The sequence below is a fragment of the Streptomyces sp. NPDC036813 genome (assembly GCF_055609245.1).
Genome location: NZ_JBVJPV010000008.1, coordinates 243,207 through 300,877, shown reverse-complemented (window position 1 = coordinate 300,877; position 57,671 = coordinate 243,207). Strand labels below are relative to the sequence as shown.

The 57,671-nt window shown below is 73.3% G+C and carries 47 protein-coding genes, 1 tRNA gene and 1 pseudogene (2 of these 49 cut by a window edge); 32 read left to right on the top strand and 17 right to left on the bottom strand.

The window, feature by feature from the left end:
* On the top strand, positions 1–476 hold the 3' portion of the coding sequence (locus tag ACZ67Q_RS19215) for a DUF4232 domain-containing protein (protein WP_471183342.1). 466 nt of this gene lie to the left of the window's left edge; only the last 476 of its 942 coding nucleotides appear in the window; the start codon falls outside the window, past its left edge; it ends in the stop codon at positions 474–476.
* Here ACZ67Q_RS19215 and ACZ67Q_RS19210 read toward each other — a convergent pair.
* A complete protein-coding gene (locus ACZ67Q_RS19210) occupies positions 473–1,582 on the bottom strand; it encodes an HAD family hydrolase (RefSeq protein WP_471183339.1) in 1,110 nt (369 codons plus the stop codon). The genes ACZ67Q_RS19215 and ACZ67Q_RS19210 overlap by 4 nt on opposite strands.
* Positions 1,583–1,756: 174 nt before the next feature.
* Here ACZ67Q_RS19210 and ACZ67Q_RS19205 point away from each other — a divergent pair, with 174 nt between their 5' ends.
* Entirely contained in the window at positions 1,757–2,740 is a 984-nt protein-coding gene (locus ACZ67Q_RS19205; protein ID WP_471183337.1) for an extracellular catalytic domain type 1 short-chain-length polyhydroxyalkanoate depolymerase, read from the top strand.
* Here ACZ67Q_RS19205 and ACZ67Q_RS19200 read toward each other — a convergent pair.
* The 3 genes from ACZ67Q_RS19200 to ACZ67Q_RS19190 are packed head-to-tail and all read right to left on the bottom strand — an operon-like array spanning position 2,715 to position 4,399.
* The gene (locus ACZ67Q_RS19200) at positions 2,715–3,407 is read right to left on the bottom strand and encodes a hypothetical protein (protein WP_471183335.1); all 693 of its coding nucleotides are present in this window, start codon (positions 3,405–3,407) and stop codon (positions 2,715–2,717) included. The genes ACZ67Q_RS19205 and ACZ67Q_RS19200 overlap by 26 nt on opposite strands.
* Positions 3,392–4,006, bottom strand: a complete 615-nt coding sequence (locus ACZ67Q_RS19195) for an ATP-binding cassette domain-containing protein (RefSeq protein ID WP_471183332.1) — start codon at positions 4,004–4,006, stop codon at positions 3,392–3,394. Before ACZ67Q_RS19195 ends, ACZ67Q_RS19200 begins: the two co-directional genes overlap by 16 nt.
* A gap of 27 nt (positions 4,007–4,033) precedes the next feature.
* Positions 4,034–4,399, bottom strand: coding sequence for a hypothetical protein (locus tag ACZ67Q_RS19190; RefSeq protein WP_471183330.1), 366 nt, complete (start codon positions 4,397–4,399; stop codon positions 4,034–4,036).
* Positions 4,400–4,501: 102 nt separating this feature from the next.
* On the opposite strand from ACZ67Q_RS19190, the gene ACZ67Q_RS19185 reads away from it, so the two are divergent.
* Positions 4,502–7,336, top strand: coding sequence for an ATP-binding protein (locus ACZ67Q_RS19185; protein ID WP_471183328.1), 2,835 nt, complete (start codon positions 4,502–4,504; stop codon positions 7,334–7,336).
* A 12-nt stretch (positions 7,337–7,348) separates the two neighbouring features.
* Here ACZ67Q_RS19185 and ACZ67Q_RS19180 read toward each other — a convergent pair whose 3' ends face one another.
* Positions 7,349–8,644, bottom strand: a complete 1,296-nt coding sequence (locus ACZ67Q_RS19180) for an MFS transporter (protein ID WP_471183326.1) — start codon at positions 8,642–8,644, stop codon at positions 7,349–7,351.
* 83 nt (positions 8,645–8,727) lie between these two features.
* Between ACZ67Q_RS19180 and ACZ67Q_RS19175 the strand changes: the two genes are divergently transcribed.
* The 6 genes from ACZ67Q_RS19175 (at position 8,728) to ACZ67Q_RS19150 (ending at position 17,610) form a co-directional block, all read left to right on the top strand.
* Positions 8,728–9,681 carry a LysR family transcriptional regulator gene (locus ACZ67Q_RS19175; protein WP_471183324.1) on the top strand — a complete coding sequence of 318 codons (954 nt, stop codon included), beginning with the start codon at positions 8,728–8,730 and terminating at the stop codon, positions 9,679–9,681.
* 199 nt (positions 9,682–9,880) lie between these two features.
* Positions 9,881–11,185, top strand: coding sequence for a DNA polymerase III subunit gamma/tau domain-containing protein (locus ACZ67Q_RS19170; protein WP_471183322.1), 1,305 nt, complete (start codon positions 9,881–9,883; stop codon positions 11,183–11,185).
* Complete coding sequence (locus ACZ67Q_RS19165; protein WP_471183319.1) at positions 11,185–13,344, top strand: glycosyltransferase; 2,160 nt, start codon at positions 11,185–11,187, stop codon at positions 13,342–13,344. The genes ACZ67Q_RS19170 and ACZ67Q_RS19165 overlap by 1 nt, the downstream gene beginning before the upstream one ends.
* Positions 13,345–13,406: 62 nt before the next feature.
* On the top strand, positions 13,407–14,714 hold the full coding sequence (locus tag ACZ67Q_RS19160; RefSeq protein WP_471183316.1) for an acyltransferase family protein: 1,308 nt from the start codon (positions 13,407–13,409) through the stop codon (positions 14,712–14,714).
* Between the two features lie 155 nt (positions 14,715–14,869).
* A complete protein-coding gene (locus ACZ67Q_RS19155; RefSeq protein ID WP_471183314.1) occupies positions 14,870–16,249 on the top strand; it encodes an MFS transporter in 1,380 nt (459 codons plus the stop codon).
* Positions 16,250–16,458: 209 nt separating this feature from the next.
* Positions 16,459–17,610 carry a uroporphyrinogen-III synthase gene (locus tag ACZ67Q_RS19150; protein ID WP_471183312.1) on the top strand — a complete coding sequence of 384 codons (1,152 nt, stop codon included), beginning with the start codon at positions 16,459–16,461 and terminating at the stop codon, positions 17,608–17,610.
* 550 nt (positions 17,611–18,160) lie between these two features.
* Here ACZ67Q_RS19150 and ACZ67Q_RS19145 read toward each other — a convergent pair.
* On the bottom strand, positions 18,161–18,709 hold the full coding sequence (locus ACZ67Q_RS19145; RefSeq protein ID WP_471183309.1) for an anthrone oxygenase family protein: 549 nt from the start codon (positions 18,707–18,709) through the stop codon (positions 18,161–18,163).
* 157 nt (positions 18,710–18,866) lie between these two features.
* Between ACZ67Q_RS19145 and ACZ67Q_RS19140 the strand changes: the two genes are divergently transcribed.
* The 6 genes from ACZ67Q_RS19140 to ACZ67Q_RS19115 all read left to right on the top strand — a co-directional run bounded on the left by ACZ67Q_RS19140 (position 18,867) and on the right by ACZ67Q_RS19115 (position 26,451).
* Complete coding sequence (locus tag ACZ67Q_RS19140; protein ID WP_471183306.1) at positions 18,867–19,535, top strand: CGNR zinc finger domain-containing protein; 669 nt, start codon at positions 18,867–18,869, stop codon at positions 19,533–19,535.
* Between the two features lie 219 nt (positions 19,536–19,754).
* Positions 19,755–20,336, top strand: a complete 582-nt coding sequence (locus tag ACZ67Q_RS19135) for a sigma-70 family RNA polymerase sigma factor (RefSeq protein WP_103784269.1) — start codon at positions 19,755–19,757, stop codon at positions 20,334–20,336.
* The gene (locus ACZ67Q_RS19130; protein WP_471183303.1) at positions 20,336–21,157 is read left to right on the top strand and encodes a zf-HC2 domain-containing protein; all 822 of its coding nucleotides are present in this window, start codon (positions 20,336–20,338) and stop codon (positions 21,155–21,157) included. The genes ACZ67Q_RS19135 and ACZ67Q_RS19130 overlap by 1 nt, the downstream gene beginning before the upstream one ends.
* Positions 21,158–21,368: 211 nt before the next feature.
* Entirely contained in the window at positions 21,369–23,663 is a 2,295-nt protein-coding gene (locus ACZ67Q_RS19125) for a HelD family protein (protein WP_471183300.1), read from the top strand.
* A 751-nt stretch (positions 23,664–24,414) separates the two neighbouring features.
* Positions 24,415–25,830, top strand: coding sequence for an NAD-dependent malic enzyme (locus tag ACZ67Q_RS19120; RefSeq protein ID WP_471183298.1), 1,416 nt, complete (start codon positions 24,415–24,417; stop codon positions 25,828–25,830).
* A 339-nt stretch (positions 25,831–26,169) separates the two neighbouring features.
* A complete protein-coding gene (locus ACZ67Q_RS19115; protein WP_361622433.1) occupies positions 26,170–26,451 on the top strand; it encodes an HU family DNA-binding protein in 282 nt (93 codons plus the stop codon).
* A gap of 206 nt (positions 26,452–26,657) precedes the next feature.
* Here ACZ67Q_RS19115 and murA read toward each other — a convergent pair whose 3' ends face one another.
* Positions 26,658–27,995, bottom strand: a complete 1,338-nt coding sequence (murA, locus tag ACZ67Q_RS19110) for a UDP-N-acetylglucosamine 1-carboxyvinyltransferase (RefSeq protein WP_469813315.1) — start codon at positions 27,993–27,995, stop codon at positions 26,658–26,660.
* Between the two features lie 252 nt (positions 27,996–28,247).
* On the opposite strand from murA, the gene ACZ67Q_RS19105 reads away from it, so the two are divergent.
* The 7 genes from ACZ67Q_RS19105 (at position 28,248) to ACZ67Q_RS19075 (ending at position 37,226) form a co-directional block, all read left to right on the top strand.
* Complete coding sequence (locus ACZ67Q_RS19105) at positions 28,248–28,820, top strand: YqgE/AlgH family protein (protein ID WP_361622439.1); 573 nt, start codon at positions 28,248–28,250, stop codon at positions 28,818–28,820.
* A gap of 29 nt (positions 28,821–28,849) precedes the next feature.
* Positions 28,850–29,137, top strand: a complete 288-nt coding sequence (locus ACZ67Q_RS19100; RefSeq protein WP_361622442.1) for a DUF3039 domain-containing protein — start codon at positions 28,850–28,852, stop codon at positions 29,135–29,137.
* A 296-nt stretch (positions 29,138–29,433) separates the two neighbouring features.
* Positions 29,434–31,062, top strand: coding sequence for a beta-N-acetylhexosaminidase (locus ACZ67Q_RS19095; protein ID WP_471183294.1), 1,629 nt, complete (start codon positions 29,434–29,436; stop codon positions 31,060–31,062).
* A 430-nt stretch (positions 31,063–31,492) separates the two neighbouring features.
* On the top strand, positions 31,493–32,386 hold the full coding sequence (locus ACZ67Q_RS19090) for an FAD binding domain-containing protein (RefSeq protein WP_471183292.1): 894 nt from the start codon (positions 31,493–31,495) through the stop codon (positions 32,384–32,386).
* Entirely contained in the window at positions 32,383–34,317 is a 1,935-nt protein-coding gene (locus ACZ67Q_RS19085; RefSeq protein ID WP_471183290.1) for a (2Fe-2S)-binding protein, read from the top strand. The genes ACZ67Q_RS19090 and ACZ67Q_RS19085 overlap by 4 nt, the downstream gene beginning before the upstream one ends.
* The gene (locus ACZ67Q_RS19080; protein ID WP_471183287.1) at positions 34,314–36,620 is read left to right on the top strand and encodes a xanthine dehydrogenase family protein molybdopterin-binding subunit; all 2,307 of its coding nucleotides are present in this window, start codon (positions 34,314–34,316) and stop codon (positions 36,618–36,620) included. Before ACZ67Q_RS19085 ends, ACZ67Q_RS19080 begins: the two co-directional genes overlap by 4 nt.
* 90 nt (positions 36,621–36,710) lie before the next feature.
* Positions 36,711–37,226, top strand: a complete 516-nt coding sequence (locus tag ACZ67Q_RS19075; RefSeq protein ID WP_471183284.1) for an SUKH-4 family immunity protein — start codon at positions 36,711–36,713, stop codon at positions 37,224–37,226.
* 198 nt (positions 37,227–37,424) lie between these two features.
* On the opposite strand, the gene ACZ67Q_RS19070 is transcribed toward ACZ67Q_RS19075, so the two are convergent.
* Positions 37,425–37,496, bottom strand: a tRNA-Cys gene (locus tag ACZ67Q_RS19070).
* Positions 37,497–37,670: 174 nt separating this feature from the next.
* Between ACZ67Q_RS19070 and ACZ67Q_RS19065 the strand changes: the two genes are divergently transcribed.
* The 6 genes and pseudogenes from ACZ67Q_RS19065 to dapE all read left to right on the top strand — a co-directional run bounded on the left by ACZ67Q_RS19065 (position 37,671) and on the right by dapE (position 45,515).
* Positions 37,671–39,158: an MFS transporter gene (locus ACZ67Q_RS19065; RefSeq protein ID WP_471183280.1), complete on the top strand. Its 1,488-nt coding sequence runs from the start codon at positions 37,671–37,673 to the stop codon at positions 39,156–39,158.
* Positions 39,159–39,539: 381 nt separating this feature from the next.
* Positions 39,540–39,909 (top strand): annotated as a pseudogene (locus tag ACZ67Q_RS19060) (type II toxin-antitoxin system death-on-curing family toxin); the annotation flags it as partial.
* A gap of 118 nt (positions 39,910–40,027) precedes the next feature.
* On the top strand, positions 40,028–41,830 hold the full coding sequence (locus ACZ67Q_RS19055; protein WP_471183277.1) for a DEAD/DEAH box helicase: 1,803 nt from the start codon (positions 40,028–40,030) through the stop codon (positions 41,828–41,830).
* Between the two features lie 409 nt (positions 41,831–42,239).
* Positions 42,240–42,881, top strand: a complete 642-nt coding sequence (locus tag ACZ67Q_RS19050) for an IclR family transcriptional regulator (RefSeq protein WP_471183274.1) — start codon at positions 42,240–42,242, stop codon at positions 42,879–42,881.
* A gap of 133 nt (positions 42,882–43,014) precedes the next feature.
* Positions 43,015–44,466, top strand: coding sequence for an amino acid permease (locus ACZ67Q_RS19045; protein WP_471183271.1), 1,452 nt, complete (start codon positions 43,015–43,017; stop codon positions 44,464–44,466).
* Positions 44,463–45,515: a succinyl-diaminopimelate desuccinylase gene (dapE, locus tag ACZ67Q_RS19040; protein WP_471183268.1), complete on the top strand. Its 1,053-nt coding sequence runs from the start codon at positions 44,463–44,465 to the stop codon at positions 45,513–45,515. Before ACZ67Q_RS19045 ends, dapE begins: the two co-directional genes overlap by 4 nt.
* Here the strand turns inward: dapE and ACZ67Q_RS19035 are convergent.
* Positions 45,496–47,037 carry a PucR family transcriptional regulator gene (locus tag ACZ67Q_RS19035; protein ID WP_471183265.1) on the bottom strand — a complete coding sequence of 514 codons (1,542 nt, stop codon included), beginning with the start codon at positions 47,035–47,037 and terminating at the stop codon, positions 45,496–45,498. The genes dapE and ACZ67Q_RS19035 overlap by 20 nt on opposite strands.
* A gap of 101 nt (positions 47,038–47,138) precedes the next feature.
* Between ACZ67Q_RS19035 and ACZ67Q_RS19030 the strand changes: the two genes are divergently transcribed.
* The 3 genes from ACZ67Q_RS19030 (at position 47,139) to ACZ67Q_RS19020 (ending at position 50,590) form a co-directional block, all read left to right on the top strand.
* Positions 47,139–47,924: a chorismate synthase gene (locus ACZ67Q_RS19030; protein ID WP_471183262.1), complete on the top strand. Its 786-nt coding sequence runs from the start codon at positions 47,139–47,141 to the stop codon at positions 47,922–47,924.
* Positions 47,921–49,057 carry an o-succinylbenzoate synthase gene (gene menC, locus ACZ67Q_RS19025; RefSeq protein WP_471183259.1) on the top strand — a complete coding sequence of 379 codons (1,137 nt, stop codon included), beginning with the start codon at positions 47,921–47,923 and terminating at the stop codon, positions 49,055–49,057. Before ACZ67Q_RS19030 ends, menC begins: the two co-directional genes overlap by 4 nt.
* 741 nt (positions 49,058–49,798) lie before the next feature.
* The gene (locus tag ACZ67Q_RS19020) at positions 49,799–50,590 is read left to right on the top strand and encodes a S16 family serine protease (protein WP_471183256.1); all 792 of its coding nucleotides are present in this window, start codon (positions 49,799–49,801) and stop codon (positions 50,588–50,590) included.
* Here the strand turns inward: ACZ67Q_RS19020 and ACZ67Q_RS19015 are convergent.
* The 7 genes from ACZ67Q_RS19015 to ACZ67Q_RS18985 all read right to left on the bottom strand — a co-directional run bounded on the left by ACZ67Q_RS19015 (position 50,587) and on the right by ACZ67Q_RS18985 (position 55,619).
* Positions 50,587–50,766 carry a hypothetical protein gene (locus ACZ67Q_RS19015; protein ID WP_471183254.1) on the bottom strand — a complete coding sequence of 60 codons (180 nt, stop codon included), beginning with the start codon at positions 50,764–50,766 and terminating at the stop codon, positions 50,587–50,589. The genes ACZ67Q_RS19020 and ACZ67Q_RS19015 overlap by 4 nt on opposite strands.
* Positions 50,767–50,777: 11 nt before the next feature.
* Positions 50,778–51,353 (bottom strand): ArsR/SmtB family transcription factor, encoded by a 576-nt coding sequence (locus tag ACZ67Q_RS19010; protein WP_471183251.1) that lies wholly within the window; start codon positions 51,351–51,353, stop codon positions 50,778–50,780.
* 81 nt (positions 51,354–51,434) lie between these two features.
* Entirely contained in the window at positions 51,435–52,316 is an 882-nt protein-coding gene (locus tag ACZ67Q_RS19005) for a glycine betaine ABC transporter substrate-binding protein (RefSeq protein ID WP_471183456.1), read from the bottom strand.
* Positions 52,317–52,390: 74 nt separating this feature from the next.
* Entirely contained in the window at positions 52,391–53,206 is an 816-nt protein-coding gene (locus tag ACZ67Q_RS19000) for an ABC transporter permease (RefSeq protein ID WP_471183248.1), read from the bottom strand.
* Entirely contained in the window at positions 53,203–54,477 is a 1,275-nt protein-coding gene (locus tag ACZ67Q_RS18995) for a betaine/proline/choline family ABC transporter ATP-binding protein (RefSeq protein ID WP_471183245.1), read from the bottom strand. The genes ACZ67Q_RS19000 and ACZ67Q_RS18995 overlap by 4 nt, the downstream gene beginning before the upstream one ends.
* A complete protein-coding gene (locus ACZ67Q_RS18990) occupies positions 54,470–55,117 on the bottom strand; it encodes an ABC transporter permease (RefSeq protein ID WP_471183242.1) in 648 nt (215 codons plus the stop codon). Before ACZ67Q_RS18990 ends, ACZ67Q_RS18995 begins: the two co-directional genes overlap by 8 nt.
* Positions 55,118–55,136: 19 nt before the next feature.
* Positions 55,137–55,619 (bottom strand): Lrp/AsnC family transcriptional regulator, encoded by a 483-nt coding sequence (locus ACZ67Q_RS18985; protein WP_469813341.1) that lies wholly within the window; start codon positions 55,617–55,619, stop codon positions 55,137–55,139.
* 123 nt (positions 55,620–55,742) lie between these two features.
* Between ACZ67Q_RS18985 and hppD the strand changes: the two genes are divergently transcribed.
* A complete protein-coding gene (gene hppD / locus ACZ67Q_RS18980; protein WP_471183238.1) occupies positions 55,743–56,888 on the top strand; it encodes a 4-hydroxyphenylpyruvate dioxygenase in 1,146 nt (381 codons plus the stop codon).
* 20 nt (positions 56,889–56,908) lie between these two features.
* On the opposite strand, the gene ACZ67Q_RS18975 is transcribed toward hppD, so the two are convergent.
* Positions 56,909–57,671 carry the 3' portion of a tetratricopeptide repeat protein gene (locus tag ACZ67Q_RS18975; protein ID WP_471183235.1) on the bottom strand. Its footprint extends 656 nt past the window's final position, so only the last 763 of its 1,419 coding nucleotides appear in the window; its start codon lies off the right edge, out of view; it ends in the stop codon at positions 56,909–56,911.

Below are 57,671 nucleotides of genomic sequence, written 5' to 3'. Positions count from 1 at the left end.
CCGGGGTGCGGGTGTACGCCGACCGGGGCGACGCCGCGATGGGCCTGCGGGTCGTGGGGCTGCACCTGGAGAACTGCGGCAAGGCCACCTATCACGTCGACGGCTACCCCCGGCTCCAGCTCCTCGACGCCGACCATGAACCCGTGGACACGGTCCAAGTCCTGCACGGGGGCGGCGAGATCGCCTCCGGCACCGGCGCGGACGCAGCCCCCACCCCCCTCGCCCTGAAGCCGGGGGAGCGTGCGGCGGCCGTCATGACGTGGCGCAACACCACCGGCTTCGGCGACGCGGTGAACGTCCCTTACGTCCGGATGTGGGCGAAGGCGGGCGCCCGCCCGGTGACGGTCACCCCGGAACTCGATCTCGGCACGACGGGCAAGCTGGGCGTCGGGCCGTGGACACGGGAGACGGGCGCCCGGACCGAGAGTGGCGCCCAGGCCGGGAGAAGCGCGCCCGCTCCCGGTGACGGCGGCTAGCCGCCGATCTCCGCGGGCTTGACGAGCACCCAGCCCCGGTCCGCGTCCGCCGCCACGCCGGCTGCCTTCTGCCGGTCCGTCCGTTCGGCCTTCTCGGCCTCCAGCGCGTCGGTGTACTTCTGCTTGCGGTTGACCCACAGTCGCAGGCCCCCGGCCCGCACATCGCTGTCGAAGAGCATGAACCAGTCCGACGGCGAGTCGCCCGCGACCAGGACGGGCCGCCGGTAGGGGTCGATGTACTCCTTGATGCCCGCGAGCTTGCCCACGTACCAGGTGGCCGGAGTCCACAGGTACGGCGTCAGCACCATGCCCGCGTGCTTGCTCGCCGGGTACTGCGCGTCCAGGAAGTGCCCCTGCTCGATCTGCTTGCGGGCGGTGGTCAGTTCACCGGTCGCGGGGTCGCGCAGCAGCGTGGTGACGCCGATGACGTTCTGCGGCTCGACGCCGAGGCCGTAGCGCGGGTCGGAGACCACCATGCGCACCAGCTCCTCGTGGGCGGCCGTCATGACGTACGGCGTGATGCCGTGTTCCCGCAGGGCGTTGAGGAGTTCACGCTGGCCGGGGTAGATCCGGGGCGCGTTGACGGTGTCGTGCACCAGCTTGTCGCCGTCGTAGTACGTCACCGGGATGGGCTCGGCGTAGGCGAAGAGTTCGTCGACGCGGGTCTTCAGCTGCCGCAGGCCGAATCCCGCGAACACCTGCGCGATCCACGGGTAGCCGACCTTGTCGTCGATCTCGCAGAGCCGGACGTAGTAGGAGTAGAGGCTTTCGGCCTCGCGGAAGGGGATCAGCTTCAGGGACGGGTCGATCGTCTCCGGGGTCAGCTCTCCCTTCATCTCCAGATAGGGCAGCAGGGCCTCTTCGAGGTCGTAGCGCCAGATCGTGTTGTCCGCGTCGAACACGGCGTACGCGTCGCGCCCCGCGAACTCGGCGATGAGCCGCTCCAGCCGACGCGCCTGTGCCGCGGGCCAGTTCGTCAGCCGCGCCCTTCCTCCGCCGCGGTGACCGGGTGCGGGCCCGTCCGATGCCCGCGCCGGTACCGGCACGGCCGCCACCGCGCTGACGACCGGTACGGCACTGAGCAGACGACGCCGGGTGACGGCCATGCTGGCCCCTCTCTTCGGGTTTCGTATCGCGCAATACCTCGCCCTATGAGCAACGAAGGGAACTCCCGCCGGACGGTCCCTGTCAAGACGTACGACACAGCCACACGGGGGCCGCCCGATTGTGGTGGCCCGCCCCATGTCGGCCCGGCGGCCGGGCTCCTACCGTCCCTGCCCATGACCTCGACCAGAGCCGCACACCGTATCGCCGCCCTCCTGGCGACCCTCCTGGTCGCCCTGAGCCTCACCTCCCTCACCCCCGGCCGTGCCACCGCGGCGCCGGGCGTTGGGGAAGTCACCGGCTTCGGCTCCAACCCCGGCAACCTGCGCATGTTCCGCCACGACCCCGACGGACTCCCCGCCGGGCGGCCCGTCGTCGTCGCGCTGCACGGATGCACCCAGGACGCCGCCGGGTACGGCACCGGCAGCGGGTGGCTCCAGCTGGCCGACCGCTATCGCTTCTCCGTCGTGCTGCCGCAGCAGCAGAGCGGCAACAACCCCTCCAACTGCTTCGACTGGTTCCAGAGCGGCGACATCCAGCGCGGTCAGGGCGAGGCCGCGTCCGTCGCGCAGATGGTGGACCGGCAACTCGCCGACACCGGGGGCGACCCGTCGCGCGTGTACGTCACCGGGCTGTCCGCCGGCGGTGGCATGACCGCCGTGATGATGGCGGCCTACCCCGAGAAGTTCGCCGGTGGCGGCGTGGTCGCCGGGCTGCCGTACGGGTGCGCACAGGCCGCCGGTTCGCCGTATGTCTGCATGTACGTCGGCGCCACGCAGACCCCGCGCCAGTGGGGGGACCGGGTGCGGGCCGCCCGCCCCGGGTACGGCGGGCCCTGGCCCACGCTCACCGTCCTGCACGGCAGCGCCGACTACACCGTCAAGCCCGTCAACATGACCGACCTGGTGAAGCAGTGGACCGATGTGCAGGGCGCCGACCAGGCCGCCGATGTCTCCGACACCGTCGCCGGGTACCCGCACCAGGTGTACCGGGACGGCGCCGGACGAGCCGTCGTCGAGACCTACTCCATCACCGGCATGGGACACGGGCAGCCCGTCGACCCCGGCACCGGCTGCGGGACCGCCGGGGCCTATCTGCTCGACGTCGGCCTGTGCGCCGGGTACCGCCTCGCGCTCACCTGGGGGCTGACGACCGGGTGAGTGCCGTCGCCGGATCGGGCGCGAGCCGTACGCGGTGCCGCCAGGCGACGAGGGCGACGGCGGTCAGGGCCGCCATGTAGCCGAGCGCGTGCAGCGTCAGCGGCAGCGCGGCCGGCGGCGCCACGGTGACGTCGGTGAAGCGCAGCAGGGCGTGGAACGGCAGCCAGCTGCCGACGCTTCCCGGGACCGTGGGGGCGATGCCGGCGAGGCCGATCAGGACCAGGGTGCCCTCCAGTTCGTGCGGGACGAGCGCGGCGACGGCCCAGCCGAGGGCGACCGAGACCACGGCGCCCAGCACCAGCCCGAGCAGCACGTCCCCCAGCCGGTCCGGCCGGGAACCGACGACGATCAGCAGCGCGAAGGCGCCGGCGGTCAGCAGCGCGAGACCCAGCAGGACGGCGATCCGGCCCAGGACGATCTCCCACGGCCGGTAGCCGGCCTGCACCAGCCGCGGGTCGACCGCCCGGCCGCCGAGCGCCGCGAACAGCGCGGCCGCCCCGCACGTCCAGCCCATCGCCAGCGCGCCCGCACCGATCGCCCAGGGCGCGCCGGACGCCAGCTCCGCCAGATACCAGGTGGCGGGCAGGCCGAACAGCAGGGCCAGCGCGACCCACCGGTGCGCCAGGTCGCGCGCCTGCATCTCCGCGAGGGTCAGCCAGCGGGGCACGACGCCAGCTCCACCACTCGGTCCGCGCGCCACAGTTCGGCGAGCAGATGGGTCACCACGACCACGGCCCTGCCGCAATCCCGCCAGTCGTCCACGTGCTCCCAGAAGTCGACGTAGGCACCGTGGTCGAAGCCCTGGTACGGCTCGTCCAGCAGCAGCACGTCGGGATCACCGAGCAGGGACAGGGCGAGGTTGAGCTTCTGCCGGCCCCCGCCGGACAACTGGCGGACCGGCCGCCCCTCCTCGGCCCGGAAGCCGAACGCCGCCAGCAGCCGCGCACCGTCGGCCAGGGACCGCGCCCGGTCCCAGCCGGCCGCGCGGCCGAACAGGACCAGATGGTCACGGGCCGGCAGCCGCTCCAGCAGGGCGGGCTCCTGGGGGCAGTAGCCCACCCGCCCCCGCCGCACCACCCGGCCCGCGTCGGCCCGCAGCACACCGGCGCAGATCCGCAGCAGCGTGGACTTGCCCGAGCCGTTCTCCCCGACGACGGCCACCACCTCGCCGGGGGACACGGACAGATCGGTGCCGCGCAGGACGGGCCGGCGACGGTAGCTCTTGCGGATGCCGGTGGCCGTCAGCGCGGGGATCGCGGGACCCATGGCGTCGCTCCCGTAAGACGCGCGCCCTCAGGCCGCGGCCCTCGAACGGGCGGGCGCCTGGGCCCGGTTCGGCCACAGCAGCGCCAGACCGGCCGCGGTCAGCAGCAGGCCGGCGGTGACCGTGCCGTAGACCCAGCCGGGCGCGCCGATGAAGTACGCGGGAAGGCCGAGGACGGCCGCCGACAGCAGCCGGGTCGCGACCACCAGGGCGACGCCGCCGGGGCGGGAACGCAGGGCCAGGGCCACGCCGGCCAGCGTGGCCAGGCCGGCCACCGCGCTCGCGATACCCACGCCGAGCGGCGGCGGGTCGTCCTGGCCGAGCGCGATGACCCCGTCGGCGTTCAGGAGGGCGGACAGGGCGCACAGAAGCAGACCGAGCCGGAAGCGGTTCATGAGGGATTCCTTGTCGTGCCGGAGCCGATACCGTTGCCTACGACGCTAGGAACCGGGCGGCCTGCCCACATCAGTGGAACCACTCAGCGAGGCACTCAATCCGTGTTCGTGGGCCGCGAGCGCGAGCTCGCCTTCCTTCAGGAACGGCTGGCCGAGGCACTGGCCGGCGAGGGCGGCACCGTGCTGGTCGAGGGTGACGCGGGAGCCGGCAAGACCGCGCTCGCCCACGCCCTGCTGCGCCGCGCCCGCGCCGACGGGGTGCGCGCAGCCTGGGGCGGCTGCCTCGAGGGCGAGGGCGCCGAACCGTACCGGCCCTGGGCGCAGATCCTGCGCGCGCTGCGGCTGCCCGCACTCGACGCCGCGGACAGCAGGCCCCGCCTGTACGACCAGGTCGCCGAGGCCCTGCGCGCCGCCGCCGCCCCCGGGCTGGTCCTCGTGCTGGACGACCTGCACGGGGCCGACCCCTCCACGCTGGCCCTGCTCCGCACGGTGGCCGCCGAAGCCGCCGACACGTCGGTGCTGCTGGTCGGCCTGTACCGGGGTCCCGAGCCGCCGCCCCTGCTGCGCTCCGTGCTGCGGCAGCGGGCCTGCGCGCACCTGGCGCTCGGCGGTCTCAGCCCCGGCGAGGTCGGACGGCTCGCCGCGCACACGCTCGGCCAGGAACTGGACGAGGCGGAACTGGCCCGGCTGCGCGAGAGGTCGGGCGGCAACCCGCTGTTCGTCCTGGAGCTGCTGCGCCTGATCCGGGCCGGGGGCGATCCGGCCGACGGGCCGCCGCGCGGAGTGCGTGAGGTGATCGAACAGCGCCTGGACCGGCTGACCCCGCGCACGTCGTCGGCCCTGCACCGGGCGGCGGTCCTCGGCCGGGAGTTCGGCGTCAGCGATCTGGAGGTGGTGCTCGGTGCGGGCGATCGCGATCCGGAGGTGGTGCTCGGTGCGGGCGATCGCGATCTGGAGGTGGTGCTCGGTGCGGGCGATCGCGATCCGGAGGCGGTGCTCGGCGCCGGCGACACCGCGACGGCGAAGGACAACGGCGCCCCCTTGGCCGACGTGCTCGACGAGGCCGTGGCCGCCGGGCTCCTCCGTGTCGACGACGGTCACCGGGTGCGCTTCTCGCACGCCCTCGTCCAGGAGACCCTCTACGCCCGCCTCCCCACCGCCGAGCGCCGGCGGCTGCACGCGCGAGCGGCCCGGGCCGCCGAGGCCGACGGCGCGATCGAGGCGCTGGCCCACCATCTGCGGCAGGCCGGCGACCAGGTCCCCGCGCCCCGCGCGCTGGAGGCGACGCTGGAGGCCGCCCGGCAGGCCGTGGCCCGGCTGGCCCACGAGGAGGCCGCCCGGCAGTACCGCGCCGCCCTCGCCCTGCCCGGCGCGGCGGCCCGCCGCGCCGGGCTCCTGGTCGAACTGGCCCGGTGCGAGTTCCGCAGCGGCGACCTGGAACAGGCCTGGGAACTGTGCCGCCAGGCCGCCGACCTCGGCCGTGCGACGGGCGACGCGACGGTCGTCGCCGACGCGGCCCTCGCCCCGCACGGCATCGAGTACGGCTCCCCGCTCGCCGCACCGCTGCACGCGCTGTGCCGTGAGGCACTGGCCCTGATCGGCGACACCGATCCGGTCCGCTGGCCCCGGCTGCTCGCCCAGCTCGCCGTCACCGCCGATCCGTGGGCGGCCGGCGTCGAGTCCGGCCTGGGAGAGCGCGCGCTGGCCGCCGCCGAGGCCTGCGGCGATCCCGAGGCGCTGCTGCTGGCCCTGCGCGCCCGCAACACCGAGCTGATCCACCGCCGCCATGTACGGGAACGGCTGCGGCTGGGTGCCCGCGCCGTCGAGCTCGGCCGCGGCCTGCCCGAGTGCGCGCTGTGGGGGCACGCCTGGCGCCTGGACGCCTACGCCGAGCTGGGCCGGCGCGTGCCCTTCGACGCCGAACTGGCCGCGTTCGCCGCGCTGGTCGAGCAGTCCCGGGAGCCGCTGTGGCGCTGGCGCCTGCTGCTGGTGACCGGCTCTCTCGGCTACCTCGAGGGCAGGTTCGCCGACGCCCGTGCCCGGGTCGCCCAGGCCCTGGCGACCGGCCGGCGCTGCCGCCACGAGGGTGCCGAGTTCTTCGACCTGATCTTCGCCTCGCACGACGCGGTCCTCACGGGGGAGGGGCTGGCGGAGGTGGAGCCGCGGGTGCGCCGGTTCAGCGAGCGCGGTCCGTTCTTCGCGCAGGGCTGGCTCGCGGTGGTCCTCGCGCATCTGGGCCGGCGGGAGGAGGCGGTGCGGATCTGCCGGGGGCTCGCGCCCCATCTGCACGAGATCCCCGAACAGGCCCCCGAGTGGCTGGTCGTCTCCTGCTCGCACGCCGAACTGCTGTCGCTGCTGGGCGAGACCGGCGGAGCGGCCGCACTGTACGCCACCCTGCTGCCGTACGCGGGCGGGCAGGCGATGGGACCCGCGTACACCCCCTGGGGCGGTCCGCTGACCCTGGCCCTGGGCCGGCTGGCGCTGCTGCTGGACGATTCCGAGGCGGCCGAGACCCACCTGACCGGTGCCCTGGCCGAGAGCCAGGCCCTCAACTCGCCGCCCTACCACGCCCTGACGCACTACGAGCTGGCCCGGCTGTACGCCACGAGGCGCCGGCCGGGTGACGCCCGGGCCGCCGCCGCGCACCGGGAGCAGACTCTGAGCGAGGCGCGGCGGCTGGGCATGGCCCCGCTCGCGGCCCGTGCCGAGGCGCTGCACGGCGGTCCCGTACCGGGGCGCCGGGGCTCCCTCTCAGCCCGTGAGGCGGAGGTCGCGGAGCTGATCCGCCAGGGCCTCAGCAACCGTCAGATCGCGGGCCGGTTGCACCTGTCCGAGCGGACCGTGGAGAACCACATCTCCCACATCCTCGACAAGCTCGGCGTCGACAACCGCACCCGGATCGCCCTGTGGAGCGAGGAGCGGCGGGCCGGCCGATGACGCCCGGCCGGGTCAGGCCGGCGTGCGGGCCTGGTGGGTGAGCGCGATGAGGAGGGCGAGCGCCGCAGCCGTCACCGGTACGCCGTAGCCGGCCGTCGGGGAGAGGTGTTCCACCATCCAGCCGCCCGTCGCGCTGCCGCACGCGATGCCCCCGAGCAGGCCGGTCACGGCGAGGGTCATGCCCTCGTTGAGCCGGCCTTCAGGGGTGCGCTGCTGGACCAGCGTCATCGTGGTGATCATCGTCGGCGCTGTGGCCGTCCCGGCGATCAGCAGTGCGGGCGCGAGGACCAGCAGCGAACCCGTCAGGGACGCCGCCAGCAGCGGCAGCGTCAGCAGTGCCGCCATCGCCGCCAGACACCACGGGTGGCGCCACTCGGCCGGCCCGGACGGGCGTACGGCGCCGAAGACCAGGCCCGCCACGCAGGAACCGGCCGCCTGCAGGGCGAGGACCACGCCCGCCGCCGCCCGGTGCCCGTGTGCGTCCGCGAACGCGATCGTGACGACCTCCGTCGCCCCGAACACCGCGCCCAGCGCCAGGCACACGGCCAGCAGCGGCGGCAGCCCCGGCGTGCGCAGCGGCGAGGCGAGGGCCGCACGGGGATGCGGCGGCGGCTCCGTCGAGCGCTGCGCCGCGAACAGCAGCACGCCGGTGACCAGCAGGGTCACCCCGGCCAGTGTGCCCGCTTCGGGGAAGAACGTCCCGCACAGGAACGCCGCCAGCACCGGGCCCAGCATGAAACACAGCTCGTCCACCGACTGTTCGAAGGAGTTCGCCGTGTGCAGGGCCTCAGGCTCTCCCTTCAGCAGGTGCGCCCAGCGGGCGCGGGACATGCCTCCGGTGTTGGGCGTGGTCGCGGTCGCGGCGTACGCGGCGAAGAGCGTCCAGTCGGGCGCGCCGGTGCGCACGCACAGCAGCAGCGCCAGGCTGCCCAGCGCCGCGAACAGGGTGGCGGGGACGGCGACCCGGGCCTGACCGTGGCGGTCGACCAGGCGCGCGATGCGCGGCGCGAGCACCGCGGTCGCCGCGAGCCCGGTGGCGGTGACGGCGCCGGCCAACGCGTACGACCCACGGGTCCCGGCGATCATCACGACCGCGCTCACACTGAACATGCCCATGGGCAGGCGCGCCAGGAGGTTCCCGAGTGTGAACGCGAGCGCGCCCCGGCGGGCGAAGAGACGGCGATAGGGGCCGGGCGGGCGGTCCCGGGCGCGGGAGGTGAAGTCGACGAGGACGACGGTGTCCGCGGTCAGGGTGGGCAGGGGGGCAGGGGTGCGCGGCGGGGTGTTCCCCGGGGTGGTCTGCGGCATGCATCCAGGCTCGCCCGGTACGGATCATGGGGTCCAACACCTGATCCTCACCGATTCACGCACCTGTGTTGTAAGTTCGCCGGATGCCGTCCCCGTCCTCCGTCGAACCCCGCCTGCTGCGCGCCTTCGTCGCCGTCGCCGAGGAGTTGCACTTCACCCGTGCCGCGACCCGTCTGTACATCGCCCAGCAGGCGCTCAGCCGGGACGTCCGACGCCTGGAGCGTGAGCTGGGCACGGAGCTGTTCCTGCGCACCACCCGGCAGGTCGCGCTGACGCCCGACGGCGAACGGCTGCTGCCGCTGGCCCGCAGGGCGCTCCAGGCACAGGACGACCTGCTCGCCGCGTTCGGCCAGGCCCGCCCGCTGCTGGTCGACCTCAACTCGCCCGGTCTGGTCACCGGCCGCCGCGTCCTGGAGCGGGCCCGCGCGCTCGCCCCCGACTGCGAACTGATGGCCCGCTACGAGAGCGGCCTGACCGGCGCCGCCACCGAGATGATCGCCGGGCGCCTCGACGCGTCGTTCGGGCGCTTCGCCGGTCTGGACCCGGCGCTGCGGACCGCCCTGGACCACCAGCCGGTGCGCCACGAGCCGATGGCCGTCATCCTGCCCGAGGCGCACCCGCTGGCCGCGCGCGAGGTGGTCCCGCTGGCCGCGCTGGCGGGGGAGACGGTGTACGCCGGTGCCGGGAACCCGCGCACGCCGGAGTGGACGCAGCTCGCCGGGCTGCTGTTCGAGGGGCGCGGCATCGAGATCGCGCCGCCGGCTCCGCTGGCCGTCGGGGAGGAGGAGTTCCAGCGGCTGATGGCGAAGACCGGTCATCCCGTCCTCGCCGTCGTGGACTTTCCCGCCCTGCCCGGCACGGTGGTGCGGCCGCTCGTCGACCCGGTGCCGTTGTCGCCGGTGTCCCTGGTGTGGCGACGTGGGCTCACCCATCCCGCGTTCGACGCCCTGCGACGCGCGGCCGCCCTGCTCACGGCCGAGGAGAAGTGGCTGCGGCGCCCGGCCGGCGGATGGATTCCGGTCGTGGACGAGGGGTGATTTTTGGTCATCCGTCATGTCACAAAGCGGACCCACAACTGACACGTGGCGACCACGGGCCCCCTACGTGCGCTACATTCATGGCCCGAGCACGGTGTGGTAAAGGGGGCGCTCGGCCCGGGTGGGGGCTCGGTCCGATCGACGGATGCTCGGTGTCGTAGGCGCTTCCAGAAACTGTCCCGTGGGGGGAAGTGCGCGCGTGAAACAGTGGCGGGAAGACGCCCAACCGGAATGGCCCGACTCGGCGTCCGCGGCCTGGAACCACCCTTCGACAGGGAGAGACACCCAGGCCTTCCCCGAAACCGGACCGTCCGGCGTCCGGCCCTCAGGGCTGCCCGACGGCACGACCGGTGCGTGGACGCAGTCCGGTGCCGCGGATCCCACCCAGGCCCTGCCGCACCTCGGCGCCGCGGATCCCACCCAGGCGCTGCCGCGCCACGGCCACCGCGAGTGGACGCCGACGACTCCGTCGTACGGCCATGCCGCCCCGAACACGGCACAGCCGCGCCACGGTCACGCCGACGCCACGCAGGCTCTGCCCTCCTACGGTCACGCCGACGCCACCCAGGCCCTGCCCTCCTACGGTCACGCCGACGCCACCCAGGCCCTGCCCTCCTACGGTCACGCCGAGCCGCGGGCCCAGGCCCAGCCCCCCTACGGCCGGACCGACCGGATTCCGGCCCCGCGGCCCCCCGCCCACCGTGCCTTCGCCGCCCCGGCGTCCGCCGGTGGTGGCGGTGCCGTGCGCGACCCCTGGGCCGAGTCGGCAGCCGTCGCCCCCGCGGCCGGCGCGGAGCACGACCCGCACGAGGTCACCGTCCAGATGGACGCCGTGCAGCTGGGCGACACCCGCCTGCGCCCGGTCAAGGGCGGCCCCGGAGTGACGCAGGACGGCTCCGACGGCCCGGTGTTCGTCGACGAGTCCGGCCGCCGCAGCCGTACCTTCCGGCGCCTCGGCATCGCGATCGCCCTGGCCTGCTCGGTCTACGCCGTCGTCATCGTCGCGACCCTTCTGTCGGGCAGCTCCAGCGCCCCCTGGGTGCCGGTGCCCGACCAGGACGACAACAAGCCCGCCGGGCAGGTGGATCCCTCCACGGTGCCCAGCGTCTCCTCCACCCCGTCCCCCTCGGAGTCGGCGGGCGCCTCGTCCGTGCCCGACGTCCTGCCGTCGGCGAGCCCGACCGCCGTGACCGGGTCCGGCACCACGGCCGGTGCCACCCACGGCGCCGGCCGGGCCGGCACGTCCACCGCAGCGACGCCCTCGGCCGGGGTCAGCTCGACCAAGCCCACCACGTCCGCCGGCGGCACCGGCGGCAGCAAGAAGCCGGGCACCCCGAGCACGTCCCCGGGCACCGGCTCCTCGCACCCGACCGCGCCCAGCGGCGGCACCTCGGCCGGCCCCTCCGGCACCCCGGCCGCCGGCCCCCGCACGGCGGCCGACGGTGCCGTGCCGGCCGCCGCCACCCCCACCGCACCGCCCACGTCCCCGGAGAACGTCCTCTGATGGCACCCCGCACCAGCCGCCGGCGGTGGCTGCCACTGCGCTACCTGCTGCCCGTCCTCGTCCTGCTCTCCATGCTCGCGATGCTGATGCTGCGCGGCTATGTGCACAGCGAGATCCTCGCCGACTTCCGGGTGCGGCCCCCGGTGGACAACAACAAGGTGCCGGCGAGCATCCTCGACGGCGGCCCGGTCATCGACACCCGGGGCGGCAAGGCCACCACCCTCAGCGTGCCGGACCACCGCATCGTCCTCACCTTCGACGACGGCCCCGACCCCACGTGGACGCCGAAGGTGCTGGACATCCTCAAGGAGCACCACGCGCACGCGGTCTTCTTCATCACCGGCACCATGGCTTCGCGCTACCCGGACATCGTCCAGCGCATGGTCGACGAGGGCCACGAGATCGGCCTGCACACCTTCAACCACCCCGACCTGTCGTACCACTCGCACCGGCGCATCGACTGGGAACTGTCCCAGAACCAGCTGGCGCTGGCCGGTGCCGCCGGCATCCGCAGCTCCCTGTTCCGCCCGCCGTACTCCTCCATGTCGAAGAACATGGACAACGCGTCCTGGCCGGTGACGGAGTACATAGGCAGCCGCGGCTACCTCACCGTCGTCAACGACACCGACAGCGAGGACTGGCGCCGGCCGGGCGTCGACCAGATCATCCGCAACGCCACCCCCAAGGGCGGCAAGGGCGCGATCGTCCTGATGCACGACTCCGGCGGTGAGCGCCACCAGACGGTGCAGGCCCTCGACCGGTTCCTGCCGCAGATGCAGCGGCAGGGCTACGAGTTCAAGAACCTCACCGAGGCCCTCGACGCCCCCAGCGCCGACACCCCGGTCGGCGGCCTGGAGCTGTGGAAGGGCAGGGCCTGGATCTGGCTGGTCCAGGCGTCCGACGACATCACCGGCGTGCTGGTCGGCGGTCTCACGGTGATCGGCGTCCTCGTCCTCGGCCGGTTCGGTCTGATGATGGCGCTGTCCGGCGTCCACGCCCGCCGCACGCGTCGCCGCCGCTTCCGGTGGGGGCCGAACGCCCCGGTCACCGAGCCGGTCTCCGTGCTCGTGCCGGCGTACAACGAGGCCAAGTGCATCGAGAACACCGTCCGTTCCCTGATGCGCAGCGAGCATCCCATCGAGGTCGTCGTCATCGACGACGGCTCCACCGACGGCACCGCGCGGATCGTGGAGGCGATGGGGCTGCCCAACGTCCGCGTCATCCGCCAGCTGAACGCGGGCAAGCCGGCCGCCCTCAACCGCGGTCTGGCCAACGCCCGCCACGAGATCATCGTGATGATGGACGGCGACACCGTCTTCGAACCGTCCACCGTCCGTGAACTCGTGCAGCCCTTCGCCGACCCGCGCGTCGGCGCCGTCGCCGGCAACGCCAAGGTCGGCAACAAGGACACCCTCATCGGCGCCTGGCAGCACATCGAGTACGTGATGGGCTTCAACCTCGACCGCCGCATGTACGACGTGCTGCAGTGCATGCCGACGATCCCCGGCGCGGTCGGCGCGTTCCGCAGGAGCGCCCTGGAACGCGTCGGCGGCATGAGCGACGACACGCTCGCCGAGGACACCGACATCACCATGGCCATCCACCGCGACGGCTGGCGGGTGGTGTACGCCGAGAACGCCCGCGCCTGGACCGAGGCCCCGGAGTCCGTCCAGCAGCTGTGGTCCCAGCGCTACCGCTGGTCGTACGGCACCATGCAGGCGATCTGGAAGCACCGCCGCGCCCTGTTCGAGCGGGGCCCCTCGGGCCGCTTCGGCCGGGTGGGCCTGCCGCTGGTGTCGCTGTTCATGGTCGTGGCCCCGCTGCTGGCCCCGCTGTTCGACATCTTCCTGATCTACGGCCTGGTCTTCGGCCCGACCGAGAAGACGATCGTGGCCTGGTTCGGCGTCCTTGCGATCCAGGCGGTCTGCGCGGCGTACTCCTTCAGACTCGACCGCGAGCCGCTCACCCCGCTGATCTCGCTTCCGTTGCAGCAGATCCTCTACCGCCAGCTGATGTACGTGGTCCTGCTGCAGTCCTGGATCACGGCGCTCACCGGCGGCCGGCTGCGCTGGCAGAAGCTGCGCCGCAAGGGCGGGGTGTCGGCCCCGCCGGGTGGCTCCGGTGACCGGCGGCCCCTCGTGGACGGGATCTCCGCCTGATGGACCGCCGCGTCACCCCGCCCCACCCGTTCCCGTTCACGCCCCAGGAAGCCCACGCCCCCGTGACCGCACCCATCGTTCCGTCCGGCACGGGCCTGCCCCCGGCGACCGCGTCCACCCTCCCGTCCGGCACGGGCGCAGCCCCGGAGGCCACGCCCGCCGGGCAGCAGCGCCGCGGGCCCGGCCGCGACCGCTACTTCGACCTGCTGCGGGCGATCGCCCTCTTCCGGGTCGTCTTCTACCACCTCACCGGCTGGGCCTGGCTGCCCGTCGTGTTCCCGTCGATGGGCGTCATGTTCGCCCTCGCCGGCAACCTGATGGCCCGCTCCCTCAAGCGCCCGGCGGTGCAGGTCGTGCGCAGCCGCATGCGCCGCCTGCTGCCGCCGCTGTGGCTGCTCGGCGCGATCGGCGTGACCGGGATGGTGGCGCAGGGCTGGGGGCCGGACGCGGACGGCCACCCCGGCTGGTGGTGGCTGCACCTGACCTTCTGGATCGTCCCGGTCAGCGACCCGCCGTACGCCGAGGGCCTGCACGGCGTGCACGGCATCCTCGGCGACGACTGGGCGGGCGAACTGGCCGGTCCCCTGTGGTACATCCGCGCCTACCTCTGGTACGTCCTGCTGTCCCCGCTGATCCTCAAGGCGCTGCGCAGGCTGCCGTGGCCGACGATCCTCTTCCCGATCGCCATCTCCGCGGCGTTCGAGTTCGGCTACCTCGACTTCCTGCCCGGAGAGCGCTTCCCCTCCGCCCTCACCGACTTCAGCACCTTCGGCGCCTGCTGGGTCCTCGGCATGGCCCACCAGGAGGGCGTCCTCAAGCGTCTCCCGCGCTACGTCGTGCCGTCCATCGCCCCGTTCATCGCCGCCGTCGGCTTCTGGTACGCCGTCTCCCAGGGCTTCAAGTCCGGGCACGACCTCGACGACATCCCCTTCGCTCAGGCCCTGTGGTCCTTCGCGACGGTCCTGCTGCTCCTGCACGTCAGCCCGTCCTGGTCCGAGTGGCCCCGCGCGCTGCGCCCCCTGGACCGGATCGTGACCCTGCTCAACTCCCGCGCGGTGACGATCTACCTGTGGCACAACATCTGCATCCTGGTCGCCGGCACGATGTGGGACCACCTGTGGCGCTTCGACGTGCTCGCCGCGAACGTGCCCTGGCTGCTCAACAGCTTCTGGCCCGTCCTGGTGGTCACCTGGCTGCTCATCGGCAGCTGCATCGTCTGGTTCGGCTGGATGGAGGACGTGGCGGCCAAGCGCAGGCCGCAGCTGTGGCCGGACGGCTCGGCCGGCAAGAGCGGCACGTCCGGCAAGGGCACCGGCGCCGGCCGGGGCAGCGGCCGCGGCAGGGCCCGCAGCGGAGCCCACCGGGGCTGAGCGGCCGCGCCTCACCAAGGGGCGCCACGGCGAGTGAGAGCAACGTTCCCTCACGGTCACCCGCAGCCACAGCGCGGAAACGCGCCCTCCCTAGCGTCGGAACCCGGCCACCCGCAGGCCGCCGTGGACCGAGCCCGTCGCACCGTGGAGGCGTCATGACAGCACCGAGTTCCGCCCCCGCCCCCGGCAGGGGCGGCCGCTGGATCCGGCAGTGGGATCCGGAGGACGAGACCTTCTGGAAGCAGACGGGGGAGAGGATCGCCCGCCGGAACCTGCTGTTCTCCGTGCTGTCCGAGCACATCGGGTTCTCCGTGTGGACCCTGTGGTCCGTGCTGGTGCTCTTCATGGGACCGCAGTACGGGCTGAGCCCCGCCGACAAGTTCCTGCTGACCTCGATGGTCACGCTGGTCGGCGCGGTCGTCCGGGTGCCCTACACCTTCGCCGTCGCCGTGTTCGGCGGACGGAACTGGACCGTGATCTCCGCAAGTCTGCTGCTGGTGCCGACCATCGCCGCCTTCGCCGTCATGGAACCGGGGACCTCCTTCGCCACCTTCCTCCTCGTCGGCCTCCTCGCCGGCGTCGGCGGCGGCAACTTCGCCTCCTCCATGACCAACATCAACGCCTTCTTCCCGCTGCGGAAGAAGGGCTGGGCGCTCGGGCTCAACGCGGGCGGCGGCAACATCGGCGTGCCCGTCATCCAGCTCGCCGCCCTCGCCATCATCGGGGCGGGCGGCGGACCGCGCGTGCTGCTCGGGATCTACATCCCGCTGATCGTCCTCGCCGCCGGTCTCGCCGCGTGGAAGATGGACAACCTGGAGAACGTCCGCAACGACACCGGCGCCGCCAAGGACGCCGCCCGGGACGCCCACACCTGGATCATGTCCCTGCTCTACATCGGCACCTTCGGCTCCTTCATCGGCTACTCCTTCGCCTTCGGGCAGGTGCTCACGAACCAGTTCGGGCGTACGCCGCTGGAGGCCGCCTACGTCACCTTCCTCGGCCCGCTGCTCGGCTCCCTCATCCGCCCGCTCGGCGGCCGGCTCGCCGACCGGTTCGGCGGCGCGCGGATCACTCTCGCCAACTACGTCGCCATGGGCGCCGCGACCGCCGTACTGATCTTCGCCTCGGTGCAGAAGTCGCTGACGCTGTTCACCGGCGCGTTCGTGGTCCTCTTCGTGCTCACCGGACTCGGCAACGGCTCCACCTTCAAGATGATCCCCGGCATCTTCCAGGCCAAGGCACACGCCAAGGGCCTCACCGGCGAGGCGGCGGCCGCCTACGGGCGGCGACTGTCCGGGGCGTCCATGGGACTCATCGGCGCCGTCGGCGCCCTCGGCGGGGTCGGCATCAACCTCGCCTTCCGCCAGTCCTTCCTCTCCTACGGCTCCGGCACGGGCGCGTTCGTCGCCTTCCTCGCCTACTACGGCGTCTGTTTCACCGTGACCTGGGCCGTATACCTTCGCCGTACGGCCGCGGGCAGCCGGGCCGGAGTTGCCGCCGAGGCGAAGCCGCAGCTCACCTATGCCGAGGTGTGACGCTGTGCTCGCCCGGGGGACGACCCCCGGGCCCCCGGCCGACGATCACAGCCGTTGACATCGCCGGGCCGCGGTATCGGTAACACCGTGGACATCACACCGAACCGAGCCTGTCACGCGCCGTTGACAGGCTCGGCCGGCATACAGGTACACCGGGCGTAGGGATGCCGGCGGCAAGGGACGACTACCGAAGTGCGGGACGAGTAGCCATGGACGAACAGCTTCAGCGACCGGAACACGGACCCCTGGCCGGGTTCACCGTGGGGGTGACGGCCGCGCGCCGCGCCGACGAGCTGGGCGCGCTGCTCCAGCGGCGCGGCGCAGCCGTCCTGCACGCGCCCGCCCTGCGGATCGTGCCGCTCGCCGACGATGGTGAGCTGCTGGCGGCGACCAAGCAGCTGATCGCCCAGGCGCCGGACGTGGTCGTCGCGACCACCGCGATCGGGTTCCGCGGCTGGGTCGAGGCCGCCGACGGATGGGGGCTCGGCGAGCAGCTGCTCGAGCGGCTCCGGGCGGTGGAGCTGCTCGCCCGCGGGCCGAAGGTGAAGGGCGCGGTGCGCGCCGCGGGGCTCACCGAGGACTGGTCGCCGTCGAGCGAGTCCATGGCCGAGGTGCTCGACCGGCTGCTCGCCGAGGGCGTGGACGGCCGCCGTGTCGCCGTACAGCTGCACGGGGAGCCGCTGCCCGGGTTCGTGGAGGCGCTGCGGGAGGGCGGGGCCGAGGTGGTGGGCGTACCGGTGTACCGGTGGATGCCGCCGGACGACCTCGCTCCCCTGGACCGGCTGCTGGACGCCGTCATCGCGCGCGGGGTCGACGCCGTCACCTTCACCAGCGCGCCCGCAGCGGTCTCCCTGCTGAACCGGGCGGAGCAGCGGGGGCTGCTGCCCGAGCTGCTCGCCGCCTTCCACCACGACGTGCTGCCGGCCTGCGTCGGACCGGTCACCGCGGTGCCGCTGCAGGCGCACGGGGTGGAGACCGTGCAGCCGGAGCGCTTCCGGCTCGGGCCGCTGGTGCAGCTGCTGTGCCAGGAACTGCCGGGCCGGGCGCGCTCGTTGCCCGTCGCCGGACACCGGGTGGAGATCCGCGGGCACGCGGTGCTGGTCGACGACGACCTGCGGCCGGTACCGCCGGCCGGCATGTCCCTGCTGCGGGCGCTGGCCCGGCGGCCGGGCTGGGTGGTGGCCCGCGCCGACCTGCTGCGGGCCCTGCCGGGCGCCGGCCGCGACGAGCACGCCGTGGAGACGGCGATGGCCCGCCTGCGCACGGCCCTGGGCGCCCCGAAACTGATCCAGACGGTGGTCAAGCGCGGCTACCGGCTGGCCCTGGACCCGGCGGCGGACGCGAAGTACGCGGACGCGTAGCCCTCCGGGGGCGCGGGGGGTGCGGCTGCGCGCCTCGCACCGGGGACGTGGGGCTGTGCGCGTGCGCCGGGGACGTGGGGCTGTGCGCGTGCGCCGGGGACGTGGGGCTGTGCGCGTGGCGCCGGGGACGTGGGGCTGTGCGCGTGGCGCCGGGGCAGGGGGCTGGGCGCGTGGCGCCGGGGATGGGGGGCTGGGCGCCTCGCGCCGGGACATAGGGCTCTGCGCGTGCCGCCGCGGTCGTGGAGATGTGAGCCTCGCGCGGGATGTATGACTGTGCGCGTGGCGCCGGGGACCTGGGCTGGGCGCCTCGCGCCGGGGACGTGCGTTCGCGGGTTCTCGCGTCGGGCTGTGGGGCTAGGGGGCTTGGCGCAGGACCTTGGGCTTGCGGGTCTTCGCTTCGGTCCTGGGGCTAGGGGCCTTCGCGCAGGGCCTTGGGCCTGCGGGTCTTCACGTCGGGCCTCGGCCAGGGGTCTTCGATCCGGGCCGTGGGGCTGCTGGTCTTCGCGGTCGGGCCGTGGGGGCGTGCGCCGGGACGCGCGGCCCGCGGAGGTCAGCGCAGGGCCGAGCTGCGGGGGACGCCGCCGGTCGTGGCCGGCGGTGCGGGCAGCGGTCGGCGGCCATGGGAGAGCGCGGCGGTCAGGAACACCGTCGCCAGCGTGGTCAGCACCGTGCGCACCACGTTCCACGTCACCCACGGGTCCTCGAAGTGCTCGCGCAGCGCCGCCGGATCCCCGGGGCGGGCCAGCGCGTCGTTCAGGGGGACGTTCACGACGACCGTCACCGCGAACGCGAGGACGGACGCGGCCAGCGCCGCCCACACCCGGCCACGGCCCGGCGCCGTCCGCGCCTGCCACCCGGCCAGCGCCGTCAGGGCCGGGGCGCCCAGGAAGACCAGCATGAACAGCGGGTTCTGGATGACGTCGTTGATGTTCCGCATCACCTCGACGTAGACGCGGTCGTCGCTGCGGGCCAGCGCGGGCATCACCGCGCAGGCGAAGATGAGGAAGACCCCGGCGAGCAGTCCCGAGGTGACCGCGGCCGCGCCCAGTACCCACCGGGCGGCCGTCGATCGCGGCCTGTTGTCCGTCGTATCAGCCATGTGCCCAGTCAACCGGCGTGCGCCGCCACGGCACATGGTTCAGGCGCGCTCCCGCATGCGCGCGCGTCCACGCGTCGGAGGGGTACCCGGCGCGCCGGCGGGCAGGCACTGTGGAGGGGACCGATTCCGCGGGGCGACCCTAGGCGGTGACAGGGACATGGCACTCGGTACGGCCACGGCACCGGACGAACTGCGCTTCGACGCCGGGCGGGTCTGTCTCGACCTGCTCGCCACGACGCACCCCGTCGAACGGCTCGGCTCCGTCGAGGTGCTGCGCGCGTGGATCACCGGCTCGGGGCTCGTCCCGCCCGGCACCCCGCTGGCCCACGCCGACGAGAGCTGGCTGCGCGGCTTTTGTGAACTGCGCGAAGAGCTGGGTCAGTTGGTGCGTGGCTGGCTCGCGCCCGGCCCTTTGTCGTACGACCTCGCCCTGGCCCGGGTCAACGACGCCGCCCGCACCCCGCCGCCCGCCCCGCGAGCCGTGCGCGTCCAGGACGGCACCCTCGTGCGGGAGTTGGCGGATGCCCCGGAGTGCGCCGCGCTGCTGGCCGCGGTCGCCCGGGACGCCGTGGAACTGCTCACCGACCCGGTCGCCCGGGCGGCGCTGCGCCAGTGCGAGGGCGACAACTGCCCGATCGTCTACCTCGACACCTCCCGGGGCCGCCGGCGCCGCTGGTGCTCCAGCGAGGTCTGCGGCAACCGCGAGCGGGTGGCCCGGCACCGCCGCCGGCTCGCCTCCCGCAAGCCGGGCCCGCCCGCAGGGGGTGCCCGCTTCGCACCGTCCGCCCGGAGTGCGTCGACCCCGGCCCGCGGGGCGTCGACGTGATCTCGGTTACATCGCGTGTACCTACGGTCCCGTAGGGAAACATGTGGCGACCTTGCGGGCAGTGGGGGAAATGTAAAGAAGGCGGGGCGGGAATGTGCGTGCATGTCCGCTCACGTCACCCCGCCCCATGAAATCCGTCCCTCCGCTTTGAACATCCGACGCCCCGCCTCCGTATCCGTGGACGAGCGACCGACTGGGGGGAAGCCCCGGACACCGGAGGTGGGCGTGCGCAAGGATTCCGTCGTGGCCAATGAACGTGGATCGAGGGCCCGACATCGCGCTTCCCAGCCCTCGGAACCCGACGAGGAGCTGGTGCGTGCCCTGTATCGCGAGCACGCCGGACCCCTGCTCGCCTACGTGCTGCGCCTGGTCGCCGGAGACCGGCAGCGCGCCGAGGACGTCGTCCAGGAGACGCTCATCCGTGCCTGGAAGAACGCCGGCCAGCTCAATCGAGCGACCGGTTCGGTACGCCCCTGGCTGGTGACGGTCGCGCGCCGCATCGTCATCGACGGCCACCGCAGCCGGCAGGCCCGGCCGCAGGAGGTCGATCCGTCGCCGCTGGAGGTCATCCCCGCGGAGGACGAGATCGACAAAGCGCTGTGGTTGATGACGCTGTCGGACGCACTCGACGACCTGACGCCGGCCCACCGGGAGGTGCTCGTCGAGACGTACTTCAAAGGGCGTACCGTCAACGAGGCGGCCGAGACGCTGGGCATCCCCAGCGGCACCGTCCGCTCAAGGGTTTTCTACGCCCTGCGGTCCATGAAGCTGGCACTGGAGGAGCGGGGGGTGACGGCGTGATGAGCGGATACGGGGACATGCGAGGATTCGGCATGGAGGGCCCGGGTAACACTGGACCCATGCAGGGATCACCGGGCCCGAACGAGCACGAGACCGTCGGCGCCTACGCCCTGGGGATTCTCGACGACGCCGAAGCAACCGCTTTCGAAGCCCACCTCGCCACCTGTGAGTGGTGCGCCCAGCAGCTCGACGAACTCGCCGGTATGGAACCGATGCTGTCCGCGCTCGCCGACCTGCCCGGCGCCGGCACGCCCGCGATCGGTGAGTCCCTGTCGGCCCGGCCCAGCCCGCGGCTGGCGGAGAAGCTCGTCGACGAGGTCGCCGAGCGGCGGGCCGCCAAGCGCCGCCGCGGCTTCTACATGGTGGCCGCGGCCGCCGCGCTGATCGTCGGAGGTCCGCTGGTCGCCGTCGCCACGACCGGCTCGGACTCCGGCGGCGGCACGCAGGCCGCGCCGGCGAGCCCCGCGAAGACGCTGTTCTCGACGATGGGCGACAAGGTCACCGGGCACGACACGGCGACCGACGTCACCGGGACCGTCGGCATGGCGCAGAAGGACTGGGGCACGCAGGCGGTCCTGGAGCTGAAGAACGTCAAGGGGCCGCTGAAGTGCAGCCTGATCGCCGTCGGCAAGAACGGTGAGCGCGAGACCGTGTCGTCGTGGTCGGTGCCCGGGTGGGGGTACGGGATCCCGAACGCGAAGACGGACGAGGCGAAGGCCCCGCTGTACATCGGGGGCGGAGCGGCGTTCAAGCCGAACGAGATCGATCACTTCGAGGTGATGACCTTCGAGGGGCAGAAGCTGGTGCAGATCAAGGCGTGAGCCTCCGGCGGCGGGGCGGACAGGCGCCTTCCGGGGTCGGGGGTCGTAGTCGTCGTGCGGGTGCGGGTGAGGGGTGGCTGGTCGCGCAGTTCCCCGCGCCCCTTGCGTCGGTCTCCTGACCCCGCACCGGGAGGCACCGTTGTCGGTCTCGCCTCGCGTGGCCTCCTTCGCGTACGGTTGACGGCTGCCCAGCACGTCAGAAGGGGGCCCGGTGGCCGCTCAGGCACAGCAATCCGCGGTCGAACCGGTTCACGACTCGGTTCGGGACCGGGAGATCAACGTCGAACAGGAACACCTCGACCGGGTGTACCGGCGCCTCGAGGAGAAGATTCACGAGGCCGAGTTCCTCATGAACGACGCGGCCCAGCGCGGCCAGGTCGGCACCCCCGGCGCGCTCGCCGAGCGGGACGCGCAGGTCTTCCGGGCCGGCGTGCACCTCAACCGGCTGAACAACGAGTTCGAGGACTTCCTCTTCGGTCGTATCGACCTGCTGCTCGGCAAGGACGGCAAGAAGGGGCCCGACGGCGCGTACACCGCCGTGGAGCCCGCCGAGGGCGCCGTGCGGCCCGACAACACCGCCGACATCGCCGAGACGCTGCACATCGGCCGGATCGGCGTTCTCGACCAGGACTACGCGCCGCTCGTCATCGACTGGCGGGCGCCCGCCGCCGCGCCGTTCTACCGGTCCACGCCGGTGGACCCCGGGCGGGTCGTACGGCGCCGGGTCATCCGCTCCAAGGGCCGCCGGGTCCTCGGTGTCGAGGACGACCTCATGCGGCCGGAGCTGACGGCGTTCCTCGACGGGCGCGAGCTGCCCGTCATCGGCGACGGCGCGCTGATGGCCGCGCTGGGGCAGGCCCGCACCCACACCATGCGGGACATCGTGGCGTCCATCCAGGCCGAGCAGGACCTGGTGATCCGCGCCCCCGCCGCGTCCGTGACGTACGTCGAGGGCGGGCCCGGCACGGGGAAGACGGCGGTCGCGCTGCACCGCGCCGCCTACCTGCTCTACCAGGACCGGCGCCGCTACGCCGGCGGCATCCTGATCGTCTCGCCGACCCCACTGCTCGTCGCCTACACCGAGGGCGTGCTGCCCTCGCTGGGCGAGGAGGGCCAGGTCGCCATCCGGGCGATCGGCTCCCTGGTCGACGGGGCCGAGGCCACGGTGTACGACTCCCCGGCCACCGCCCGCGCCAAGGGCTCCAGCCGCATGCTGAAGGTGCTGCGCAAGGCCGCCCGGGGCGCGCTGGAGGGGCCCGACGCCCCGACCCGGCTGCGGGTCGTCGCCTTCGGGCGGCGCCTGGAGCTTCAGGCCGGGCAACTGGACGCCATCCGCCGCAACGCCCTCGGCGGTACGGCCCCGGTGAACCTGCTGCGGCCGCGCGCCCGCAAGCTGCTGCTGGATGCCCTGTGGGAGCAGTCGGGCGCCGGCGGGCGGCACACCGACCCCGAGCTGGCCGCCGAACTGCGCTCCTCCTTCGACGACGACGTCAGCACCGAGGACTCCTTCCTGGAGTTCCTGGGCGCCTGGTGGCCCGAGCTGACCCCGCGGGGCGTCCTCGCGGCGATGGCCGACGAGAAGCGGCTCGGGCGCTGGGCGCGCCGCGTCCTGAACCCGGGCGAGGTCCGCAAGGTCGCCCGCTCGCTCAGACGCGACGGGTACTCCGTGCACGACATCGCGCTGCTGGACGAGTTGCAGGCGATCCTCGGCGCGCCGGTGCGCCCGAAGAAGAAGCGCGAGCTCGACCCGCTGGACCACCTCACCGGTCTGGAGGAGCTGATGCCGGTGCGGGAGGAGTCGCAGCGCGAGCGCGCCGAGCGGCTGGCCGCCGAGCGCGTCGAGTACGCCCACGTCATCGTCGACGAGGCGCAGGACCTCACGCCGATGCAGTGGCGCATGGTCGGCCGCCGCGGCCGGCACGCGACCTGGACGGTCGTCGGCGACCCGGCCCAGTCCTCCTGGTCCGACGTCGACGAGGCCGCCGCGGCGCGTGACGAGGCGCTCGGAACGCGTCCGCGCCGCCGCTTCGAGCTCACCGTGAACTACCGCAACCCCGCGGAGATCGCCGAGCTGGCGTCGAGGGTGCTGGCGCTGGCCATGCCCGGTTCCGTCTCCCCGACCGCGGTGCGCTCCACCGGCGTACGGCCGCGGTTCGCCGTGGTGGCGGACTCGCTGGAGAAGACCGTGCGGGCCGAGGCCGAGCGGCTGCTCGGGGCGGTCGACGGCACGGTCGGCGTCGTCGTCGCGATGAACCGCCGCGAGGAGGCCCGGCGCTGGCTGGCGGGCCTCGGTGAGCGGGTCGTGGCGCTCGGCAGCCTGGAGGCGAAGGGTCTGGAGTACGACGCGACGGTCGTCGTCTCGCCCGCGGAGATCGCCGACGAGAGTCCGGCGGGGTTGCGGGTGCTGTACGTCGCGCTGACGCGGGCGACGCAGCAGCTGACGGTGGTGTCGGGGGAGCGGGATGAGCCGGATGGGGCGGGAGTGCCGGATCTGCTGCGCGAGTGAGGGGGTGCCTGCGGCGCGGGGTGCGTTGTCGTCTGAGGGGGCGTGGGGCTGGTCGCGTTTGCCTGCGGCGCCTGTGCGGGTTTCGTCGTGGCTGGTCGCCGTTGCCTGCGGCGCCGGCCTGCGGCGCCTGGTCGTCGTTCGGCTGCGGGCCGGTGGGGGCTGGTCGCGCCGTTCCCCGCGCCCCTTTTTGTGCCTGCGGCCCGTTTCCGTTCGGTGGCCGGTTGCGGTCGTGCCTACGTCCGGTTTCCGAGTCGGGGCCGGGGTGGGGGGTGTCCGTCCTCGGTCCGGCCGTCCGCGTCCGACACGCTCACTGTTGCCCGGTGCCGGACGCTGCGGGCGGACACCCCCCACCCCGGCCCCTTCCCGCCGTGGGCGGGTGCGGGACGCGGCGACGTTTCGCGCAGGGGGAATGGTCTTCCTCGATCCGTTTGTTAGCCTGGGTGTGGCACCGGCTCGATCCAAGCCCCCGGGCCCAACCTTTGTCCCTCAGAGGGACCACTTGCCGCGAGGCGAGCATGGCGGGTCGGTGTCATGAACGTCGAAGAGACCCACGTCACCCAGTGACGTGGGTCTCTTTATTTGTCTGATCGCTTGCCGTACTCTCTCGCATGGCGGAAGTCGTTTTCCGAAAACGTGCTCCTGCTCATGAACAAAACGTCCGCAATCCGGGGCGACTACCACGTACTCAGGGGTAGGTGCGACGATCGGACGGCACAACTCAGCGAAACGGTGAAAGCAGAGGAAGTCGGCCATGGCAACGGCGCCCAGCGTCTCCTACTCGATGACGATCCGGCTGGAGGTGCCCGCGAGCGGAACCGCCGTCTCGCAGCTCACCACCGCCGTGGAGTCCTCCGGAGGCTCGGTGACCGGCCTCGACGTCACCGCATCCGGGCACGAGAAGCTCCGGATCGACGTCACGATCGCGGCCACTTCCACGGCCCACGGCGAGGAGATCGTCGGCAAGCTGCGCGCCATCGAGGGCGTCACGCTGGGCAAGGTCTCGGACCGTACGTTCCTGATGCACCTCGGCGGCAAGATCGAGATGGCGTCCAAGCACCCCATCCGCAACCGCGACGACCTCTCCATGATCTACACCCCGGGTGTGGCCCGGGTCTGCATGGCGATCGCCGAGAACCCCGAGGACGCCCGCCGTCTGACCATCAAGCGCAACTCCGTCGCGGTCGTGACGGACGGTTCCGCGGTGCTGGGCCTGGGCAACATCGGCCCCAAGGCCGCCCTGCCGGTGATGGAGGGCAAGGCGGCGCTGTTCAAGCGGTTCGCCGGGATCGACGCCTGGCCGATCTGCCTCGACACGCAGGACACGGACGCGATCGTCGAGATCGTCAAGGCCATCGCCCCCGGCTTCGCCGGCATCAACCTCGAGGACATCTCCGCTCCGCGCTGCTTCGAGATCGAGGCCCGCCTGCGCGAGGCCCTCGACATCCCCGTCTTCCACGACGACCAGCACGGCACTGCCATCGTTGTCCTCGCCGCCCTCACCAACGCCCTGCGCGTGGTCGGCAAGGGCATCGGGGACGTGCGGGTCGTGATGTCGGGCGCGGGGGCCGCCGGTACGGCGATCCTCAAACTCCTGATCGCCGCCGGTGTGAAGAACGCCGTCGTCGCCGACATCCAGGGCGTCGTGCATGCCGGCCGTGAGGACCTGGTCGACGCGCCCGTCGGCTCCGCGCTGCGCTGGATCGCCGACAACACCAACCCGGAGAACCTCACCGGCACTCTCAAGGAGGCCGTGCGCGGCGCCGACGTCTTCATCGGCGTCTCCGCGCCCAACGTCCTCGACGGCGACGACGTGGCCGCCATGGCCGACGGTGCCATCGTCTTCGCGCTCGCGAACCCCGACCCCGAGGTCGACCCGGCGATCGCCCGCCAGACGGCTGCGGTCGTGGCCACCGGCCGCTCCGACTTCCCGAACCAGATCAACAACGTGCTGGTCTTCCCGGGTGTCTTCCGCGGCCTGCTGGACGCGCAGTCCCGCACCGTCAACACGGACATGATGCTGGCCGCCGCGAAGGCGCTGGCGGACGTGGTGACCGAGGACGAGCTGAACCCGAACTACATCATCCCCTCCGTCTTCAACGACAAGGTCGCCGGCGCGGTGGCCGGGGCGGTCCGGGACGCCGCCAAGGCGGTCGGAGCGACGGTGTAAGCGCTTGTGAGACTTCCCACGGCCGCCCCTCGGCGCGTCGTGGAACCAAGGGCCTGCGGCCGCCCTCTATGGTGGGCGGCCGGCCAGTGGCATAGGTGGCCGCCGGGACGGTGGCGCTTTCGTGTGACTCCCAAGAGTGTTCTCACGACTCCTACGGGTGCCGGATTGGCTTTCCCGCCGCAGGTAGGGGCAGGATGCCTCTCTGGGCGCTCGCGTCCGAGGACGGGACCGGGCCCGGGACCGTCCGACGACCCTGGCAGCAACGGCTTCGCTGTGTCCCATATGCGGCTGTCGCCGCGTGGCACGCCCCAACGGCAAGAAGAACACGGGAGTAACAACATGAACCGCAGTGAGCTGGTGGCCGCGCTGGCCGACCGCGCCGAGGTGACCCGCAAGGACGCCGACGCCGTGCTGGCCGCGTTCGCCGACGTCGTCGGCGATGTCGTCGCCAAGGGCGACGAGAAGGTCACCATCCCCGGCTTCCTGACCTTCGAGCGCACCCACCGTGCCGCTCGCACCGCCCGCAACCCGCAGACCGGTGAGCCGATCCAGATCCCGGCCGGCTTCAGCGTGAAGGTCTCCGCGGGCTCCAAGCTCAAGGAAGCCGCCAAGGGTAAGTAATCGCTCCGCTGCGAGGGCCATGGCTCCAGGCGCCGTGGCCCCATAGCGCCCTGGGCGACTGCGGGCCGTGTGCGGCTGGTCGCGACCACGCGGCGGAGCCGCACACCAACGCAGCCCCGCGCCCCTTCGGGGGCGCACTGAACGCCCGATGGGGCGGCCCCCCTGACCGGGGGGCCGCCCCATCGTCGTACGCGCGCGTGGCGCCGTTACAGCGCCTGGCCCGGCAGCTCCACCTTCGCGCCCAGCGCCACGAGCTTCTCCATGAAGTTCTCGTAGCCGCGGTTGATCAGGTCGATGCCGTGCACCCGGGACGTGCCCTGGGCGGCGAGTGCCGCGATGAGGTACGAGAAGCCGCCGCGCAGGTCGGGGATGACCAGGTCGGCGCCCTGCAGCTTGGTCGGGCCGGAGACGACCGCGGAGTGCAGGAAGTTGCGCGCGCCGAAGCGGCAGGCGGAGCCGCCCAGGCACTCGCGGTACAGCTGGATGTGCGCGCCCATCTGGTTCAGCGCGGACGTGAAGCCCAGGCGGGACTCGTAGACCGTCTCGTGGATGATGGACAGCCCCGTGGCCTGGGTCAGGGCCACGACCAGCGGCTGCTGCCAGTCGGTCTGGAAGCCGGGGTGCACGTCCGTCTCCAGCGCGATCGACTTCAACTGGCCGCCGGGGTGCCAGAAGCGGATGCCCTCGTCGTCGATCTTGAAGGCGCCGCCCACCTTCCGGTAGGTGTTCAGGAACGTCATCATCGAGCGCTGCTGCGCGCCGTGGACGTAGATGTCGCCCTCGGTCGCCAGCGCCGCCGACGCCCAGGACGCCGCCTCGAGCCGGTCAGGCAGGGCGCGGTGGTCGTAGCCGCCGAGCTTGTCCACACCGGTGATGCGGATCGTGCGGTCGGTGTCCATCGCGATGATCGCGCCCATTTTCTGCAGGACGCAGATCAGGTCCTCGATCTCGGGCTCCACCGCCGCGTTCGACAGCTCCGTCACGCCCTCGGCGAGCACCGCGGTCAGCAGTACCTGTTCGGTCGCGCCGACGGACGGGTACGGCAGCCGGATCTTCGTGCCGCGCAGCCGCTGCGGGGCCTCCAGGTACTGGCCGTCCGCGCGCTTCTCGATGACCGCGCCGAACTGCCGCAGCACGTCGAAGTGGAAGTCGATGGGCCGCCCGCCGATGTCGCAGCCGCCCAGGCCCGGGATGAAGGCGTGCCCGAGGCGGTGCAGCAGCGGACCGCAGAACAGGATGGGGATACGGCTCGAGCCCGCGTGGGCATCGATGTCAGCGACGTTGGCGCTCTCCACCCGGGTCGGGTCGAGCACCAGCTCACCCGGCTCCTCACCCGGACGGACCGTCACCCCGTGCAACTGCAGCAGGCCGCGTACGACCCGCACGTCACGGATGTCCGGAACATTGCGCAGTCGACTCGGCTCACCGCCCAGCAGGGCGGCCACCATGGCCTTCGGCACGAGGTTCTTCGCGCCGCGGACACGGATCTCGCCCTCCAGCGGGGTTCCGCCGTGGACAAGCAGGACATCGTCGTTGACGGTCATGTATCTCGCGTTCCGATGAGTCGGGCAGGGGGAGAGAGACAGAGTAATCGCCACGGACCCCCCTGAAGTAAGCCCGCGGACCACCCGGGAACGTCATAGCTGTGTCACAACACGAACGGTTGAGCCCCGGGCACGTGCGGTCACCGCCGCCGGGTGTGCGCCCGGGGGAGCCTCCGTGAGCCGTGACCTGCCTTCACCCGCCTACCCCGATTGCCTCCCCACAGCCCGGGAAGATGCGGGATCATGTCTGGCATGACCGAGGTGTCCTCGCTCACAGGGCGGTTGCTCGTGGCCACCCCCGCCCTGGCGGACCCGAACTTCGACCGTGCGGTGGTGCTCCTCCTCGACCACGACGAGGAGGGCTCGCTCGGCGTCGTCCTCAACCGCCCCACGCCGGTCGACGTGGGCGACATCCTGGAGGGCTGGGCGGACCTGACCGGGGAGCCCGGCGTCGTCTTCCAGGGCGGCCCGGTCTCGCTGGACTCGGCTCTCGGCGTCGCCGTCGTCCCGGGCGACCCGGAGGCGAACGGTACCCCGCTCGGCTGGCGGCGGGTCCACGGCGCGATCGGCCTGGTCGATCTGGAGGCCCCGCCCGAGCTCCTCGCCTCGGCCCTCGGCTCCCTGCGGATCTTCGCCGGATACGCCGGCTGGGGCCCCGGCCAGCTGGAGGACGAACTGGTCGAGGGCGCCTGGTACGTCGTCGAGTCCGAACCCGGCGACGTCTCCTCCCCGTCCCCCGAGAGACTCTGGCGCGAGGTCCTGCGCCGCCAGCGCAACGAACTGGCGATGGTGGCGACCTACCCGGACGACCCGACGCTCAACTGAACCATGTGACCTTCAGTACCCTTGCGTTTATGAGCACTCTCGAGCCCGAGCGCGGGACTGGTACGGGGACCCTCGTAGAGCCGACGCCGCAGACCTCCCACGGTGACGGTGACCACGAGCGCTTCGCCCACTACGTCCAGAAGGACAAGATCATGGCGAGCGCCCTCGACGGGACGCCCGTCGTGGCGCTGTGCGGCAAGGTGTGGGTGCCGGGCCGCGACCCGAAGAAGTACCCCGTGTGCCCGATGTGCAAGGAGATCTACGACTCCATGGGCGCCGGCGGCGACGAGGGCGGCAAGGGCGGCGGCAAGAAGTAGTCCGCCTGGTCCGCCGTCCGGCGCGGGTGAGGCCCCCTGGCGTGCTGTGGCGCGCCGCCGGGGCCTCCGTGCGTTCGGGCGGCGTGGCAGCCGGACACGTTGCCGTCGGGCGCGTGCAGCCGGGCGTGTGCACCGGGCGAATGGTGCAGACCTCTTGTGGTCGGGTCCGCGGGCTCCCTAGCCTTCCCTGCTGTGCCGTACCGAGGGTCGTCCGGTGAACGCCGAGACGCTCTCTGTGAATCTTGTGCGCCGATGTCCCGCGGCGGCGGACCGAGCAGAACGGTGGGGGAGCCGACATGACTGCTGCGGAACTGCTTCCGGCGCCCCGGGCCGTGCGGGCGCTCGCCGCCGGGTTCACGCTCGACGAGAACACCCCGCTGACCGCCGGACCCGGCACCGAGGCCACCGCGCGCTGGCTGCGCGCCACGCTCGGGGCCGTGACCGGCTTCGCCCTGCCGCCCGGCGAGCGCCCGGGCGGCGCCACGATCCGGCTGGCCGTCGAGGACGCCGGGCCGCTCGGTCCCGAGGGATACCGGCTGACCGTGGACGCGGCCGGGGTGACCCTGAGCGGCGGCGGTCCGGCCGGTGTCTTCTGGGGCGCGCAGACGCTGCGCCAGCTGCTCGGGCCCGAGGCCTTCCGGCGCGCCCCCGTGACGCCCGGCCGGCGCTGGACCCTGCCCGGCATCGCCGTCGAGGACACGCCCCGCTTCGGCTGGCGCGGCCTCCTGCTGGACGTCGCCCGGCACTTCCTGCCCAAGGACGGCGTGCTGCGCCTGCTGGATGTGATGGCGGCGCACAAACTCAACGTCCTGCACCTGCATCTGACCGACGACCAGGGCTGGCGCGTCGAGATCGAACGCCACCCGAAGCTGACGGAGACCGGCGCCTGGCGCGCCCGCACCAAACTCGGCCACCGCGCCTCACCGCTGTGGGACGAGCGGCCGCACGGCGGTTACTACACCCAGGACGACATCCGCGAGATCGTCGCCTACGCCGCCGAGCGGCACATCACCGTCGTCCCGGAGATCGACGTACCCGGCCACTCGCAGGCCGCCATCGCCGCGTACCCGGAACTCGGGAACACCGACGTCATCGACACCACCGACCTCACCGTCTGGGACACCTGGGGGATCAACCCGAACGTACTCGCGCCCACGGACAACACCCTGCGCTTCTACGAAGGCGTGTTCGAGGAGGTGCTGGAGCTCTTCCCGTCCGTCTTCGTCCACGTCGGCGGCGACGAGTGCCCCAAGGACCAGTGGCGGCGCTCGGCCACCGCGCAGGCCCGCATCAAGGAGCTGGGGCTGGCCGGCGAGGACGAGCTCCAGGCGTGGTTCATCGCCCACTTCGACCGGTGGCTGGCCGCGCGCGGGCGGCGGCTCATCGGCTGGGACGAGATCCTCGAGGGCGGCCTCGCGCCGGGCGCGGCCGTGTCCTCCTGGCGCGGGTACGGAGGCGGGATCGCCGCCGCCCGAGCGGGCCACGACGTCGTCATGTGCCCGGAGCAGTACGTCTATCTGGACCACCGTCAGGCCGCGGGCGACGACGAGCCGGTGCCCATCGGCTTCGTGCGCACCCTGGAGGACGTCTACCGGTTTGAACCGGTGCCGCGGCAGCTCACCGAGGACGAGGCCCGGCACGTGCTGGGCACGCAGGCCAACCTGTGGTCGGAGGTGACGGAGGACCAGCAGCGCGTGGACTACCAGCTGTTCCCGCGGCTCGCCGCGTTCGCCGAGGTGGCCTGGAGCGCCCTGCCGGCCCCGGCCGCACGGGACTTCGCCGGCTTCGAGCGCCGGATGGCCGCCCACTACCGGCGGCTTGACGCTCTCGGCGTCGCCTACCGGCCGCCGGAGGGGCCCAGGCCCTGGCAGCGGCGGCCGGGCGTCCTGGGCCGCCCGGTCGACGGCCCGCCGCCCGACCGGTAGGCGCCGTCCCCGCCAGGGCGGGCGTCGTCCACAGCGCACCGGCAGCGCGTCGCCGACGGTGCGCGGGGCGGGCGTTGTCCACAGGGCACGAGCGGGCCATCGTCCACAGGATGCGGGCGGCCATCGTCCACAGGATGCGGGCGGTCGTCGTCCACAGGGTGCTGGTGGTCGTTTTCCACAGCCCCCGCGGGGGTCGAACAGGTAGTGGCACAATCGCATCAGGGTCACCGAAGAGTGCCAATTGGCGCCCTTCGGTGAAGCCGTGCGAAAAGGGACCAACCAGCCGGTGAGGTGGGCGAACGCCTCCTACCGGACCCGCGTCCTCAGCTGCCCGGAAGATGTGCCAGAGTTGCCACGTCCGCCCTGTCAGCACGTACCGTACGGCGCAACAGGCGGGACCAGGTGGGGCAGCGGGAAGGGGCAGCCGGTTTTGACCACGCACGCACCGCAGGCGGCGCAGCCCGTCACGCTGCCCACGACGCTGGACGAGGCCGTGGAGGCCCTGACCGCCATGCCCGCCGCCGTGCCGGTCGCGGGCGGCACCGATCTGATGACCGCCGTCAACTCCGGGCAGCTCAGGCCCGCCGGGCTGGTCGGCCTCGGCCGGATCAGCGAGATCCGCGGCTGGCAGTACCTGGACGGACACGCCCTGCTCGGCGCCGGACTCACGCACGCGCGCATGGGCCGCCCCGACTTCGCCGCCCTCATCCCGGCGCTCGCCGCCGCCGCCCGCGCCGCCGGCCCGCCGCACATCCGCAACGCCGGCACGCTCGGCGGCAACATCGCCTCCGCCGCCCCGACCGGCGACGCGCTGCCGGTGCTGGCCGCGCTGGAGGCGACCCTGATCATCGCCGGACCGGGCGGCGCCCGCCGGGAGGTCCCGGTCTCGCACCTGCTGGCCGGAGTGGACATGCTGCGCGGCGGCGAACTCATCGGCTACGTGCGCGTGCCGCTGCTGCACGCCCCGCAGGTCTTCCTCAAAGCCACCGGCCGCACCGGACCCGGGCGGGCCCTCGCCTCCGTCGCGCTGGTCCTCGACCCCGCGCGCCGGGGCGTGCGCTGCGCGGTCGGCGCCATCGCACCGATGCCGCTGCGGCCACTGGAGGCCGAGCACTGGGTCGCCCAGCTCATCGACTGGGACAACAACCGCGCGATCGTCCCCGAGGCCCTGCACGCCTTCGGCGAGTACGTCGCCGCGGCCTGCATCCCCGACCCGGCCCCGGCCGAGGACGGCTCCGTGCCGCCGCTGCCACCCGCCGTACTGCACCTGCGGCGCACCGTCGCCGCGCTGGCCCGACGAGCACTGGGGAGGGCGTTGTCGTGACCGACGACCAGCACGCTGAGGGCACCCCGCAGGGCGGCAGCCGCTGGGACCCGCTGCCTCAGGGCGACTACGACGACGGCGCGACCGCCTTCGTCAAGCTCCCCGAGGGCGGCATCGACGCGCTGCTGTCCGGCGACAGCCCGCTCGCCGCGCCCGGGCACGGCTATGTGCCGCCGCAGATAACGGTCGCCCCCGCCACCACCGCGGGCACCGACCCGGCCGCCACGGGCACGTGGAGCATGCCGGTGGACGGCGTGCACTGGGGCGCGCCCGCGGCCGGCGACACGTCGCAGGCGGGCACGGACGACCGGTTCGGCTACCAGCCCGGGGCGACCGGCCAGTGGAACTTCACGGAGCACACGGACACGGACGCGTACGGCACCGGCGGCGCCTCCGCCGAGCCGGAGGCCGCACCCGCGTCCGCGTCCGCGCCCGGTCACGACGTCACCGGTCAGTGGTCGATCCCGGTCGCCGGGGGTGATCTGCCGGACGAGTCCGGCGAGTACACCACGTCCTCGCTCGTCGAGCAGTGGGGCGGCACCCCGCCGGCCACGCTGCCCGGAGGAGCGGCCGCCCCCTGGGCGACCGGGGCGCAGGGTCACCCGTGGGACTCGCCGCAGCCTCCGGAGCACGGTGCGCAGGGGGAGCAGCACGCGGATCCGGCGCACGCCGGTGAGCACGCGGTTCCCGGGCACACCGGTACGCACTTCGCCCCGCCGCACGGCCACTTCGCCGGGCACGGCGACGACTACGCCGTCGGCCCCGCGGACGCGCCGCTGACCGGGCCCCTCCCGGCCGCCGCTCACGCCGCCCCGGCTCCGCAAGCCGCCCCCGAGGCGCCCGGCACCGAGTCCGCCGCCGACGAGCCCCGGACCGATCCGTCCACGCCGTCTGCGCGCGACACCCAAGGCGCAGCGGACGCGCAGGACGTGGACGCGCAGGACGTGGACGACGCGCAGGGCGCCCTCGGCCCGCAGGAAGAGCCCGACGCCGTGGGCACCGGCGCCGGGGACACCGGCGCCGGGGACACCGGCGCCGTGGACGCCGACGCCGCCCTCACCGCCGTATCCGCGCCGGAGCCGCAGACCGAGGAGGCACCCGAGCCGCAGTCGCCGGAGGCGGCCGCGTCGCGGGAGGGTGCCGAGGAGCCGCCCGCCGCCGAGCCGTCCGAGCCGCCCGCGCACGAGGCGACGGGCCTCGGCGAGTTCGCTCAGGGCGACCGGCAGCCGCACGACGCCCCACCGCCCCCGCACGACGAACACCCCCTCGCCTCCTACGTGCTGCGGGTCAACGGCGCCGACCGCCCCGTCGGCGACGCCTGGATCGGCGAGTCGCTGCTGTACGTGCTGCGCGAGCGGCTCGGGCTGGCCGGGGCCAAGGACGGCTGCTCGCAGGGCGAGTGCGGGGCGTGCAACGTGCAGGTGGACGGCAGGCTCGTCGCCTCCTGCCTGGTGCCCGCCGTCACCGCCGCCGGCAGCGAGGTGCGCACCGTGGAGGGCCTCGCCGAGGAAGGGCAGCCCTCGGACGTGCAGCGGGCTCTCGCCCGGTGCGGCGCCGTCCAGTGCGGCTTCTGCGTGCCCGGCATGGCGATGACCCTGCACGACCTGCTGGAAGGCAACCCGGCGCCGACCGACATGGAGGCCCGCCAGGCGCTGTGCGGCAACCTGTGCCGCTGCTCCGGCTACCGGGGTGTCCTGAGGGCCGTCCAGGAGGTCGTCGCCGAGCGGGAGGCACTGCGCACCGGCGACGCTGAGACGGACGGCGACGAGGCCCGTATCCCGCACCAGGCGGGCCCCGGCGCGGGCGGTGTGCACCCGAGCGCGTTCGAGGCCGGCGGCTTCGAGCGCCCGGCCGCCTTCGAGGACCCCGCCGCCCCGCACGGGCATGACCAGCAGCCGTACGGACAGGGAGAGGACGGAGGCCAGGCGTGAGCAACGAAGCCGCCGCCGCGACCACCACCGCGGAGGCAGCACCCGCCCCCGAGCAGATCCCGCACGGCCTGGGCGCCTCCTTGCCGCCCGCCGACGCCCGCGCCAAGACCGAGGGGACCTTCCCCTACGCTGCCGACCTGTGGGCCGAGGGCCTGCTGTGGGCGGCCGTGCTGCGCTCCCCGCACCCGCACGCGCGCATCGTGTCCATCGACACCACCCACGCGCGCGAGATGCCCGGCGTGCGGGCCGTCGTCACGCACGAGGACGTCCCGGGCAGCCCGGTGTACGGCCGGGGCGCGGCCGACCGCCCGGTGTTCGCCTCGGACGTCGTACGCCACCACGGCGAGCCCATCGCGGCCGTCGCCGCCGACCACCCGGACACCGCGCGGATGGCCGCCGCTGCCGTGATCGTCGAGTACGAGGTGCTCGACCCCGTCACCGACCCGGAGCACGCCTTCGAGGCCGAGCCGCTGCACCCGGACGGCAACCTGATCCGGCACATCCCGCTGCACCACGGCGACCCGGGCGCGGTCGGCGAGGTCGTCGTCGAGGGCCTGTACCGCATCGGCCGCCAGGACCCCGCCCCGATCGGCGCCGAGGCCGGTCTCGCCGTGCCCCGCCCCGACGGCGGCGTGGAGCTGTACACGGCCTCCACCGACCCGCACACCGACCGCGACGCCCTCGCCGCCTGCTTCGGACTGGAGCCGGAGCGGGTGAAGATCGTCGTCACCGGCGTCCCCGGAGCGACCGCCGACCGCGAGGACCAGGGCTTCCAGCTCCCGCTCGGGCTGCTCGCGCTGAAGACCGGCTGCCCGGTGAAGCTGACCGCGACCCGCGAGGAGTCCTTCCTGGGCCACGCCCACCGGCACCCCACCCTGCTGCGCTACCGCCACCACGCGGACGCCGAGGGCAAGCTGGTGAAGGTCGAGGCGCAGATCCTGCTGGACGCGGGCGCGTACGCCGACACGTCCTCGGAGGCGCTCGCCGCGGCGGTCGCCTTCGCATGCGGCCCCTACGTCGTGCCGAACGCGTTCATCGAGGGCTGGGCGGTGCGCACCAACAACCCGCCGTCGGGCCATGTGCGCGGCGAGGGCGCCATGCAGGTCTGCGCCGCCTACGAGGCGCAGATGGACAAGCTGGCGAAGAAGCTGGGCGTCGACCCGGCGGAGCTGCGTCTGCGCAACGTCATGGCCACGGGCGACGTGCTGCCGACGGGTCAGACGGTGACCTGCCCGGCGCCCGTCGCCGAACTCCTCCAGGCCGTACGCGACTTCCCGCTGCCGCCCCTTCCGAAGGACACCCCCGAGGAGGACTGGCTGCTGCCCGGCGGCCCTGAGGGCGCGGGCGAACCGGGCGCGGTGCGGCGCGGCGTGGGCTACGGCCTGGGCGTGGTCCACATGCTCGGCGCGGAGGGCGCCGACGAGGTGTCCACGGCGACCGTGAAGGTGCACGACGGCGTCGCCACCGTGCTGTGCGCGGCGGTGGAGACCGGGCAGGGCTTCGCCACGCTGGCGCGGCAGATCGTGCAGGAGACCCTCGGTATCGACGAGGTGCACGTGGCGCCCGTCGACACCGACCAGCCTCCGGCGGGCCCGGGGTGCCGCGGCCGCCACACGTGGGTGTCGGGCGGCGCGGTCGAGCGCGCCGCCAAGATGGTCCGTACGCAGCTGCTGCAGCCGCTGGCCCACAAGTTCGGCATGTCGACGGAGCTGCTCCAGATCACCGACGGCAAGATCACGTCGTACGACGGCGTGCTGTCGACGACCGTGACCGAGGCGATGGACGGCAAGGAGCTGTGGGCCACGGCCCAGTGCCGCCCGCACCCCACCGAGCCGCTGGACGAGTCCGGCCAGGGCGACGCCTTCGTCGGGCTCGCGTTCTGCGCGATCCGCGCGGTGGTGGACGTCGACATCGAGCTGGGTTCGGTACGGGTGGTGGAGCTGGCCGTCGCCCAGGACGTGGGCCGGGTCCTCAACCCCGCGCAGCTCGCGGCGCGGATCGAGGCGGGTGTCACGCAGGGCGTGGGCATCGCGCTGACGGAGAACCTGCGCACGCCGCGCGGTCTGATCCGCCACCCCGACCTCACCGGGTACGCGCTGCCGACGGCCCTGGACGCGCCGGACATCCGAATCGTCAAGCTGGTCGAGGAGCGGGACGTGGTGGCGCCGTTCGGCGCGAAGGCGGTGAGCGCGGTGCCGGTGGTGGCTTCGCCTGCGGCGATCGCGTCGGCTGTGCGCGCCGCGACGGGCCGCCCGGTGAACCGGCTGCCGATCCGCCCGCAGGCGGCGGTGGTGAACCACTGACGGGGGCCGTTGTCAGTGGTGGGGCGTAGTGTTCCGAGTGCGGGCCAGGGACAGGGAGTTCGCCCGCACGGGGAAGCACACGGGGGAAACATGAGTACGCACACCATCACCGCCAGGGGGCCGGACACCGCGTCCGGGCTGGCCCTGGATCTGCCGCCGCGGCTGCTGGACGAGGAGTTCGGCGCCGGGCGGATCGTCCGCTTCGAGGAGATCGACTTCCCGCGCGCCCTCACGCACGAGCCGACGCGCCGCTTCCTGCGCGAGGCCGGCCTGCCGGAGGAGACGCCGTGGTTCCGGCTGGACATGGACGTCCCGCTGGCCACGCTGGAGGAGTACGCCGTGCACGAACTGCTGCTCTCCACGGCCCCGCACGAGGCTCTGCCGCCGGGAGCGGCCCGCCTGATACGCCTCGGTGAAGCCGTGGACGGCACCAGCCTGACCGTCGACGGCGTGACGGGCACGGTCCTGTCCTGGCCCGGCCCCGGCACCACCGCTCAGCCCCTGAACGCCGACGTCTCCAGCCTGGCCTTCCTGCTGTGGCTGGCCCACCGCCGCGAGACGGGCTCCCTCGACCCCGCCGGCGCACCGGTGGCCCTGGGCATCTAGCACCCGCCCCGCGCGACGGCACGCAGGGCTCGGCGCCACGGCACACAGAAGGGCCCCTGCGACGGTACGCAGGAGGGCCCCCGCGACGGTACGCAGGAGGGCCCCCGCGACGGTACGCAGGAGGGCCCCGCGACAGCACGCGAAAGGGCGGCGCCCTGGGAAGGTCGCCGCCCTTGCGTTCGCCTGGTCAGGCGCGGGAGGCCGTGGCGGGAATCGAACCCGCGTAACCCGCTTTGCAGGCGAGTCCCTGAACCACTCGGGCACACGGCCGGGTCGGGGTGGAGCCCTCCGGACTCCGTTCCGAACTCGGTGCGTTGACCGTACGGCGGGGCGGGAGCGGGGCTCAAGGGAAACCCGGGTCGTGCAACGCGACTGCCACACGCCGTTCATGAAGGGAGGCCGCGACAGGGGCGCAACTCCGGTACGGGCCTTACCCTGGCGGCCGTGAGCGCTCTCGAACCGCGCGACGACGCCGTCGCCCACGACCAGGCCGCCGACAAGGTGGGCGCGGGGACGCCCGCCGTCCGCGAGACCGTGCTGAGCCGGCCCTACCGGGCCCTGAGCATCGGGATCGTCTCCGTCATCGTGCTGATCGCCTTCGAGGCGACCGCCGTGGGCACGGCGATGCCGGTCGCGGCGCGCGAGCTGGACGGGCTGTCGCTGTACGCGTTCGCGTTCTCCGGGTACTTCACGACGAGCCTGTTCGGCATGGTGCTCGCCGGGCAGTGGTCCGACCGGCGCGGCCCGCTCGGTGCGCTCACCTGCGGGATCGCCGCGTTCGGCGCCGGGCTGCTGCTGTCGGGGACGGCGGGCGTGATGTGGCTGTTCATCGCCGGGCGGGCCGTGCAGGGCCTCGGCGGCGGGCTGGTGATCGTCGCGCTGTACGTGGTCGTGGGCCGGGCGTATCCGGAGCCGCTGCGGCCGGCGCTCATGGCGGCGTTCGCGGCGGGCTGGGTCGTGCCGTCCGTCGTCGGCCCGCTGGCCGCCGGTGCGGTGACCGAACACCTCGGCTGGCGCTGGGTGTTCACCGGCATCCCGGTGCTCGTCGTCGTCCCGCTGGCCCTCGCGCTGCCGCAGATACGGCGGCGGGCGTCCGGGCCGGTGGACGGCCGCGGCGACGCCCCGGGACGTGCGGGCGCCGGGAGTGGGGGCTCCGTCGACCGCCGACGCCTGCGGCTCGCGCTCGGCATCTCCGTGGGCGCCGGGCTGCTCCAGTACGCCGCGCAGGATCTGCGCCCGCTGTCGCTGCTGCCCGGCGTCGCGGGGGCCGCGCTGCTCGTGCCGGCGGTGCTGGGGCTGCTGCCGCGCGGCACGTACCGGGCGGCGCGCGGGCTGCCGTCGGTCGTGCTGCTGCGCGGGCTGGCGGCCGGGTCCTTCATCGCCGCGGAGTCCTTCGTGCCGCTGATGCTGGTCACCCAGCGCGGTCTCGCGCCAACGCTCGCCGGGCTGTCGCTCGCGGCGGGCGGCGCTACCTGGGCGCTGGGCTCGTGGGTGCAGGCCCGGCCGCGGGTGGAGCCCTACCGGGAGCGGCTGATGACCGTCGGCATGGTGCTGGTCGCCTCGGCGATCGCCGCCGCGCCGGGCGTGCTGATCGACGGGGTGCCGGTGTGGACGGTCGCCGTCGCCTGGGGCTTCGGCTGCTTCGGGATGGGCCTGGTGATCTCCTCCACCAGCGTCCTGCTGCTCCAGCTCTCCGCCCCCGAGGAGGCCGGCGCCAACTCCGCGGCGCTGCAGATCTCCGACGGCCTGTCCAACGCCCTGCTCCTCGCCGCCGGCGGAGCGGCCTTCGCCTACCTGGGCGGCGGCACGGTGAGCCACACGGACACCCAGGGCGCGGGTGCGCATCCGGCCGCCTTCGCCGCCGTCTTCCTGCCGATGGCAGCCGTGGCCCTGGTGGGCACGTGGGTGACGACCCGGCTGCGAGAGCGGTGAGCGGTCCACACGTCGCAGGGCCGGCGGCGGGGGCCGTACTCTCCCCGCACGCAGGAGCTGACCGTTCCCCTCCGGCCCGGCCTGGGGCAGGGCCCTCGACGATCTCGCGGATGCGCCCGGGCCGCGGCCCGAGGAGATCACGCGCGAGGCCGTACGCCGGTAGGTCGAAGCCGAGGCCGCCCGGGTGCGGGCCGCCGCGGCCGGCGCGGGGTGCCGGGGAGGTGCCGGTTGTCGGGGAGGTGCCGGTCCGTGCGCCGGGCGCGCGGTCCGCGGTCATTCGCACAGCCTGCGCAGCAACTCGGCGTGCGCCGTGGCACACCGGCACCCGGCCCGCCGGCAACCCCGCACCCCGCCCACCCGCACCCACCACACCCCACCCCCACCCGGCACCCCACCCTCGCCGAGGTCACCGCGCTCGCCGCGACCGCCTTCGGTGGCCGGCCCCCGAGGCGTGGGAGGCCGGACTGCCGGCCTCCGCGGTGCACCGGCCGTGTGCCGGATGCTCGGCACGGCCGCCTACGACGACCTGTGGGAGCAGGCGGCCGCGCTGCTGCACGCCCTCGCCACGAACCACCCCCTCGTCGACGGCAACAAGCGCACCGCCTGGCCGGCAGCGGCAGGCTTCCCCGCCGTGGGCGGCGTCGATCTCGCCGGCTGCGACCAGGACGCGGCGTACGACCTGGTCATCGACGTGGCCTCCGGGAAGGAGAGCGATGTGCGGGTGATCGCGGGGCGGCCGAGGGCGCTGTGACGTGAGTCCCACCCGCGGGCGAGCCGGGCTTGTCCGCGCGTGGTGCGGGGGGCGGCGCCGGTAGGGTGGCCCGGTTGTCATACGTAGCCGAGCCGCCACGACCTTGATCCCGGAGACCGTGACTACCACCGCCAGCTCCCCCTCGTCACACTCGCACCATCTGTCGCCCGCGTTCCCCGGTCGTGCCCCCTGGGGCACCGCCAGCAAGCTGCGCGCCTGGCAGCAGGGGGCGATGGAGAAGTACCTCCATGAGCAGCCACGTGACTTCCTGGCGGTCGCGACCCCCGGCGCAGGAAAGACGACCTTCGCCCTGACGCTGGCGTCCTGGCTGCTGCACCACCACGTCGTGCAGCAGGTGACCGTGGTCGCGCCGACCGAGCACCTGAAGAAGCAGTGGGCCGAGGCCGCCGCCCGGATAGGGATCAAGCTCGACCCCGAGTACAGCGCGGGGCCCCTGGGCCGCGAGTACGACGGCGTCGCCGTGACCTACGCGGGCGTCGGCGTGCGGCCCATGCTGCACCGCAACCGCTCCGAGCAGCGCAAGACCCTCGTCATCCTCGACGAGATCCACCACGCCGGTGACTCCAAGTCCTGGGGTGAGGCCTGTCTGGAGGCGTTCGAGCCGGCGACGCGGCGCCTGGCGCTGACCGGTACGCCGTTCCGCTCCGACACCAACCCCATCCCCTTCGTGACGTACGAGGAGGGCGCGGACGGCATCCGCCGCTCGGCCGCCGACTACACCTACGGCTATGGCTCCGCCCTGTCCGACGGCGTCGTCCGGCCGGTCATCTTCCTCTCCTACAGCGGCAACATGCGCTGGCGCACCAAGGCCGGTGACGAGATCGAGGCCCGCCTCGGCGAGCCGATGACCAAGGACGCCATCAGCCAGGCCTGGCGCACCGCGCTGGACCCGCGCGGCGAGTGGATGCCGTCCGTGCTGCGCGCCGCCGACCAGCGCCTCACCGAGGTCCGCAAGGCCATCCCGGACGCCGGCGCCCTCGTCATCGCCTCCGACCAGGACTCCGCCCGCGCCTACGCCAAGCTGATCCGGGAGATCACCGGCCACAAGGCGACCCTGGTGCTGTCCGACGACACCGGCGCGTCGAAGCGGATCGACGACTTCAGTGCCGGCGACGACCGGTGGATGGTCGCCGTCCGCATGGTGTCCGAGGGTGTCGACGTGCCGCGCCTCGCGGTCGGCGTGTACGCCACGACGATCTCCACGCCGCTGTTCTTCGCGCAGGCCGTCGGCCGTTTCGTGCGGTCCCGGCGGCGCGGCGAGACCGCGTCCGTCTTCCTGCCGACAGTGCCCGACCTGCTCTCCTTCGCCAACGAGATGGAGCGCGAGCGCGACCACGTCCTGGACAAGCCGAAGAAGGACGGCGAGGAGGACCCCTACGCCGAGGAGGACAAGCTCCTCCAGGAGGCGGAGCGGCAGCAGGACGAGGACACCGGCGACCAGGACATGCTGCCCTTCGAGGCGCTGGAGTCCGACGCCGTCTTCGACCGGGTGATGTACAACGGCGCCGAGTTCGGCATGCAGGCCCACCCCGGCAGCGAGGAGGAGCAGGACTACCTCGGCATCCCCGGGCTGCTGGAGCCCGACCAGGTGCAGCTGCTGCTGCAGAAGCGGCAGGCCAAGCAGATCGCGCACAGCAAGAAGAAGCCGGCCGAGGAGGCCGACCTGCTGGAGATGCCCGCCGAGCGGCGGCCGGTGGTCACGCACAAGGAGCTGATGGAGCTGCGCCGCCAGCTCAACACCATGGTCGGCGCCTACGTCCACCAGAGCGGCAAGCCGCACGGCGTCATCCACACCGAGCTGCGCCGGGTGTGCGGCGGCCCGCCGAGCGCGGAGGCGACGGCCGGACAGCTGCGGCAGCGGATCGCCAAGGTCCAGGAGTGGGCGACCCGCATGAAGTGACGCGGGGGCGCGCGAGGAAAGGGCGGGCGGCGGCCCGGCCGTGACGCGGGGACCACGCGCCTCAAGTGGCGTCCACGCGCCTCGAGTGGCGTCCGCGCGATGCCCCCGAGGGGTGTGCGAGCGCGATCGTGCGCTGTACGTATCCGGACAAACACAGATGGTTCGTCTCGGCCATTGCCCGGATTCTGGACGGAGCCTTCCGCTGAGCGAACCTGCTTCGCTACTGTCCCGCTACGCACACGCCCCGTGGCAGCGCCGCCGCGGAGCGCAGCCGTGAAGCGACTGGGTCCGGAAACGACCCGGACCGTCACCGATCGGCGGCCTTCGTTGCGCGTCACCGACGGGACTCGGTGGCGCAATCCGTCCCTGTGGAGGCCCGCCGACCTCACCACTTGGAGGAGTGGGCGTCGTGACCGCGGAGACCTCTCAGACGCTCGACCGAGGACTGCGGGTCCTCAAGCTGCTGGCCGACACGGACCATGGGCTGACCGTCACCGAGCTTTCCCACAAACTGGGTGTGAACCGGACCGTGGTGTACCGGCTGCTCGCCACGCTGGAGCAGCACGCTCTCGTTCGGCGTGATCTGGGCGGCAGGGCCCGGGTCGGGCTGGGTGTGCTGCGGCTGGGCCGTCAGGTGCATCCGCTGGTACGTGAGGCGGCGCTGCCGGCGCTGCGATCGCTGGCGGAGGACATAGGCGCGACCGCGCACCTCACCCTCGTGGACGGGACCGAGGCGCTGGCCGTCGCGGTCGTCGAGCCGTCGTGGACGGACTATCACGTGGCCTACCGGGCCGGGTTCCGGCACCCGCTGGACCGGGGCGCCGCCGGAAAGGCGATCCTCGCGGCCCGGGCCGATCCGCTGGGCGACCCCGGCTACACGCTGACGCACGGCGAGCTGGAAGCCGGCGCCAGCGGGGCCGCGGCACCACTGCTGGGGCTCACGGGGGTCGAGGGCAGCGTCGGCGTGGTGATGCTCGCCGACGCCGTACCGGAACGGGTCGGACCCCGCGTCGTCGACGCCGCCCGCGAGGTGGCGGAGGCGCTGCGCTGAGCGCTCGGCCAAGCGCTTTGGCCCAACCGACAAACACCGGCCCGCCCCTTAGGCCGTTCCCATCACCCTGTGACGTTTCCTCCTCCGCATCATCAAGGGCCAGACAAGCCCGTGCGGTGGAGGGAGTGGCAGCGTGGACACAGTCGGCACGCAGGCGCCAGCAGAACAGCAGACAGGGCCCGTCGGCCGGTTGACCCGGCGGCAGGCCGTCGGCTCGCTCGTCGGGGACGCCGGGCGCAGCCCGCTGCACAGGACCATGGGGGTCGCCCAGCTGACGTTGCTCAGCGTGGGCGCCACCCTGGGCACCGGGATCTTCGTCGTGCTCGGGCAGGCCGTACCGGAAGCCGGGCCGGCGATCGTCGTGTCGTTCGTGCTGGCCGGCGTCACCGCCCTGTTCTCGGCACTGTCCTACGCCGAGCTGGCCGGGATGATCCCCGGCTCCGGGTCGTCGTACAGCTACGCCTACGCCACCCTCGGCGAGCTGGTCGCCTGGGTGTGCGGCTGGTGTCTGATCCTGGAGTACGGCGTGTCCGTCGCGGCCGTCGCCGTCGGCTGGGGGCAGTACGTCAACGAACTGCTCCGGCTCACGCTCGGCGTGACCCTGCCGGCCTCGCTCAGCGCCCCGCCGGGCGCGGGAGGCACCCTCAACGTCCCCGCCGCCCTGATCGTCGTCCTCGCCATGGTCGTCCTGCTGCGCGGCGCCCGCGAGAGCGCCGTCGCCAACACGGTCATGGTCGCGGTGAAGATCGCCGCGCTGGTGCTGTTCTGCGCGGTCGCCTTCACCGCCTTCCGCGCCGGGAACTTCCAGCCGCTGTTCCCGCTGGGCGCGGCCGGCATGAGCGCCGGAGCGGCCTCGCTGTTCTTCTCCTACATCGGCTTCGACGCCGCCTCCACCGCCGGTGAGGAGGCGAAGAACCCGCAGCGGGACCTGCCGCGGGCCATCATCCTCTCCCTCGTCCTGGTCACCGCCCTGTACGTCCTCGTCGCGGTCGCCGCGCTAGGCGCGATGCCCTGGACGAAGTTCGCGGGCACGGAGGCCACGCTCAGCGAGGTCCTCGTGCAGGCGGTCGGCGGCGGCGACCTGTGGCCGGTCCTGCTGTCGGTCGGCGCCGTCGTCGCCACCACCAGTGTGGTGCTCACCGTGCAGTACGGGCAGATCCGCATCCTCTTCGCGATGGCCCGGGACGGGCTGGTGCCGCCGCTGTTCGCCCGCGTGCACCCGCGCACCGGTGTGCCCCGCGCCAACACCGTGATCGTCTCCACGTTCATCGCGGTGCTCGCCGCTCTCGTGCCGCTCGGCAGCCTGGCCGATGCCACCAGCATCGGTACGCTCTTCGCCTTCATGCTGGTCAACCTGGCCGTCGTCCTGCTGCGCCGCCGCAACCCGGACGCGCCGCGCTCCTTCCGCGTCCCGTTCTCCCCCGTCACCCCGCTCCTCGGCGTCCTGTTCTGCGGCTACATGCTCTTCAGCCTCGGCACCGACACCTGGATCGCGTTCGGCGCGTGGATGGCGGTCGGGCTCGTCGTCTACGGCCTCTACGGCATCCGCCACTCCAAGCTGAACTCCGCCCGGGAGAACGTGTGACCGCCCTCGACCTGTCCGCCGACGTCGTGGACCTCACCCGCGCCCTCGTCGACCTCCCCTCCGTCAGCGGGCAGGAGGCTTTGATCGCCGACGCCGTCGAAGCCGCCCTGCGGGAACTGCCCCACCTGACCGTGCGGCGGACCGGCAACTCCGTCGTCGCCCGCACCCGCCTCGGCCGGCCCCAACGGGTCCTGGTCGCGGGCCACCTGGACACCGTCCCGGAGGCCGGGAACCTGCCCTCCCGGCTCGCCGACGGCCGGATCCACGGCCTGGGCGCCTGCGACATGAAGGGCGGCGTGGCGGTGGCCCTGCGCCTCGCGGCCGGCGTGCCGGCGCCCTCCCGGGACATCACGTACGTCTTCTACGAGTGCGAGGAGGTCGAGGGCGACCGCAACGGCCTGCACCGCATCGCCGCCGACCACCCCGCACTCCTCGACGCGGACCTCGCGATCCTCATGGAGCCCTCCGACGCCGGCGTCGAGGCCGGCTGCCAGGGCATCCTCACCGCCGACATCGTCGTGAAGGGTGCCCGCGCCCACACCGCCCGCGCCTGGCAGGGCGTCAACGCCGCCCACAAGGCCGCCACCGTCCTGCGCCGCCTGGACGAGCACAGGGCCGGGCGGGTCGTCGTCGACGGACTGGAGTACCGGGAGGGGCTCAGCGCCGTCGCCGTACGGGCCGGGGTGGCGGGGAACGTCGTACCGGACGAGTGCGTCGTCACCGTCAACCTCCGCTTCGCGCCCACCCGTTCACCTCAAGAGGCCGAGGGTTACGTCCGCGCGCTCTTCCCGGAGTACGAGGTGCGGGTCACCGAGGTCGTCGCCGGCGCCCTGCCGCACCTGGACCGCGTCGGCGACCTCGTCGCGGCGCTCGGCGCGCGACCCAGGCCCAAGCTGGGCTGGACGGACGTGGCCCGGTTCGCCGCGCTCGGCGTGCCCGCGCTGAACTACGGCCCCGGCGACCCGTCGCTCGCGCACACCCCCGGCGAGTACGTGCCCGTGGAGCATCTGCGCCTCTGCGAGGAGCGGCTCAGGCGGTGGCTGCTGTGAGCCCGGCCAGGGTGCGCAACTGCAGCCACAGCACGAGCCGTTCGTCCGGGTCGTCGAGGTCGACGCCGACCTGCTGCTGGAGCTGCCGGAGCCGGTAGCGGCAGGTGTTGGGGTGCACTCCGAGCAGCTTCGCCGCGCCCGCCATGTCGCACCCGGCGTCGAAGAAGCACACCAGGGTGCGGGCGTACTCCGTGCCGTGCCGCTCGTCGTGGTCCAGCACCCGCCGCCACGCGCCCGCGCTCAACTCACGCCGCTCGCCGAGCAGTTCGGTCAGCCGCAGCAGGACGACGCGCGGGCGCACCGCGTCCACGGACGCCACCGGCAGCTCCGGTCCGAGCAGCCGCAGCACCAGGTCGGCGTCGGCGCGCGAGTCCGCCGCCCGGCCCGGCTCCGGCACCACCTCGCCCAGCGCGGCCCGCACCGGCACCCGCAGCGCCTGCCCGGCCCGCGCCACGATGTCCTCGGCCAGCTTCACATGCCGCTCCCCGGGCCCCGGCAGCAGCGCGTACACCACGCCGTCCAGCAGCACGCACGCGTGCCGCCCGTACCGCGCCTCGCACTGCAGGCGTACGACGTCCAGCAGCCGTAGCGCGGTCTGCTCCGCGTCGGGCAGACCGGCGGCGGTGCCGAGCACGAACGCCGCGACCCGCACCGGGCCCCGCACGCCGAGGCGCGCGGCGGCCGTGTCGTCGGCGCTGCCGTCGAGGAGGCGGCGCAGCAGGTCGCCGCCCTGGTGCCGGGCGAGTTCCTGGGCGGCGCGGGCACGCAGCAGGAGCAGCGCCGCCGTGGACGCGCCCTGCGCGAGGGTCTGTTCGGCGTCGGGCGCGAGCCGGCCGTCGTCCACCACCCAGATCGAGCCGAGCGTCTCGCCGCCCGCCCGCACGGCGACCGCCAGCCGGGGCAGGTCCCCCGCCCGCAGCGCGGGCAGCCGCACCGGGCCACCGGCCGCGAACAGGATCCGGTACTGCTCGGTGTTCTCCGCGCTGACCGGCACCTGAAGGCCGAGGATGCCCTGACGGCGGTCCTCGTCGACCGCCTGACCCGGCACGGTCGAGTACGCCAGGATGCGCTGGCGCGGGTCCTCCACGGCCGTCGCCCCGCCCACCGCCGCCGCGATCGCGTCGGCCAGCGCGAACAGGTCCGCGAGACCGCCGGCGGCCGGGGCGGGCCCGCTGCCCGCCGCCGAGGCCAGCAGCAGGTGCACCTGGTGCCAGGCCGCGTCCTCGTCGACCGACAGCAGCGCCACCCCGTGCGCCTCCGCCACCTCGGCCGGGCCGCCCGTGCCGCGCACCACGACCCCGGTCAGCCCCGCCCGCGCCGCCTCCTCCACCAGCGGTCCGGCCGTCCCGGGCTGCACCCCGACCGCCAGCAGCAGCGCGCCCGGCGCACGCGGCAGCGGGGCCTGGGCGTCGTACAGCAGGACGTCGGTGACGGGGACGGCGAGGCCCGCGGGCGCGGTGTGCAGGCGGACGGTGGGCCCGCCGACCACGTCCAGCAGGGCGCCGAGAGTGCGGGCGTCCATCGGGCTCCTTCGCGCACGGTTGGCCGATCTCGCAAGGAACCTACGTCCGTGTTGTCCGCTCGCACAACACATGGGTCCGCCCGGACTTCGAGACTCGAGCCATGACAGACACCGTGACGACCGGAGTCACCATCCGCACCGTCCACGACGTCGCCTCGCTCGCGGCCGTGGCCGACTTCTTCAGCGACGTGTGGCGCACCCCGCGCGTCGCGCCGCCCTACCCGGCCGAGGTGCTGCACAGCCTGGTGCACGCCGGCGGAGCCGTGCACGCGGCGCACACCGGACGCCGGCTCGCCGGGGCGGCCGTGGCGGTGCGCGGTGCGGACGGCGACACGTACTCGCTGGTCGCCGCCGCCGACCGCGGCCTCGGGCACGCGGTGAAGCAGGCGCAGCGCGCGTGGGCCGTCGGCGTGGGCGCCCGCACCATGCGCTGGACCTTCGACCCACTGGTCGGCCGCAACGCACGCTTCAACCTGGCCAAACTGGGCGCGGTCGGCACGGAGTACCTGGTCGACTTCTACGGCCGCATGGCCGACGGCGTGAACGACGGCGACGAGAGCGACCGGCTGACGGTGACCTGGGACCTGACCGGCCCCTCACGGTCGTACGACCTCGACCTCGACCTCGGCCCCCAGGGGCCGGTCGCCGCCACCGCGCCCGACGGCGGCCCGCTCACCCGCCGCTCGCTCACCGACCGGCACCTGTGGTGCCGCGTCCCCGACGACGTCGTCGCGCTGCGCGCCGCCGATCCGGTGCTCGCCCTGCGGTGGCGGTACGCGGTGCGCGAGGTGTTCACGCGGGCCTTCGCCGACGGCTTCCGGGCGACCGGGATGTCCCGCGACGGCTGGTACACGCTGACCCGTGCGTCCGAGGAGGCCGGCGCATGAGGCTGGAACGCGCCGAGATCGTGCACGTGGCGATCCCGCTCGTCACCCCCTTCCGCACCTCCTTCGGCACCATGACGACGAAGGACACCTTCCTGCTGCACGTGGTCACCGACACGGCCGAGGGCTGGTCGGAGTTCGCCGCCGACCCCGAACCGCTGTACTGCTCGGAGTTCGTTGCCGGTGCCGAGATCGTGCTGCGGGACTTCCTGCTGCCGCGCGCGGCGGCCCTGCCGCGGCTGACGGCCGCCGCCCTCGCCCCCGCCTGCGCGCAGATCAAGGGCCACGAGCTGGCCAAGGCCGCGCTGGAGACGGCGGTGCTCGACGCGGAACTGCGGTCGTACGGCATGCCGCTCGCGACATATCTCGGCGCCGTGCGCGAGCGGGTACCCGCGGGTGTCTCGGTCGGCATCCGGGAGTCCGTCGGTGAGCTGCTGGACGATGTCGAGCACTATCTCGCCGAGGGGTACGTCCGCATCAAGCTGAAGATCGAGCCGGGCTGGGACGTCGAGCCGGTGCGGGCGGTGCGCGAACGGTTCGGGGCCGGCCTGCCCCTCCAGGTCGACGCCAACACGGCGTACACCCTCGCCGACGCCGAGCACCTGCGGCGCCTGGACGACTTCGCCCTGCTGCTGATCGAGGAGCCGCTGGAGGAGAACAACCTGCACGCCCACGCGCGGCTCCAGCAGCGGCTGCGCACCCCCGTCTGCCTCGACGAGTCCCTGCACAACGCCCGCGACACCGCGTCCGCGATCGCGATGGACGCCTGCCGTGTCGTCAACGTCAAGCCCGCCCGGGTCGGCGGCTATCTGGAGGCCCGCCGGGTGCACGACGTGGCGCACGCGCACGGGGTGCCGGTGTGGTGCGGCGGCATGCTGGAGACCGGCATCGGCCGCGCCCCGAACCTGGCACTGGCCGCGCTTCCCGGCTGCACCCTGCCCGGCGACACCTCCGCCTCCAGCCGCTACTTCGCCGAGGACATCACGGAACCGTTCGTGCTGAAGGACGGCCATCTGTCCGTGCCGACCGGCCCGGGCATCGGCGTGGAGCCGCTGCCCGAGGCGCTCCGCCGCTGCACGCGTGAGCGTCGGGACCTGTACGTCCGCCGCCCGGGGCGGAGCGGAGTGGGGGCCTGACGCCGACCGGGGCGGAGAGGGGCGGGGCCTGACGGCGACCGGGCTGGTGCGGGATGGGGCTGACGGCGACCGGGCGGAGAGGGCGGGGCCTGACCGCGACCAGGCTGGTGCGGGGACGGGGCCTGACTGCGACCGGGCGGAGAGGGGCGGGGCCTGACCGCGACCAGGCTGATGCGGGATGGGGCTGACCACGGCCGAGCTGGGGTGGGGTGGGGCCTGACCGCGACCGGGGCGGGCGTGGGCCTGACGGCGATCGGCGGAGCTGGGCCTGACGGTGACCGGCGGAGGTGGGCGCGGCCCTGAAATGCGACCGCCGCGGCGGGGCGGCGGCCTGACCGCGACCGCGACCGGGGCGCGACCGGGGCGGGACCGGACGGCGGTCCCGCCTTGGGCCGCCGGTGCCGGGGGAGGGGGCGAGCGGCCCGCGCCGCCCTGTGTTGGGGGGAGGGGGCGAGCGTGCCGCGCCAGCCGCCGGGCGGCGTGAGCGGCGTGAGCGGCGTGCGCCACCCACCCACCGGGCGGCGTGAGCGGCTCGCGCCCCCCCGCCGGACGGGTGAGCGGCGTGCGCCACCCCGCCGGACGGGTGAGCGGCGTGCGCCACCCCCCGCAGGGCGGCGTGAGCGGCTGGCGCCACCCCCCCGCCGGGCCGGTGAGCGGCGTGCGCCGCTCACCGCCGGGCAGGGCAGCGGCCTGCGGTGACCGGCGCCGGATGCGGGGTCGGCCGCACGTTAGATTGGCTCCGTGCTCTCTCGCCTCACACGCCTCCAGGCCCTGGCCGTCTGCGCGCTGCCCGTCGTGGCCCTGCTCGCCACGGCGGCGTTCGCGCCGCTGCCGTTCTCGGTGGCGCAGCCGGGCACGACGGCGAACGTGCTGGGCGACAACAAGGGCACGCCGGTCATCACGATCACCGGGGCGCCCACCCGCCGGAGGAGCGGCCAGCTGCGGATGACGACCATCGAGGCGACCGGGCCCGACGCGCGCGTCTCGCTCGGCGACGTCGTCGACGCCTGGTTCGCCACCGACCGGGCGATCATGCCGCGTGACGCGGTGTACCCGAGCGGGCAGAACGTCAAGGAGATCGAGCGGCACAACCTCGCGCAGATGGACCAGTCCCAGGACGCGGCGGCCAAGGCCGCGCTGGACTACCTCCACCTCAGCGACAAGAAGGTCAAGGTCGATCTGAAGCTGGCGGACATCGGCGGGCCCAGCGCCGGGCTGTTCTTCGCCCTCGGCGTCGTCGACAAGCTCGACGGCGACGGCAGCGGCGGCGACCTCACGGGCGGCCGCACCATCGCCGGCACGGGCACCATCGACTCCGACGGCAAGGTCGGCCCGGTGGGCGGAGTGGGCCTGAAGACCCAGGCCGCCCGCCGCGACGGGGCGACCGTCTTCCTCGTGCCGAAGGCGGAGTGCTCCGACGCCAAGGGCGAGCTGCCCAAGGGCCTGCGCCTCATCCCGGTCACCACGCTGAAGAGCGCCGTGGACGCGCTGGTCGCCCTCGAGAAGGGCCGGGGCACGGTCCCGAGCTGCTAGGCGGGACCGGGCGTCGCGAGACGCAGCCCCACCTCCACGAGGGTCCAGCCGAGACGGCTGCGCAGCTCACGCCGGGGGTGCGCGGGCGGCTCGGGCGTGCTGTGGCGGTGCGTTCGTCTCTGCGAGGTCTCGGTGCGCTGGCGGTGCAGGACGAGGTGCGTGTGCGGATCGAGCATCGGAGCCTCTCTCAGTCCGTGGTGAACGGGAAGACGTGCGTGTGGACGCGGACGTGCTCGGCGCCGGGGGACTCGTCGTGGGCCCGGTAGTCCTCGATCAGCGCGTGCATCTTCTCGACGAGCTCGGTGGCGCGGGCGGGGTCCAGCCGGAGCGTGAAGTCGCTCAGGTCGGTGGCGTGCGACCAGGCCGGCAGCCAGTGCTCCCGGGTGGCCACCCAGGTGGACACTTCCCGGGCGTGCGTGCCGCCGATCTCGTGCAGATAGGTGTCGGCCGCTCCCCGGGTGTCCGGGTCGGACGAGTGGAGCAGGTTCTCGTCGAAGCTGACGCCCTGGTCGACCGCCCGCCACCAGCGCTCGCGTCCCTTGCCGTGCTCGGGGGCGTCCTCCACGAACCCGTGGGCGGCGAGCTGGCGCAGGTGGTAGCTGGTGGCCCCGCTGGACTCGCCCAGTCGCTCGGCGAGCTGGGAGGCGGTGGCCGGTCCGTGCAGGCGCAGCGCGCGGAGCAGCTGCATGCGCAGGGGATGGGCGAGCCCGCGCAGTGAACGGGCGTCGAGCGTACGGACGTTGCGGTGTTCAGGCTCGGGCATGTTCCAAAGATAGCGTTGCAAAGACTTCTTTGCAACGTCTTCTTTGTAACCAGCCGGCCCTCAACGCTCCCGACCCGCCTCCTACGTGACCAGGCCCTCCTTCTTCATCCAGTCCAGTGCCACCTGGTGCGGGTCCTCCCCGTCCACGTCCACCTTCGCGTTCAGCTCCTGGGCCACCTTGTTGTTCAGCCGGGCCGTCAGCGGCGCCAGGACCTGCCCGATCGCCGGCCACTTCCTGAAGGTGGCGCTGTTGATCTCCGGGGCGGCGTTGTAGTTGGGGAAGAACTTCTTGTCGTCGTCCATCACCACCAGGTTCATCGAGCGGATCCGCCCGTCCGTGGTGAAGACCTCGCCGTAGGTGCAACTGCCCTTCGCCGTCTGGGTGTAGATGATCCCGGTGTCCATCTGCGTGACGTTCTTCGCCGGGATGTGCATGCCGTACTTCTTCTCCATGCCCGGCAGCCCGTCCGCCCGGTTGGCGAACTCGCCCTCCACGCACAGCGTCACCGCGCCCGGGTCCTTCTTCGCCAGCGCCGCCACGTCCGACAGGGTCTTCGTGCCGTACTTCCTGTACGCGTCCTGGTTCATCGCCAGCGCGTAGGTGTTGTTCAGGCGCGACGGCGGCAGCCAGGTCAGCCCCTCCTTCACGTCGGCGTCCTTCACCGCCTGCCACTGCCGACGCGGGTCGGGGATCGGCGTGCTGTGCCCCTGATAGGTGATCCACGCGGTGCCCGTGTACTCGTACATGGCGTCAGCGTCGCCCTTCTTCACCGCCTCGCGGCCGCCGATGGAGCCCTGGATGCCGGTGCGGTCCAGCACGTGCGCGCCGGCCGCCTGGAAGGCGATGCCCATCATCGCGCCGTGGATGAGGCTCTCCGTGAACGACTTCGACGTGACGGTGAGATCCGCCCCCTTCAGCGGCTCCCCCTTCCCGATCAGCCCCGGTTTCACGTCGTCGGACATGGGGGAGCCGCTGGTCAGCCCGCAGCCGGCGGCCGCCAGCAGCACACAGCCCAGCAGGACACGGACGGGCCGTCTCACGTTCCCACCTCCAGCCCCCGCGGCTTCAGCAGCAGTTCCGCGAGCGACGCCAGCCAGTCCACCAGCAGGGCGAGCGCGACGGTGAGGACGGAGCCCAGTACCAGCACCGGCATCCGCTGGTTGGTGATCCCCGTCGTGATGAGCACCCCAAGACCGCCGCCCCCGCCGAACGCGGCCAGGGTCGCCGTGCCGACGTTCAGCACCAGCGCCGTACGCACTCCGGCGAGGATCAGCGGTACCGCGAGCGGCAGTTCCACCTGCCGCAGCACCCCGAGCGGGGACATCCCGATGCCGCGGGCGGCCTCCAGCAGCGTGGGGTCGTTGGCGCGCAGGCCGGCGATGGTGTTCGACAGCACCGGCAGGATGGCGTAGGCGATGATGCCGATCAGGGCGGCCCGGCGGCCGATGCCCAGCCAGATCACCAGCAGCGCCAGCAGACCGATCGCCGGAGTGGCCTGCCCCATGTTGGCGAACGTCATCGCCACCGGGGTGGCCCGCCGGAACGCCGGGCGGGTCAGCAGGATGCCCAGCGGGATCGCGATGATCAGCACGAAGAAGGTGGAGATCACCGTCAGCTGCACGTGCTGCCACAGCGCCTTGGAGACCTGGCCGCCCGACAGGGCGTTCTTCGAGATCTGGTCCAGGTCGGCCTGCCGGAACCACAGCCAGGTCGCCAGCAGCAGGGCGACCAGCACAGCGGGCAGGAAGGTCAGCTTCTGCCAGCTCACCCGCCGCCGGGCGGCGGGCCGGCCCGGGGGCGGCGGCTCCTCCTCGTCGACCCGCTCGTCCCTCAGCTCCTCGGCGTCGCTCATGCCTTGCGTCCCCCGGCCTCGCCCTCCTGCTCCGCGTGGGTCTGCGCCGAGCGCGCCACCGCCAGCTCGTGCTGGTGCTCCATCGCCTCCAGCCGGTCGGCCTCCAGCAGTTCGTGCACGGAGTTCATCAGCGTCTCCATGTCGACGACGCCGGTGTACGCGCCGTGCCGCCCGGTCACCGCGACCCGCCCGGCGCTGTCGGTGAGCACCGCCTCCAGCGCGTCGCGCAGGGTCGCGTCCCGCGTCACCGTGTCGCTGACCAGCGTGCCCGCCCGCGCCAGCGAACCCCGGGCCCGCATCAGGTCGCCGCGCCTGAGCCACTTGTAGGGGCGCCGGCGCCGGTCGAGCAGCAGGATCTCGTTGGTGCCGCTCGAGCGCAGAAGCCCGAAGATCTGCTGCAGCGGGGTGTCCACGGTGACCGTCGGATAGTCGGTGATCTCCACATCCCGTACGCGGGTGAGGTTCAGCCGTTTCAGGGCCGCCCCGGCGCCGACGAAGCCGGAGACGAAGTCGTCGGCGGGGTTGGTGAGGATGGCCTCCGGGGTGTCGAACTGCGCGATGTGCGAGCGCTCCCGCAGCACCGCGATGCGGTCGCCGAGCTTGATGGCCTCGTCGAAGTCGTGGGTGACGAAGACGATCGTCTTGTGCAGCTCGCGCTGCAGGCGGATCAGCTCGTCCTGGAGGTGGTCGCGGGTGATCGGGTCGACCGCGCCGAACGGCTCGTCCATCAGCAGCACCGGCGGGTCGGCGGCCAGCGCCCGGGCCACGCCGACGCGCTGCTGCTGCCCGCCGGAGAGCTGGCGCGGGTAACGGCCGTGGAACTCGCCGGGGTCGAGCCCGACCAGGTCCAGCAGCTCCTCCACGCGGGCGCGGATGCGGGACTTGGACCAGCCGACCATCTTCGGGACGAGCGCGATGTTCTGGGCGACGGTCATGTGCGGGAAGAGCCCGGCCGACTGGATGGCGTAACCGACCTTGCGGCGCAGCTTCACCGGGTCCATGTCGGTGACGTCCTCGCCGCCGATCCGGATGCGGCCACCGGTCGGCTCGATCAGCCGGTTGATCATCTTCAGTGTGGTCGACTTCCCGCAGCCGGACGGACCGACGAAGATCACGGTCTCACCGGCCTTGATCTCCATGGTGACGTTGTCGACGGCCGGGTGGGGGTTGCCCGGGTAACGCTTGGTCAGGTTCTCCAGCTCGATGGCCGCCCCGGCGACGGACGCCGCGGGCGCCTCGGAGCGGTCGGACACGTCATGTGCGTCAGGCACGGATCCCCCTGGGGATGGTCAGCCGTCCGATCAGGACGTACGCGGCGTCGAACAGCAGGGCCAGCACGATGATCCCGAGGGTGCCCGCGAGCACCTGGTTGAGCGCGTTCTTGCTGCCCAGCGAGGCGAGCCCGCGGAAGATCTCGTTGCCGAGTCCGGGCCCGGAGGCGTAGGCGGCGATGGCGGCGATCCCCATCAGCATCTGGGTGGAGACACGGATGCCGGTCAGGATCGGCGGCCACGCCAGCGGCAGCTCCACCCGCACCAGCCGCGCCGGCCCCGACATGCCGATGCCGCGCGCCGCGTCCACCAGCGCCGGATCGACCCCGCGCAGACCGACGATCGCGTTGCGCACGACCGGCAGCAGCCCGTACAGGGTCAGCGTGACCACGGTCGGCGGCACACCGAGCCCCACGACCGGGACGAGCAGGCCGATCATGGCGAGGGAGGGGATGGTGAGGATGGTGGACGTGGTCAGCGTCGCCAGGTTGCCGGCCCACTCGCTGCGGTAGGTCGCCACCGCGATGAGCACGCCCAGCGCGGTCGCCAGCACCATGCACTGGAAGACGACGCTGGCGTGCTGGTAGGCGTCGGTGAGCAACTGCTGATGGCGGCTGCCGAGGTACTCCCAGAAGGTCACCGGCCTCCCCCCCGTCGGGTCACATGGTCCGCTCCCGGTCCTCCGCCGCCTGCTGCACCAGCGGGATGACCCGCAGCGGCACGGGGTTCTCCATCACGATCGCGGTGGAGGCCCGGACGATGCCATCAAAACCGACGACCCGGTCGATCACCCGCTGGAGATCGGCGTTGGAACGGGCCACCAGCCGGCACAGCATGTCCCCGGTGCCGGTCGTGGTGTGCAGCTCCAGCACCTCCGGCACGGACGCCAAGTGGGCGCGTACGTCGGCCCCTTGACCCTGCCGGATCTGCAGCGTGGCGAACGCGGTGACCGGGTAGCCCAGGGCCGCCGGGTCCACCTCGGGACCGAATCCGCGGATGACTCCGTTCGACTGAAGCCGGTCCAGGCGCGCCTGCACGGTCCCGCGTGCCACCCCCAGCCGCCGGGACATCTCCAGCACCCCGATCCGCGGTTCCTGTGCGAGCAGCACGATGATCCGGCCGTCCAGGTGATCGATCGCCACAGCAGCCTCCCCGGGTGGGCATCCTGTACAGAAAGGCCGCTGGTACGGCCGTGTCGCTGATCAGAATGCCCAGTGAATACGCAAACTATTGCGCACCTTGCAGAGCGGGGCCAGGCTTCGGCTATGACGCAGACCACACACCACACTCCCGACACCGCCCGGCAGGCCGACCCCTTCCCGGTCAAGGGAATGGACGCGGTCGTCTTCGCCGTGGGCAACGCCAAGCAGGCCGCGCACTACTACTCCACCGCCTTCGGCATGACGCTGGTCGCCTACTCCGGACCGGAGAACGGCAGCCGCGAGACCGCGAGCTATGTGCTCGAGAACGGCTCCGCCCGGTTCGTGTTCACCTCGGTGATCAAGCCGGCCACCGCCTGGGGCCACTTCCTGGCCCGGCACGTGGCCGAGCACGGCGACGGCGTCGTCGACCTCGCCATCGAGGTGCCGGACGCGCGCGCCGCCTACGCCTACGCCGTCGAGCAGGGCGCGAAGAGCGTCGCCGAGCCGTACGAACTCAAAGACGAGCACGGCACGGTCGTCCTCGCCGCGATCGCCACCTACGGCGAGACCCGCCACACCCTGGTCGAGCGCACCGGCTACGACGGCCCCTACCTGCCCGGTTACGTCGCCGCCAAGCCGATCGTCGCGCCGCCCGCGCAGCGCACCTTCCAGGCGATCGACCACTGCGTCGGCAACGTCGAACTCGGCAAGATGGACGAATGGGTGGCCTTCTACAACAAGGTCATGGGCTTCACGAACATGAAGGAGTTCGTGGGCGACGACATCGCCACCGAGTACTCGGCGCTGATGTCCAAGGTCGTGGCCGACGGCACCCTGAAGGTGAAGTTCCCGCTCAACGAGCCGGCGATCGCCAAGAAGAAGTCCCAGATCGACGAGTACCTGGAGTTCTACAACGGCCCCGGCTGCCAGCACATCGCGCTGAACACCGGCGACATCGTCGAGACCGTGCGCACCATGCGCGCGGCCGGTGTCGAGTTCCTCGACACCCCGGACTCCTACTACGACACGCTGGGGGAGTGGGTCGGCGAGACCCGCGTTCCGGTGGACACCCTGCGCGAGCTGAAGATCCTCGCCGACCGCGACGAGGACGGCTACCTGCTGCAGATCTTCACCAAGCCGGTCCAGGACAAGCCGACCGTCTTCTTCGAGATCATCGAACGCCACGGCTCCATGGGCTTCGGCAAGGGCAACTTCAAGGCCCTGTTCGAGGCGATCGAGCGGGAGCAGGAGAAGCGCGGCAACCTGTAGCCGACGGCTCCGCCCGGAGGTCAGCGCGGCAGCGCGGCCTCCGGCGGCTCGCCCAGTGCGGCCAGTGCCGTGCGTGCCTCGCGGACGGCCAGGGGTGAGAAGTACGGGTTGATCCGCAGGGCCTCCTGGAGGTGCCTGCGGGCCGGGGCCGCCTGCCCCAGGGACTTCTCGATCATGCCCCGGTGATAGGCGTACGGCGCGCTGCGCACCGTGCCGCCGTGCTCCCGGTCCGTCGCGGTCGCCGCGTACCGCAGCGCCTCCGTGTCCTGCCCCGCCCGGTGCAGCGCCCAGCCCAGCGCGTCGGCCACCTCGATGCCCGGCTGGCGCTGCCACTCCGTGCGCAGCAGCCGTACCGCCTCGGCCGGGTCCCCGTGGTCGGCCTCCAGACGGCCGAGGACGAGCGCGTCGTCCACCCCGCCCGCCTCCCGCAGCCGCACCCGCTCGCGCAGCAGGTCGTAACTCACCCGGGCCGGCTGGGTCAGCCCCAGCGACTCGTACAACTCGCCCAGCTCCAGCGCGTACTCGGGCAGCGGCTGCCGCTCCAGCGCCACCCGGTAGGCGTTCAGCGCCTCCGAGGTGCGCCCCAGCGCCGCCAGCGCCCGGCCCTGCCCGGCCTGCGCCGCCCGCTGGTCCGGGTCCAGCCGCACCGCCTGCTCGAAGTGCCGCAGCGCCGCGTCCGGCTCGCCGCGCTCGAACGCCAGCTGCCCCGCCCGCTCCAGATAGGCCGCCTGTTCGGCCGGCCCCTGCGCGGCCGCCGCCGCGTCCGCCAGCGCCGCCGCCGCA

Bases quoted from the DNA above. Each gene is read 5' to 3' on its own strand.
- ACZ67Q_RS19210 (WP_471183339.1), bottom strand. From the start codon at position 1,582: ATGGCCGTCACCCGGCGTCGTCTGCTCAGTGCCGTACCGGTCGTCAGC.
- ACZ67Q_RS19205 (WP_471183337.1), top strand. From the start codon at position 1,757: ATGACCTCGACCAGAGCCGCACACCGTATCGCCGCCCTCCTGGCGACC.
- ACZ67Q_RS19195 (WP_471183332.1), bottom strand. From the start codon at position 4,006: ATGGGTCCCGCGATCCCCGCGCTGACGGCCACCGGCATCCGCAAGAGC.
- ACZ67Q_RS19190 (WP_471183330.1), bottom strand. From the start codon at position 4,399: ATGAACCGCTTCCGGCTCGGTCTGCTTCTGTGCGCCCTGTCCGCCCTC.
- ACZ67Q_RS19180 (WP_471183326.1), bottom strand. From the start codon at position 8,644: ATGCCGCAGACCACCCCGGGGAACACCCCGCCGCGCACCCCTGCCCCC.
- ACZ67Q_RS19175 (WP_471183324.1), top strand. From the start codon at position 8,728: ATGCCGTCCCCGTCCTCCGTCGAACCCCGCCTGCTGCGCGCCTTCGTC.
- ACZ67Q_RS19165 (WP_471183319.1), top strand. From the start codon at position 11,185: ATGGCACCCCGCACCAGCCGCCGGCGGTGGCTGCCACTGCGCTACCTG.
- ACZ67Q_RS19155 (WP_471183314.1), top strand. From the start codon at position 14,870: ATGACAGCACCGAGTTCCGCCCCCGCCCCCGGCAGGGGCGGCCGCTGG.
- ACZ67Q_RS19150 (WP_471183312.1), top strand. From the start codon at position 16,459: ATGGACGAACAGCTTCAGCGACCGGAACACGGACCCCTGGCCGGGTTC.
- ACZ67Q_RS19145 (WP_471183309.1), bottom strand. From the start codon at position 18,709: ATGGCTGATACGACGGACAACAGGCCGCGATCGACGGCCGCCCGGTGG.
- ACZ67Q_RS19140 (WP_471183306.1), top strand. From the start codon at position 18,867: ATGGCACTCGGTACGGCCACGGCACCGGACGAACTGCGCTTCGACGCC.
- ACZ67Q_RS19130 (WP_471183303.1), top strand. From the start codon at position 20,336: ATGAGCGGATACGGGGACATGCGAGGATTCGGCATGGAGGGCCCGGGT.
- ACZ67Q_RS19120 (WP_471183298.1), top strand. From the start codon at position 24,415: ATGGCAACGGCGCCCAGCGTCTCCTACTCGATGACGATCCGGCTGGAG.
- ACZ67Q_RS19115 (WP_361622433.1), top strand. From the start codon at position 26,170: ATGAACCGCAGTGAGCTGGTGGCCGCGCTGGCCGACCGCGCCGAGGTG.
- murA (WP_469813315.1), bottom strand. From the start codon at position 27,995: ATGACCGTCAACGACGATGTCCTGCTTGTCCACGGCGGAACCCCGCTG.
- ACZ67Q_RS19105 (WP_361622439.1), top strand. From the start codon at position 28,248: ATGACCGAGGTGTCCTCGCTCACAGGGCGGTTGCTCGTGGCCACCCCC.
- ACZ67Q_RS19100 (WP_361622442.1), top strand. From the start codon at position 28,850: ATGAGCACTCTCGAGCCCGAGCGCGGGACTGGTACGGGGACCCTCGTA.
- ACZ67Q_RS19095 (WP_471183294.1), top strand. From the start codon at position 29,434: ATGACTGCTGCGGAACTGCTTCCGGCGCCCCGGGCCGTGCGGGCGCTC.
- ACZ67Q_RS19075 (WP_471183284.1), top strand. From the start codon at position 36,711: ATGAGTACGCACACCATCACCGCCAGGGGGCCGGACACCGCGTCCGGG.
- ACZ67Q_RS19035 (WP_471183265.1), bottom strand. From the start codon at position 47,037: ATGGACGCCCGCACTCTCGGCGCCCTGCTGGACGTGGTCGGCGGGCCC.
- ACZ67Q_RS19030 (WP_471183262.1), top strand. From the start codon at position 47,139: ATGACAGACACCGTGACGACCGGAGTCACCATCCGCACCGTCCACGAC.
- menC (WP_471183259.1), top strand. From the start codon at position 47,921: ATGAGGCTGGAACGCGCCGAGATCGTGCACGTGGCGATCCCGCTCGTC.
- ACZ67Q_RS19015 (WP_471183254.1), bottom strand. From the start codon at position 50,766: ATGCTCGATCCGCACACGCACCTCGTCCTGCACCGCCAGCGCACCGAG.
- ACZ67Q_RS19010 (WP_471183251.1), bottom strand. From the start codon at position 51,353: ATGCCCGAGCCTGAACACCGCAACGTCCGTACGCTCGACGCCCGTTCA.
- ACZ67Q_RS19005 (WP_471183456.1), bottom strand. From the start codon at position 52,316: ATGTCCGACGACGTGAAACCGGGGCTGATCGGGAAGGGGGAGCCGCTG.
- ACZ67Q_RS19000 (WP_471183248.1), bottom strand. From the start codon at position 53,206: ATGAGCGACGCCGAGGAGCTGAGGGACGAGCGGGTCGACGAGGAGGAG.
- hppD (WP_471183238.1), top strand. From the start codon at position 55,743: ATGACGCAGACCACACACCACACTCCCGACACCGCCCGGCAGGCCGAC.